The sequence below is a fragment of the Polaromonas sp. P1_G1 genome (genome assembly GCF_056405595.1).
The window spans coordinates 1-55982 of the sequence record NZ_JBFUBU010000049.1; the positions used below are offsets into that span (position 1 = coordinate 1).

Below are 55982 nucleotides of genomic sequence, written 5' to 3' on the forward strand. Positions count from 1 at the left end.
GAAGAACCCAGGCTGCAGGCCAGCAGGCCCAGGACGGTGACAGCTTTCAGAAATCTCATGGTTATTCCCGGTGTTTCGGCATTTTTCGGCCGGCCCATTTCACAAACTCAATCATTCACAAACCCGCGGCTTGCCGCGTCAGCCAGTTTTTCAGGAAACCGCTGCGTTCAAAGCCCTTCATACCCCAATTGCGCAAAGCCTGCCAGCGCCCGTCGGTTTGCGCGAACAACCCGTGCAAGCCGTCGGTCACCGCGCCCATGGCCGCCACGTCGGCCCTGCGGGCTCTTTCGTAGCGGCGCAACAGTTTTTCGTCGCCCAGCCCGCGCCAATACTCGCGCTGCGCCAGCACGCCTGCCAGGCAGGCCGCATCGGCCAGGCCCAGGTTCAGGCCCTGGCCCGCCAGCGGGTGCACCGTGTGCGCCGCATCGCCTGCCAGGGCCCAGCCCGGGCCCACCCAATGGCCGGCGCTGGACAGGGCCAGCGGCCAGCTTGCCCGCTCGCTGGTCAGCCGCAGGCCGCCGGTTTCGGGGCCGCACACGGCTTGCAGGGCCTTGCAGAACTCTTCAGGCGGCAATTTTTCCAGCGCGCCGGCGCGTTCCACAGAGACTGACCATACCAGCGCCGCCAAGTTCCCCTGGGCGCCGGATAAAGGCAGGAGCGCCAGGATATCGCCGCCCGCAAACCACTGGCGCGCCACGCCGCCGTGGGGATTTTCCAATTCCAGGCGGGCGGCAATGGCTTTCTGCGGATAGGGCTTGACCGTCCAATTGACAGGTCGCTGCTGCCCTAGCTCGTCGCGGCTGGCGCTTGCCCGGCCTTCGCAGATCACCTGGAGCGCGGCCTTGGCTGGCTCGGTCACGGTTTCAATCTGCGGCTGGTAGCGCACCGCCTGGGCCAGCTGCTGCTCCAGCGCGGGGACGTCAACGATCCAGGCCAGGGCCTCCTGGCCCACGCTGTGGGCGGTGAAATCGAGTTTCCCGCCGTCGTCGCCCCAGACCTGCATTTCTAGCACGGGTGTGGCGAAGGCCGGCTCGGGCCAGGCGCGCAGGGCCTCCAGCACGCCGCGCGAGGCGCTGTTCAGCGCGTAAGCGCGTACATCGGCGGCTTGCGCGCCCGCGGCTTTTTCGGGGCGGGTGACCAGCGCCACGCGCAGGCGTTCGCGCGCCAGCAGCAGAGCCAGCGTGCGGCCCACCACGCCGTCGCCGCGAATACAGACATCAAAGGTCTTGGACATGCCTCATTCTAGAAGGCAGTGCAAAATCGGCGTTTCGGGCCGGCCCTTTTTCCATGTTTTCCCGCGCTTTCCCGCATTCACAAGGATTTGACGACGTGAGCCACGCATTGAACGACATCCCCGCAGCCGCCGAAACGGCCGGCACCGCTTTCGACCTCAACGCGGTGATCTCGCGCCTGTATGTGTATCCGGTCAAATCCTGCGCCGGCGTGCAGGTGCAGGATGTCCTGCTGACCGAGACGGGGCTGGAATTCGACCGCGCCTGGATGGTTGTGGACGACCAGGGGAGCTTTCTCACGCAGCGCGAATTGCCGCGCATGGCGCTGATCAAGCCGCAGCTCAGGCACCACGACATGATCCTGCGCGCCCCCGGCATGCTGGCCTTGCACATTGCCCTGGACCAGGTGGAGGAGCCGGTGCGCGTGAGGGTCTGGAAGGATGAAGTCCAGGCCTACGACATGGGCCCCATCGCCGCCCAGTGGTTCACCGATTTCCTGGGGCAGACGGCGCGCCTGGTGCGCTTCGATCCCGAGCACAAGCGCGTCTGCAACACCGAGTGGACCGGCGGCCTGGAAGCGCTCAACCAGTTCAGCGACGGTTATTCGCTGCTGGTGCTCAGCGAAGCCTCGCTGGCGCAATTCAATGAAAAACTGGCGGCCGCGGGTGTGGCGCCGGTGGGCATGGAGCGTTTTCGCCCCAACCTCGTGCTGGGCGACGCGCCGGGAGCCGAAGGCCTGGCGCCGCATGACGAGGACCGCGTCGACCTGCTGCAGATCACGACGGAGCAGGGCCCCGCGCAGCTCAAGCCGGTCAAACCCTGCCCGCGCTGCCCGATTCCCAATATCGACCCGGCCACCGCGACCAGCAGCCCTGAGGTGAACGACATGCTGCAGACCTACCGGCAGGACCCGCGCGTCAACGGCGCGCTGACCTTCGGCATGAACGCCATCGTGCTGGCCGGCGTGGACCACCAGCTCAAGGTGGGCCAGGCCGTCAGCGCCAACTACCGGTTTGAATGACTTTTGACTGCCCGCAGCGGCGGCGGGGCGTGCGCCTGCACCGGCGCATGGAGTGCCTGTGGCGCCTGCGGGCCGCTGGAGAGGCTGTCCAGCGTTGATTCCGTGTCCAGGGGCATGGGGTGGGTCAACTCCGGCTCGAGAAAGCGGATGGGCCGGCGTGTGCGCGCCGCCATGCTGTGCAGCAGGTCGGCCAGGGCCGTGGAAATTTCTTCGTGGCTGCCAAGGCGCTCGCTCAGCACCACGCCCGCGACATGGAATTGCAGAACTACCTCCGGTTTGAGGCCCTTGAGCGGCATGAGCCCGGCCGCGATCAGGCGCGCCGACAGGTCGGTGACGGGTGCGCGTGACGAAACACCTTCAAGAATCAGGCCAAAACGCGCTTCATCGATACGCCCCACGGTGTTGACATCGCGCAGCAGCCGGCGCAGCTTGATGACGCTTCGCAGCAGGCTTTGCTCGGCCACTGCCGTGCCCCAGGTTTTCTTGATGTAGCGGTAGTTGACCAGTTCGATGTACACCACGGCGGCGGGCTCCTTGTGGCGCTGCGCCCGGCCCACAACCTGCTTGAAGCGGTCGTGGAAAAGGTGCGCGGCGAGAAGGCCGGTGAGGGCGTCCTGGCTGGACATGGCCTGCTCGCGCGCTTCCACCGCGTGGCGCTCGTGTGAACGCGTGTTCAGCGCGACCAGCAGCAGCGGCACCTCGATGGTCAGCGCCGCCATCAGGCCGTAGTGATACAGCCACGATATGGAAAAAAGGCCGAGGATGCTGGTGACGATGAGGAGCGTGACCAGCCCCAGCGGAGAGAAAGCCGCCAGTACCCAGAAGCCCACGACGTCCTGGCGCCGCCACGTCATGTAGGCCCGGCTGGTTCCCAGCGCGACAACGACAACCAGGTAAGCGCCGAGAAGGGCCACGCCCAGGCCGCGCTCCATAAAAAGGTAAGCCATCGCCAGCGGCACCCCGGCCATGCCGGTCCGGTAGGCGAGCCGCTCAAACCACTTGTGGCGTGAACCGGTACCGCAGAGGTGATGCACAACCAGCAGCGCCGAGCCGCCGCCCAGAATGGCCAGGAAGCCCTGGGCCATGTTGTTCCAGGTGCTGAAACCGCCCCAGAGAAAATGCCCTGCCACGCCCGTCCATGCCGCCACGACGAGGGCCATGATGACCGCGTATACGGAATACCAGCCGTAGGCCCGGTCGCGGTAGACCCAGCTCTGGACGACGCAGGCAATGATCAGCAGCACCAGCGCGCCGAACACCACGCCGATGGCCAGGTATTCCAGTTGCAGGCGTTGCGCCTGGTAGTTGCGGGTGCTGATCCGCACCGGAATGCTGACTTCTGTCTGGTGCTGGATGCGCACGTAGACGTCGTGCACGCCGTTGTCCGGCAGCTTGAGTTCGAACTGCCCGTAGCGGCCGGGCTCGGGCCAGCTGGAAACCGCCACGGTGTCCCCGGCAGTCTGGGAAGTCCAGGCGCCTGCGGCCGTGCGCTGATACACCGTCGCCAGGTCCAACAGGGGCAGGGGAAACGCCAGCAGCCAGTCCTGGCGCGAGCCCGATGATTTGGCGACGCGGTAGTGCAGCCACAGCGCCGCGCGCGGGCCCAGCGAATAAATGGTGTCGGCCGCGGCGGGTGCGAAGGCCGGGCCGCCCTTGGCGGCCGCCACCTGCTCAATGCCGGCCTGGCCCTCGGTGTCTATCCAGCTGTGGGCGTCGGCGCGCGCGTCCGTGACGGGATTCGCATCGTCCAGCGCCAGCACCGGCTGGGCCTGCGCCGGCCCGGCCTGCAATAGCAAAGACCCGCCCAGCAAAAGGGTGGCGAATGCCTGCCGCAAAGTCTCCCAACCCCGGCCGGGCGCGCATCGAATACACTTCTCAGCCTGTTTTTGAAGGTTTCTCATGAGTTTGAAGTGCGGCATTGTAGGCTTGCCTAACGTCGGAAAATCCACCCTTTTTAATGCGCTGACCAAAGCGGGGATCGCGGCTGAAAACTACCCCTTTTGCACGATTGAGCCGAATGTCGGCATCGTGGAAGTGCCCGATCCGAGGTTGGCCCAATTGGCGGAGATCGTCAAGCCCGAACGCATTGTTCCGGCCATCGTCGAGTTTGTGGACATCGCCGGCCTGGTGGCGGGCGCCAGCACGGGCGAAGGCCTGGGCAACAAATTCCTCGCTCACATCCGTGAAACCGACGCCACGATCAACGTGGTGCGTTGTTTTGAAGACGACAACGTGATCCACGTCGCCGGCAAGGTGGATCCGATCTCCGACATCGAGGTCATCCAGACCGAACTTTGCCTGGCCGACCTGGCCGCCGTCGAAAAAGCCCTGCACCGCGTGACCAAGACGGCGCGCTCGGGCGACAAGGAATCGGCCAAGCTGGTCGTCATTCTCGAGAAATGCCAGGCCGCCCTCAACGAGGGCAAGCCGGTGCGCACCCTGGAGTTCAGCAAGGAAGAGCTGCCGCTGCTGACGCAGTTTTTCCTGATCACCGCCAAGCCCGCSATGTTCGTGGCCAACGTGKCSGAAGACGGCTTCGACAACAACCCGCTGCTGGACCGCCTGAAAGCCTACGCCGACGCCCAGAAGGCGCCGGTGGTCGCGATCTGCGCCAAGATGGAGGCCGAAATGGCCGACATGGAAGAGGAAGACAAGAAGATGTTCCTCGCCGAGATCGGCCAGGACGAGCCGGGCCTCAACCGCCTGATCCTGGCGGCCTACAAGCTGCTGGGCTTGCAGACCTATTTCACCGCGGGCGTCAAGGAAGTGCGCGCCTGGACCATCCACGTCGGCGACACCGGCCCGCAGGCGGCAGGCGTGATCCACACCGATTTCGAAAAAGGCTACATCCGCGCCCAGACCATCGCCTTTGCCGACTACATCAGCTACAAGGGCGAGCAGGGCGCCAAGGATGCCGGCAAGATGCGCAGCGAAGGCAAGGAATACGTCGTCAAGGATGGCGATGTGATGAAYTTCCTGTTCAGCAGCTGAGTTACGGCGCACCCTGGTTCGGCCCGGGCCTCCCGGGCCAGGCCCGCGCATCCTGGGCTGCGGCTGTTTGAGATCTCGTCCCCGTTAACACACACGTTTTGAAAGAGAACACCATGTCCATCCAGCGCATCGAAACCGGCCCACGCATGTCCCAGGCCGTCATCCACAACAAAACCGTTTACCTCGCAGGCCAGGTGGCCGGCGATGACGCCGGCGCCGGCGTGTACGAAGAGACCCGCAGCATCCTGGCCAACATCGACCGTTTGCTGGCCGCCGCCGGAAGCGACAAGTCGCGCTTGCTGAGCGCCACCATCTGGCTGACCGACATGGACAGCTTCGCCGACATGAACCGCGCCTGGGAAGCCTGGGTGGTGCCCGGCGCCACGCCGGCGCGCGCCACGGTCATGAGCCCGCGCCTGGCGGCTGCCAAGTACCACGTGGAAATCGGCGTGGTGGCGGCGCAAGGCTGATCGCTCCTTAACGCCGGCCCGCCGCGATGACAGAACCCGTTCGCCTCGCCAAGCGCCTGGCCGAAATGCTGGCCTGCTCACGCCGCGAGGCCGAGCAATACATCGAAGGCGGCTGGGTCAGCGTCGACGGCGTGGTGATTGAAGAGCCGCAGTTCCGCGTGCTCAACCAGGCCATCACCGTCGACAAGGATGCCAGCCTGCTGGCGCTGGTGCCGGTGACCTTGCTGCTGCACAAGCCCGCAGGTTATGAGGCCGGACCGGACGGCGGGGCGGCCTCCCTGGCCCCTTTGCTGTCGGCTGCCACGCGCTCACCCGGCGACAGTTCAGGCATCCGTCCGCTCAAAAAACATTTTTCGTCCGTGGAGCTGGTGACGCCGCTGGCCACGCCGGCCAGCGGGCTGGTGGTGCTGACACAGGACTGGCGCGTGACGCGCAAGCTGCGCGAAGATGCGCGTGTGATGGAGCATGAGGTCGTCGTCGACGTCAGCGGCGACATCAAGCCCGGCGGCCTGGATCGGCTCAACCGCGTGGACCACGGTTTCACTCACAACGGCATGCTGCTGCCGCCGGCCAAGGTCAGCTGGCAAAGCGAAACGCGTTTGCGTTTTGCCCTCAAGGGCGAGGTGCCGGGGCAGATCGCCTACATGTGCGAGAGCGTGGGCCTGAAGGTCGAGGGCATGAAGCGGTTGCGCATAGGCCGCGTCGCGATGAGCCAGTTGCAGCCCGGCCAGTGGCGTTACCTGCTGCCGCACGAACGCTTCTGATCCTTCTGGTTTTCTAGCCGGTCACGACGCCGGGAAATGCCCAGATCAGGCTGCCCGTCATCAAAAAGTAGCGCGCGAATTTGCCGACCGCCATGTAGGCCAGGCAGGGCCAGAACGGGAACTTGAGCCAGCCAGCCACCGCGCACAGCGGGTCGCCCACCACCGGCAGCCAGGCCAGCAAGCAGGCCTTGGGCCCCAGCTTTTCCAGCCAGCGCACAGCGCGGCCGTGGTGTGAAGAATGCTGGTATTTATCCACCACCTTGTGGGCGCCATAGCCCATCCACCAGTCGAGCGCGCCACCCAGCGTGTTGCCCGCGGTGGCGACCAGCACGGCCGGCCAGAACATCGCAGGGTTGAGTTTGACCAAGCCGAAGACCACGGGCTCAGACCCCAGCGGTAGCAAGGTGGCCGAAATGAAAGACACCAGGAACACCGTGCTCAGGCCGTATTCGGGCAAGGCCAAAAGTTCTATCAGGCGGTGAATCCAGGCTTCCATATATGCATTCGAGTATAGGCAGGACGGGCGGCCGGACTTGTCAGCAAGATGCTTACAAGTCCGTGTGCGGATTTCAATTGCTGAAATTTTGGGCAGGTACAATCGTGCCTCCTTTTTCAGCAAGCCCCAGCCACCCTTCCCATGAACATCGGCCCCTACGCTCTGGCAAACAACCTGTTTGTCGCGCCCATGGCCGGCGTGACCGACCGGCCGTTTCGCCAGCTCAGCAAAAAGCTGGGTGCGGGATACGCCGTCAGCGAGATGGTGACCTCGCGCAAGGACCTGTGGGACAGCCTGAAGACTTCGCGCCGCGCCAACCATGAAGGCGAGGCCGCGCCCATCGCCGTGCAGATCGCCGGCACCGACGCGCAGATGATGGCCGAGGCTGCGGCCTACAACATAGACCGCGGCGCGCAGATCATCGACATCAACATGGGCTGCCCCGCCAAGAAGGTCTGCAACAAATGGGCCGGCTCGGCGCTGATGCAGGACGAAACCCTGGCGCTGCAGATCGTGGAGGCCGTGGTCGCCGCGTGCGCGCCGCGCAATGTCCCCGTCACGCTCAAGATGCGCACCGGCTGGTGCCAAGCCGAAAAGAACGCGCTGGCGATCGCGCGCGCCGCCGAAAGCGCCGGCGTGCAGATGGTCACCGTGCACGGCCGCACGCGCGAGCAGGGCTACAAAGGCGCCGCCGAATACGACACCATCGCCGCCGTCAAGGCTGCCCTGCGCATTCCGGTGGTGGCCAACGGCGACATCAGCAGCCCCGAGAAAGCCCGCGACGTGTTGGCTTACACCGGCGCCGACGCCGTGATGATTGGCCGCGCGGCCCAGGGCCGGCCCTGGATTTTCCGCGAAGTGGCGCATTTTCTGGCCACAGGCACGCATCTTGCGCCGCCTCTGGTGGCCGAAGTCGAGCGCCTGCTGGTCGACCATTTGCGCGACCATTACGACTTGTACGGTGAGTTCACCGGTGTGCGCACGGCGCGCAAGCACATCGGCTGGTATGTGAAGACCTTGCCCGGCGGCGAGGCCTTTCGCGCGCGCATGAACTTGCTGGAAGACTGCGAAGCGCAACTGCGCGCGGTCAGTGGTTTTTTTGAGGGGCTGGGCGAGCACATGGACCGGATTCCGGCCAGTGCCGCTGAAGCCGGCGAAGAGAACGAAGAGGGCGTGCCGGGGCAGGCACGGGCGAACAAAGATAAAAATCAGGAAAATCAGGAAGAAGCTGCTGCATGAGCAAAAAACACATCGAAGAGTGCGTACGCACCAGCCTGGAAGGCTATTTCAAGGACCTGCGCGGCACCGAGCCCGACGGCATGTATGACATGATGGTCAAGGTGGTCGAAAAGCCGCTGCTGGAGGTCGTCATGCAACATGCCGAGCAGAACCAGTCGCGCGCCGCCGAATGGCTGGGCCTGAACCGCAACACCCTGCGCAAGAAGCTGGTCGAGCACAAGCTCATCAAATAACAATTTCCCGTCCGGCCTTCCGGCATCCATCGGACTTTTGAACCGGCTCCCTTGTGGGCTTTTGAGAACACCACCATGAACGCACTGATTTCCGTTTCCGACAAAACCGGCATCCTCGAATTCGCGCAGGCGCTGCACGCCCTGGGCATCAAGCTGCTGTCCACCGGCGGCACGGCCAAGCTGCTGGCCGACGCCGGCCTGCCGGTGACCGAAGTCGCCGACCACACCGGCTTTCCTGAAATGCTGGATGGCCGCGTCAAGACGCTGCACCCCAAGATCCACGGCGGCCTGCTGGCCCGGCGCGATGTGCCTGAACACATGGCGGCAATCAAAACCCACGGCATAGACACCATAGACCTGCTGGTGGTCAATCTCTACCCGTTTGAATCCACCGTCGCCAAGCCCGGCTGCACGCTGGAAGACGCGATCGAGAACATCGACATCGGCGGCCCGGCCATGGTGCGCTCCGCCGCCAAGAACTGGAAGGACGTCGGCGTGCTGACCGACGCCTCGCAGTACGCGGGCGTGCTCGACGAACTGAAGACCGGCGGCAAGCTCAGCGACAAGACCAAATTCGCCCTGTCGGTGGCCGCGTTCAACCGCATCAGCCAGTACGACGGCGCCATCAGCGATTACCTCTCCGGCATCCAGGCCGACGGCAGCCACGGCATGTTCCCCGGCCAGGCCAACGGCCGCTTCGTCAAGGTGCAGGACCTGCGCTACGGCGAAAACTCGCACCAGCAGGCCGCGCTGTACCGCGACCTGTACCCCGCCCCCGGCTCACTGGTGACGGCCAAGCAGCTGCAGGGCAAGGAACTCTCGTACAACAATATTGCCGACGCCGACGCCGCCTGGGAATGCGTCAAGAGCTTCGACCTGATCAAGGACGGCGCAGCCTGCGTGATCGTCAAGCACGCCAACCCCTGTGGCGTGGCTGTCGGCAAGGACGGCCTGGAGGCCTACGGCAAGGCCTTCAAGACCGACCCGATCTCGGCCTTCGGAGGCATCATCGCCCTGAACTGCCCGCTTGACGAACGTGCCGCGCAGCAGATTTCAAAACAGTTTGTCGAGGTGCTGATGGCGCCGGCCTTCACGCCCGAGGCGCTGGAAGTCTTCAAGAGCAAGGTCAATGTGCGCATCCTGCAGATCGACCTGCCGCCCGGCGGCGACACCGCCTGGAAGCAGGGCCGCAACCTGATGGACGTCAAGCGCGTAGGTTCGGGCCTGCTGATGCAGACCGCCGACAACCACGAGCTGGCCATCGGCGACCTCAAGGTCGTCAGCAAGCTGCAGCCCACGCAGGAGCAGCTGCATGACATGCTGTTTGCCTGGAAGGTCGCGAAATACGTCAAATCCAACGCTATCGTGTTCTGCGCCGACGGCATGACGCTGGGCGTGGGCGCCGGCCAGATGAGTCGCATCGATTCGGCCCGCATCGCCTCCATCAAGGCCGCCAATGGCGGCTTGACCCTGCAGGGCTCAGCGGTTGCGAGCGACGCCTTTTTCCCCTTCCGCGACGGCCTCGATGTGGTGGTGGACGCCGGCGCGACCTGCGTGATTCAGCCTGGCGGGAGTATGCGGGATGATGAGGTGATTGCTGCTGCTGATGAGCGGGAAGTGGTGATGGTGCTGACTGGAGTTCGGCACTTCAGGCACTAGGGCGGGACTTGCTCCGGCGGCGTGCCCTCTTCTGAGTTTTGTTGGCCGGGGGTTGCCCGGCGGCAAGTAACTTTCTTTTGCTTCGCCAAAAGAAAGTCACCAAAGAAAAGGCGACCCGCAGTCTGGGTCCCCTACGCTTCGCTTCGGGGCAACCTGCGGTGCTCGAGCCAAGCGGGGTCCGGCTAAACTCGCCTTCGGCTCAGACAACGCCGGCCCTGATCCGCTTGTCTCTGCGCTCCTCGGCCCAGCCAGGACGGGGCAATCGGGAGCGGGAGCGGAGACAAAACACAAAGAACAAACCAAGACAAACAAGGACTCGCCACGGCGAGTCCTTGTTTCTTCTGTATTGGTATTCCTTCCCCCACCCCTTGTGGATGCGCCGAGGAGCGCAGGTTCAGGCGGATCAGGGATCGCGTTGTCTGAGCGAAGCGAGTTTAGCGAGACCCCGCCTGAACCGAGCACCGCAGGTTGCCCGTAGCGAAGCGAAGGGACGCAGCAACCAGGGTCGCCTTTTTTTKCTTACTTTTTTTGGCGAAGCAAAAAAAGTGAGTCGCATGCCGGGCGACTCCCGGCCAGCAACCCTCAGCAGAGAGCCCAACCGCTAGAACAAACTAGGACGCAGCAAAGAACCGAGCTGCCGCCTCAACAGTAGCCTCAATATCCCCAGCAGTGTGAGCCGAGCTGACAAACCCGGCCTCATACAAAGCAGGCGCGTAATAAACCCCACTCTCCAACATCTCATGGAAGAAGCGATTGAACGACGGCCCGTCGGTGGTCATCACCGTCGCGTAGTTCTGCGGCAATTGCCCCAGCAGGAAAAAGCCGAACATGCCGCCTTCACTGTCGCCGCAAAACGGCACACCGGCCTTGGCGGCCGCCTTCGTGAGGCCGGCGACCAGGCTGCGCGTGCGTTCGCCCAGGGCTTCGTAAAAACCCGGTTTGGAGATCTCACGCAAGGTGGCCAAGCCGCAGGCGGTGGCGACCGGGTTGCCGGAGAGCGTGCCGGCCTGGTAGACCGGGCCCAGGGGCGCGAGTTGTTCCATCACGGCGCGGGTGCCGCCAAAGGCCGCCAGCGGCATGCCGCCGCCAATGACCTTGCCCATGACCGTCATGTCGGGCTTGAAGCCGGGAATGCCGCGAGCATAAACGCTTTGCGCGCCGCCCAGGGCCACGCGAAAACCGGTCATGACCTCGTCGAACACCAGCAGTGCGCCATGCTGAGTGCACAGTTCGCGGCAGCGCTTCATGAAGGGCAGGCTGGCGCGCACGAAATTCATGTTGCCGGCGATGGGTTCGATCATCAGGCAGGCGATGTCCTTGCCGTGCAGGGCAAAGGCTTCTTCGAGTTGGGCGATGTGGTTGTATTCGAGCACCAGGGTGTGCTGCACCACTTCGGGCGGCACGCCGGCGCTGGTCGGGTTGCCGAAGGTGGCCAGGCCGGAGCCGGCCTTGACCAGCAGGGCATCGGCATGGCCGTGGTAGCAGCCCTCGAACTTGATGATCTTGCTGCGCCCGGTGGCGCCGCGCGCCAGGCGGATGGCGCTCATGGCCGCTTCAGTGCCGGAACTCACCAGCCGCACCATTTCGAGCGAGGGCACCAGCCGCACGATTTCCTCGGCCAGCTCGACCTCGCGTTCTGTGGGCGCGCCGTAGGAAAAGCCCTCCAGCGCGGCTTTTTGCACGGCCTCGAGCACCGCCGGGTGGCCGTGGCCCAGGATCATGGGGCCCCAGGATCCGATGTAGTCGATGTAGCGCTTGCCGTCGGCATCCCAGAAATAAGCGCCTTGCGCGCGCTGCACGAAGCGCGGTGTGCCGCCTACGGCCTTGAAGGCCCGGACCGGGGAATTGACCCCGCCGGGGATCAGTTTTTTGGCGCGTTCAAAGAGGGCGTCGTTGCGGGAGGCGGTCTGGGAAGCGGTGGGCGGCTTAGTGTTTGGTTGTTCCATTGGGGGGCAGGTCAAGAGAGGGTTTGGACGTCAGTTCGACGTCGTCATTGGCATCGCCCGCTTCTTCCCCGGATTCATCTTCGGGGTCGACGTCGGCCTGCGCCCAGAACAGGCGGTCCGGCACGATGTTGCCCATGCCGGGATGAAAGCCGGCGTCCAGGCTGTGGTCCAGGAAGGTCAGGGCTTCGGCGGTGGCTGCCTGCAGGTCGTGGCCGTTGGCCAGCAGGGCGCAAAGGGCGGCGGACAGGGTGTCACCGGCGCCGGCAAAAACCGCCTCGAATCGCTCGAACCGCTCGCTGTAGAGCACCGCCTGCGGCGTGGCCAGCACGTTGTCGATGAACTGCTCGGGCATGGGGATGCCGGTGACCAGGGTATAGGGCACGCCCAGGTCGGCGGCGGCTTTGGCGATGTCGCGGGCGGTGGGGTTGCGTTCGCCGGGCCAGTCGGGAAGCAGCCAGCGCCACAGGCTGCTGTGGTTGCCGACCAACACCGTGGTTTGTGGCAGCATGAGCTCGCGAAAGGCGTCCAGGTAGCTGTCGATCTCGCTTTCTTCCCACCAGGAAAGGTTGGGCATGTAGGCGATCAGCGGCACATCGGCATAATCCGAGGCGATTTCGGCGATGGTGGAAATGTTTTCGGGACTGCCGACGAAGCCGACCTTGATGGCTGAGACCGGCATGTCTTCGAGCGCGGAGCGGGCCTGGTCTGTTACAGCTTCTTCATCGAAGGCGAAGTGGTCGAAGATCTCGGCGGTGTCGCGCACATAGGCGCCTGTTACAACCGCCAGTGCGTGGGCGCCGGCCGAGGTGATGGAGGCGATATCCGCTGTCAACCCGCCGGCTCCGCTGGGGTCGTTGGCATTGAATGTCATGACGCAGGCCGGTGATGCGTCGGTGTCCTCGATTTGGAGCTGTCGGTTGTCCAGTTGAGGTGTTTTGGGGTTTGCCATAGGCTGCGATTTTGCCTTGTACGCGAATAAGCAACGCCGCCTCGATACAATTGTTGCATTCTATTCGAAGGCAACTTAAGCTGTGACTCAATCAACGACGTGGATGTGTTTAATTTGTGGCTGGATTTATGACGAAGCTGCCGGCGCGCCCGAACATGGCATTGCACCCGGGACGCCATGGGCCCAAGTGCCCATGAACTGGACCTGCCCCGAATGCGGGGCGCGCAAGGAAGACTTTGAAATGGTTCAGATCTAAGTGCCCGGCTACCAGCCTGGACAATCGCAGACCGGCGCCAACCGCCGGCGCCTGCAACATGAGGAGCATAGGCAGTGAGCATTCCCAGTTCCGGACTGAAGGTTTTGGTCATCGATGACAGCAATACCATCCGGCGTAGCGCCGAGATATTTCTGAAGCAGGGCGGGCATGAAGTGTTGCTGGCCGAGGATGGGTTCGACGCCCTTTCCAAGGTCAACGACTACGAGCCCCATCTGATTTTTTGCGACATCTTGATGCCGCGCCTCGACGGCTATCAAACCTGTGCGATTATCAAGCGCAATGTGAAGTTCTCTAACGTTCCCATTGTGATGCTGTCCTCCAAGGACGGCGTGTTCGACAAGGCGCGCGGTCGCATGGTGGGGTCGCAAGACTACCTGACCAAGCCTTTTACCAAAGATCAGCTGCTGCAGACCGTTCAGGAACTGGGCAGCGCCAAACAAGGAGTAGTGTGATGGCAATCAAGAAAATACTGGTAGTTGACGACTCCAAAACCGAATTGATGTTTCTGACCGATCTGCTGGTCAAGAATGGTTTCACGGTCAAAACTGCTGAAAATGCTGAAGATGCGTTCCGGCGCCTCGCAGAAGACAAACCCGAGCTGATCCTCATGGATGTGGTGATGCCGGGCCAGAACGGCTTCCAGCTCACGCGTGCCATCACGCGCGACCCGCTGTATTCCGATATCCCCATCATGATGTGCACCAGCAAGAACCAGGAAACTGACCGGGTCTGGGGCATGCGCCAGGGCGCCCGCGACTACATCACCAAACCGGTGGATGCGGATGAGCTGATGGCCAAGATCAAGGCCCTCGGCTGATTTACGGCGTAAAACCAAAGCATGGCGAATAGACAAGCCCTTAGAGAACTACAAACCCGGCTGGCCGACAGGTTGCAGATTGCGCGTACGCAAGGCGTTGCCGCGTCCTGGCTCGCCGTGGAAGCGGGCGGGAAAAAGTACCTGTTTCCGCTGAGCCAGTCCGGTGAAATTTTCCCCTGGGTCAGCACGCAGCMTGTTCCGTACACGCAAAACTGGTTCGCCGGGGTTGCCAATCTGCGGGGCGGCCTGTTTGGCGTGGTGGACCTCGCCAGCTACGTGAGCGGCCAGGCGCCGCCTCCCAAAAATGAACTCGCGCGGACCGACTCCCGTCTCGTGGCGCTCAACAGCGCCCTGGAGGTCAACTGCGCGCTGCTGATCGACAAGCTCTCCGGGCTGCGCAACCAGGACGCGTTCAGCGATTTCTCCGAAAAAGCGCCCGACGCGCCGGATTTCTTTGGCAACCAGTATGTTGACCTCAACGGTGCAACCTGGCAGGAAATCAACCTTCAGTTGCTTGCCCAGCAAGCGCATTTTTTGACGATAGGCGCATAGCGCACACTGTTTCCCCCCGGAAGGCTCACCATGTCTGTAATTGAAAATATCCAGAAGCTGTTTAAAACCAAGTCCGTCCAGCCCGAGGACAGCATGGACATGGCTTCCGTCGGCACGCCGGACCCGCTGGCAACCGGCGCCATGGATGAAGCCTCCCTCCAGACCGCGGCAGTGCGGCATGCGGACGGCAATGACGATGCCTTCGGGTCCAGCCGCATCGCGTCGGCAGAAGAATCGGCATCCGTCGCCAACCCCGAGCTCCTGTACCTGCCCATGCTGGGCCGCAAGACCATGGGTCAGCACCAGCGGTTTCTGGTGTTTTTCCTGGCTGTTTTCGTGATTGTTCTGGGTACGGTGACCTTCCTTGCGCTGAACCAGGCGGACAAAATCGCTCAACAGGTGGCGGCGACCGGCCAGTCCCTGATGCAGTCGCAGCGACTGGCGAAATCGGTGTCGCAGGCGCTGGTGGGCAGCGCCCAGGCTTTCCCCGACGTGCGCGAAAGCTCCGACGTGCTGGCCAAGACCGTGCGCGGCCTGAAGGCCGGCGAAGACAGCCTGCGCCTGGCGCCGGTGAGCGAGGAACTGCAGCCCGACGTGGAAAAGGTGACCCCTTTCATGGAGCGCGCCGAAAAGAACGCCAAAACCGTGATGGGCCAGCAGAACATCCTGACCCAGGTGGGTAACGCCCTGCGCACCATCAATCGCCAGTCTTCAGACTTGCTGGAAATCGCCGAAACCGTGTCCTCGCTCAAGCTCCAGCAAAATGCGGCTCCGGCGGAAATTTCCGCGTCCGGCCAGCTGGTGATGTTGACCCAGCGTATCGGTAAATCCGCCAACGAATTCCTGACCATGGAAGGCGTGAGCCCCGAGGCCGTGTTCCTGCTGGGCAAGGACTTGAACTCGTTCAAGGAAATCGCCCAGGGCCTGCAGGAAGGCAGCCCCGAACTGCGCCTGGCCGGCTCCAAGGACCCGCAGACCCGTGAACGCCTGGAGGCGCTGATGGCGCTCTATGAGCAGACGCGTGTTCAGGCCGGCGCCATTCTGGGCAACTTGCAGGGCCTGGTGTCCGCCCGCGAAGCGCAATCCTCCATCATTGCCGACAGCGAGCCGCTTCGCCGCGGCCTGGAAGATCTGCAGGGCAAGCTGTCCTCGCAAACCGGTCTGAGCGTGGTTTCGCTGGGTATTCTGGCGGGCGCCGCCGCGCTTGCGCTGCTCTGCGCGGGCGGCCTGGCCCGTCTGCAGGTGCTGGACAGCCAGCAGCGCCAGGCGGTTGCGGAAACCCAGCGCCAGGAAGCAAAGGGCCAGGAACAGGACGCCAAGCGCGTCAACGACGCCAACCAGGCCGCCATTTTGCGTTTGATGAATGAGTTGCAGACAGTGGCTGAAGGCGATCTGACGCAGGAAGCGACCGTGACCGAGGACATTACCGGCGCTATCGCCGACTCGGTGAACTACACGGTGGAAGAGTTGCGCCAGCTGGTGGGTAACGTACAGAACACGGCTACCCGGGTTGCGCAAACGACGGCCCAGGTGGAAAGCACCTCCACCGAGCTGCTGGCGGCGTCCACCGAACAGCTGCGCGAGATTCGTGAAACCGGCCAGTCGGTGCTCGACATGGCGTCCCGAATCAATGAGGTGTCCACGCAGGCGCAGGAATCATCCCAGGTGGCGCGCCAATCGCTGACCGCCGCGGAATCCGGCCTGCAGGCCGTGCAGAACGCCATCGGCGGTATGAACTCCATCCGCGACCAGATCCAGGAAACCTCGAAACGGATCAAGCGGCTGGGCGAATCGTCCCAGGAGATTGGTGAAATTACCGAGCTGATCTCAGACATTACCGAACAGACCAACGTGCTGGCGCTGAACGCGGCCATCCAGGCGGCGTCAGCCGGTGAAGCCGGACGAGGCTTCTCGGTAGTTGCGGAAGAAGTGCAGCGACTGGCTGAACGTTCCGCGGATGCGACGCGCCAGATTTCGGCCCTGGTGAAAGCCATTCAGACCGACACGCAGGATGCCGTGGCCGCTATGGAACGCTCCACGCAGGGTGTGGTGGAAGGGGCCAAACTGTCCGATAACGCGGGTACCGCGCTGACCGAGATTGACCAGGTGTCACGACGCCTCGCCGACCTGATTGAGCAGATTTCCAACTCCGCCTCACGCGAAGCCGCTTCGGCCAACGTGGTGGCCGGCAACATCCAGCACATTTTCGCGGTGACGGAGCAAACCGGAGAAGGTACCCGTTCCACGGCGCAGCAGGTGCGCGATCTTTCCCGCATGGCTGAAGAGCTTCGCCAGTCGGTGTCCCGATTCAAGATCGCCTGATGCCAGTTTGCCCGTCGTGCGCTGACCGCCGCCTTAGCCTCTGACACCGATTCCTGAACCGGCCCGCCATTTATGCAATCCAACGTCCCGAACTCAACCGCTGCCGAGCTCGATCTTGCGGTCAACGATCTAGGCCCCCTCGCATGGGTGCTTGACGAGCTTCGCAAGTCGCTGGACGGCGCTGCCAAGGCGCTCAAGCGTTTCGTGCGGGACGCGGAAGCCGCCCGCGGTTCCGATCTCACGGCCATCGATGCCAGCCAGCTGCGGATTGCCCGCCAGCAACTGCACCAGGCCGTGGGTGCGCTCGAGATGGTCGGCCTTGCGGGGCCCGCACTGGTGCTGCGCGCGATGGAGGCCGCGGTGCAGAAGTTTGTGCAGCAGCCCGAGCAATGCAACCAGGACGCCGCCGGCAAGATTGAACGGGCCAGCTTCGCCCTGACGGAATACCTCGAAGGCGTGCTGGCCGACAAACGCGTTTCGGCCGTGTCCCTGTTTCCCCAGTACCGCGATGTGCAGGAACTGGTCCGCGCCGACCGTATCCATCCCGCCGACCTGTGGCCTTTCGAATGGCGCTGGCTGGAGCCCGAACTCCCGGCCACGGCCGAACCGCGCAACTACGATGACAGCGCGCGCGCCGTGCTGGACCAATCGGTGCTGCAGGTCATGAAGGGCAAAGCGCCGCAGGCCGCTAAAAACCTCAAAGAACTCAGTCTTGGATTTGCCGCACGGCAGGCTGATCGCCAGCCCCGTATCTTCTGGAAAATAGCCGCGGCCTACTTTGAAGCGGTCGCCAATGAACTGCTCGGCTCGGACCTGTATGTCAAGCGCGCCGCTTCCCGCATCCTGATGCAGTACGCGTCGCTGGCCAAAGGCGACACGGGTGTGTCGGACCGCCTGGCGCAGGACCTGCTGTTTTTCTGCTCGCAGGCGGTTTCCGCGCGCGCCAGCGACACGCCGGTGCTGTCGGCCGTGCGTTCGGCCTACGGCCTGAACCGCTTCAAGCCCGTCGATTACGAACTCGTCCAGTTCGGGCGTTTTGACCCGGCCCTGCTGGCGCAGGCCCGCAAGCGCATCACCTCGGCCAAGGAAACCTGGTCGTCACTGTCCGCCGGGGACGCCAATAAATTCAAGACGGTCAGCGACCAGTTCAGCCTGGTGACCGATTCCCTGCTCAAGCTCCATCCGCCCAGCGAGCCGCTGGCGCAGGCCCTGAGCCGGGCCGTGGAAACCACGGTGCGCTCGGGCCATGCCCCCGGCATTGAACTGGCGATGGAAGTGGCCACTTCGGTGCTGTACCTGGAAGCCGCGTTTGACGACCTGGACCCCAACGATCCGCAACTGGCGGTGCGCACGGCCAACCTCGCCGAGCGTCTGGAAGGCGTCAGGGCCGGCGGGCAACCCCAGCCGCTGGAAGGCTGGATGGAAGAGCTGTACCGGCGCGTCAGCGACAAGCAGACCATGGGCAGCGTGGTGGGCGAATTGCGCATCTCGCTGGGCGAGCTTGAAAAATCACTCGATGTGTTCTTCCGCAATCCGCAGGACAAGGTGACGCTGCAAGCCGTTCCCGGGCAGCTCTCGCAGATGCGCGGCGTGCTGTCCGTGCTGGGGTTGGACCAGGCCTCCCACGCGGTGCTGCGCATGCGCGACAGCGTCGAGCAGATGCTGGTCACCGAAGTCGACGAGCAGCAGGCGCGCGCCGCGGGCACGTTCGAACACCTGGGCAACAACCTGGGTGCCCTGAGCTTCCTGATCGACATGCTGAACTACCAGCCTGCGCTGGCGAAGAAGCTCTTTGTCTACGACGACGAAAAAGGCGAGCTCCGGCCGCTGATGGGGCGCGCGCAGAACGCGGCGAGCGCCGCTTCGGCCGTTACCGTCAACAGCGACATGCTGTCCCAGGAAGTCATTTCCGTGGTGCAGGATGCCGGCCAGGGCGAAACCGACGCCAACCTCACCATCAAGCTCGATGCCCTGGCGACCCATGCGGCGCTGGCTGAACAGCCGGCTTTGGCCCAAACCGCGCGCGACGCTGCCGTTGCCGTGTCCGCAAGCGATGCCGACGCCGCCGCAACCGCAATGACGACGCTGGCGTTCACCGTGGCGCCGGCACCGGCCGCGCCTGCAAGCCCGGCCGCGTCCGACGACTTTGAAGAAGACGACCTGCGCGACATCTTCCTGGAGGAAGCGCGCGAAGTGATCGGCAACGGCCAGGAAGCCCTGGCCGCGCTGGCCTCGGATCCAGGCGACATTTCGCAGCTCACCGTCCTGCGGCGCGCTTTTCACACCCTCAAAGGCAGCTCGCGCATGGTCGGGCTCAACGAGTTTGGTGAAGCCGCCTGGTCGCTGGAGCAGATGCTCAACACCTGGCTGGCCGACCAGAAGCCCACCACCGACGAATTCAGGGCCCTGTCTTCGGAAGCCATGAGCGGTTTCGCCGACTGGATCGCGGACATCGCCGCAAACCAGGACGGCGCCTGGGCGGCGTCCACCTTCCGCGCCAGCGCCGACGCGATGCGCACCGAAGGTCGCTACAGCCCGCTGGTCCCGGCCGCCAAAGCCGCCACCGCTCCTGCCCCCGTGGCCGTTGCCGACGCTGCGCCCGCCGCGGAGCCGGCTGCAGCCGCGGCATTCTCGCTGCCCGAATTTGAGCTGGACGCCGGCACCGGCGCAGTACCCGCCGAAGCACAGGCGCCCGCGACCGACCTGGACTTTGACCTGGTGTTTGACGACCTGGACGCCGCCGCGCCAGCCAAGCCCGCCGAGCCGGTGACTGCGCCCGCGGCCGAGATCGCCGGCATCGACTTCGACAGCCTGTCGGCGATTTCCGCGGACGCCGGTGTTCCTGTGGCCGCCGATGCCAGCCCGGCGCTGGAACTGGACGCGGCCGAAGCCATCGAGCTGTCTGACGCGGACTTCGACAAGCATTTCCATGCCGAACCGGTGGCAACCGGCCTGGCCGTCGACACCGACCTGAATTTCGATTTTCCTGCACCTGCACAGCCGCTCGCAGCGGCACAGGTCCCCGCTTTCGACGAACCCGCTCCCGTCCAGGAGCTGGATGCACTGGATCGCGTGGAAGCGACCGACAGCGCCATGTCCGCAGACGGCAGCGGCGATGAGCAGGTCAAGGTCATAGGTACTTTGCGCATCGGCATCCCGCTCTACAACGTCTACCTGAACGAGGCCGACGAATGGTCGCGCAGGCTGGTGACGGAAGTGAGCGAGTGGTCGCTGGAGCGTAACCAGCCGGTTAGCGACTCCACCGTGGCCCTGGCGCATTCCCTGGCCGGCAGCTCCGCCACGGTCGGTTTCGACGCGCTGTCCGAAATGGCCCGCGCACTGGAGCAGGCACTGCAGCAATCCCGCGCGCATCACCGCAACGGCGCCGCCAAGTACGGCCAGATCTTTGTGGACGCGGCGGAAGATATACGCCGCCTGCTGCACCAGTTCGCCGCGGGCTTCCTCAAGGAGCCGGATGCCGGCGTGCTTGACCGCTTGAGGCAACTTGATTTCTCCGACTCGGTCCTGCCGCCCGGCACCGATTTTTCCGACTACGATTTCGCGCCCGAAGAGCCGGTCCTTGACTCCGCTCCCTTGCCTGAGCCCGAACCGGAGCTGGACCCGGTGCTCATGCAGGCCGTCGAGGAAGCCCCTGTCGTCGAAGTGCCCGCACCCGCCCCTGCACCTGTGCAGGCCGCGCCCGTGCCGCCGCCCGCCGCGTTCGTCGCGCCGCCGGTGGCTGTCGCCCCGCCGGTGCGGCTGGTCACGCCGGCTGCGCCCGCCGCGCAGAATTTCGGCGACGAAGAGGACGAGGAAATCGATGCGGTCGACGCGATCGATCCCGACCTGTTCCCGATTTTTGAAGAAGAAGGCGCCGAACTGATGCCCCAGCTGGGTGGGGCGCTCCGGCAGTGGTCCGCGCGGCCCGACAACCAGGGCGCGCGCATGGAGGTGCTGCGTGCGCTTCATACGCTCAAGGGCAGCGCCCGGCTCGCCGGCGCCCTGCGCCTCGGCGAAATGGCGCACCGGATCGAATCCGAAATTGAGTTCCTCGGCTCCGACGCCGCGGCCTCGGCCGAGTTCGAACCCCTGATCAACCGTTTTGACGCGATGGAAGCGGCTTTTGAAGCGCTGCGCAACGCCGATGCGGCGGCTGCCGCCGCGCCCGTGGTGCTGGCGCCCCTTGCCGCTGCCGAGCCCGAACCGGCCGCCGCGACTGTCGAAGCTGCCGCCACGCCCGGTGCTACTGAAACGGCGGCGGAAAGCGCCGCGCCGGTTGCTGCCGCGGCTGCGCCTTCCGGCTCGCGCAAACTCTCCGTACCGGCGCCGCAGACCATGGCCATGCAGCCCTTGCGGCAAGCAGCCAATGCCTCGATACGCGTGCGCTCCCAGCTGCTGGACCGCATGGTCAACCAGGCCGGTGAGGTCATGATCACGCGCTCGCGCCTGGAAGCCGAGCTCAGCCAGCTGCGCGGTTCGCTGAACGACATGAGCGGTAACTTGAACCGCTTGCGCCAGCAGTTGCGCGACATCGAACTGCAGGCCGAAACCCAGATGCAATCGCGCCTCGCGCAGGCCAAAGAAGCCCAGGCCGGTTTCGACCCGCTCGAGTTCGACCGTTTCACCCGCGTGCAGGAACTGACGCGCATGATGGCCGAATCCGTGAATGACGTGGCGACCGTGCAGCGCACCTTGCAGCGCACGGTGGAAGCCACTGAGGACGACTTGATCGCCCAGGCCCGCCAGACCCGCGAGCTGCAGCGCGACCTGCTGCGCACGCGCATGGTGGAGTTTGAAGGCATTTCCGAGCGTCTGTACCGCGTGGTGCGCCAGGCATCCAAGGAAACCGGCAAACAGGTGAAGCTGGACCTGCTGGGCGGCACCATCGAGATGGACCGCGGCATGCTGGACCGCATGACCCCCGCCTTCGAACACCTGCTGCGCAACTGCGTGGCCCACGGCATTGAAAGCACCGAGACCCGGACCAACGCGGGCAAGGACCCGGTCGGCCTGATCACCGTCCATCTGCGCCAGGAAGGCAACGACGTTTCAGTCGACTTCAGCGATGACGGCGCCGGCCTGGACCTGCGCCGCATCCGCGAAAAAGCAATCAGCCTCGGCATGATCTCGCCGGACCAGACTCTGGAAGACAGCGACGCCGCCAACTTGATCTTCATGCCCGGCTTCTCCACCGCCGCCCAGGTGACCGAGCTGGCCGGCCGCGGCATCGGCATGGACGTGGTCCGCTCCGAGGTCAACTCGCTGGGCGGCCGGATTGAAACTTCCACCGTGACAGGCAAAGGCACCCACTTCAAGCTGGTGCTACCGCTGACCACGGCCGTGACGCAGGTGGTGATGATCCGCGCCGGCAACCTCTCGGTGGGCGTGCCCGCCAACGTGGTTGAAACCGTGCGCCGCGCGTCCGCCAAGGAACTGCAGCAGGCCTACAACACCGGCACGATGGAGATCGCCGGCGAATCCATGCCTTTCTTCTGGTCGGGCGCCCTGCTGCAAGCTTCGCACCACAGCGGCGAAGTCCAGGGCAAGACCACGCCTGTCGTGATTTTCCGAAGCGCCGCGCAGCGCATCGCCCTGCACGTCGATGAAGTTCTGGGCAACCAGGAAGTTGTGGTGAAGAATCTCGGGCCGCAGCTGTCGCGCCTGCCGGGCCTCGCCGGCATGTCCGTGCTGGCATCCGGCGCCGTTGTGCTGATCTACAACCCGGTCGCGCTGGCTTCGGTGTACGGGCAGCAAGCCCGCGCCTGGAGCACCGACCGCGCCGAGCCGCATGTGCTCGAAGGAGCCGGCGCCACGGCGGCGGGCGGCGCCGCGAAAGCCCCGGCCTTGATACCTTCCGCGCCGCAGATTCCGCTGATTCTGGTGGTCGATGATTCCATCACGGTGCGCCGTGTCACGCAGCGCCTGCTGCAACGCGAAGGCTACCGTGTCTCCATGGCGGCCGACGGCCTGCAGGCCCTTGAGCGCCTGCAGGAAGAGCGGCCGGCGGTGGTGCTGTCGGACATCGAAATGCCGCGCATGGACGGCTTCGACCTGGCGCGCAATATCCGCGCCGACGTGCGCCTGAACAACCTGCCCATCATCATGATCACTTCGCGCATCGCTGAAAAGCATCGCGAACACGCCAAGGAACTCGGCGTTGACCACTACCTGGGCAAGCCGTTCTCCGAAGAAGAGCTGATGAGCCTGGTGCGGCACTACTGCGCCGCCGAGGCCGCGATCTCCGCCTGAGTTTGCAGGGTTCCGCCTGCAACGCAGGGGGAATCTGCGCAGGCCGCTCTCGTCAGGAGAGCGGCCGTCTCAGGTTCTTGCCTCAGGCTTTTTTCACTACCGCATAGCGCTGCAGCGTCAGCGCACGGGCTTCGTCGTGCTGCACGATCGGCCGCGGGTAGTCCTGGCCGAGCACCACGCCCGCGGCAGCCAGTTCCAGCGGCCCGGCCAGCCAGGGGCTGTGGATGGCAGGGGCGGGCAGCTTTGCCAGCGCTGACACATACCGACGGATAAAGCTGCCGTCCGCGTCAAACTTTTCGCTCTGGCTGACCGGGTTGAAGATCCGGAAGTAGGGCTGCGCATCGCAGCCGGTGCTTGCCGCCCATTGCCAGCCGCCGTTGTTGGCTGACAGGTCGAAATCATTGAGATTTTCGGCAAAGTAACGTTCGCCCCTGCGCCAGTCGATTCCCAGGTCTTTCACCAGGAAGCTCGCCGTCACCATGCGCAGGCGGTTGTGCATATAGCCGGTCTGGTTGATCTGCGCCATCGCGGCATCGACCAGCGGGTAGCCTGTCCGGCCCTCGCACCAGGCCTGGAACAGCCTGTCGGCCTTGTCGCCGCTTTCCCAGGCGATCGCATCGTATTCAGGTTTGAACGCGCTGTGCACGGCGTGCGGGAAGCTACCCAGAATCTGCGCATAAAAATCCCGCCAGATCAATTCACTGAGCCAGGTCGCGGCGCCTTCGCTGCCCTTGTGTTCCGGGCTCAGCGCCGTTGCGGCCAAGCGCCGGATCGACACCGTGCCGAAGCGCAGGTGCACGCCCAGGTAGCTGGGCCCCTTGACGGCGGGGAAGTCGCGCGCCAACTTGTAGTTCGCCATGCGGCCTTTGAACTCCTCAAAAAGCCGGTCGGCGCCTTCGCCGCCGGTGGGTATCCTGAGCGCCGACAGATTGGTTTTCTCAAACCCGAGTTCGGCCAGCGAGGGAACGGCGCGCTTTTCATCGGGCACGGCAACCAGCGCTGCCGCGTAACGCTCTACCGGGTAAGGCTTGAGGTAAAAATCGTCCACCTTCTTGAGCCAGGCGTTCTTGTAAGGCGTGAACACTGTGTAGGGCTTACCCGCCAGCGTCAATACCTCCTGGCGCTCGAAGATCACGTGGTCCTTGAAGCTGTGGAAGGCCATACCCCGGCTTTCCAGCGCGGCCTGCACGGCGACGTCGCGCGCGAGGGACTGGGGTTCATCGTCATGGTTGGCGAACACCGCGTCAACCGACAGCTCCGCAGCCAGCCGCGGCACGGCCTCGCCGGCATGGCCGTGCACCATGATGAGGCCCGCATGCGGCTTGCCATTCGCTGAGCCCAGCCGCTGCAGCTGGCCGCCCAGGCTCAGCACGGATTCGTGTATGAATTCCACACGGCGGTCGGCCCGGGGCAGGGTGTCCAGGATGTCCCGGTCGAACACGAAGACACAAAACACCTGCTTACAAGCCTTTAGCGCGTGGTGCAGCGCGGCGTTGTCCTGGGCCCGCAGGTCGCGCCTGAACCACATCAGGCCGGCCCGGTATTTCTTTTGCATGGTGGGATGGTAGCGAAAGGCCCGCATGCCGTGACCCAGACCTCCCAGTGCGCGTAAAATCCCGGCATGGCCACGGATTCCGCATCGATCAACCTCACGCATCACTTCCTCATCGCCATGCCGGGGATGGACGACGAAGCTTTCGCCAAAAGCGTGGTCTATATGTGCGAACACAGCGACCGCGGCGCGCTGGGGCTGGTCATCAACAAGCCCAGCGACATCAACCTCAAGAACCTGTTCGACAAAGTCGAGCTGCCACTGCGCCGCGACGACCTGACGCAAGCCCCGGTGTTCCAGGGCGGCCCGGTGCAGACCGAGCGCGGTTTTGTGCTGCACGAATCCATGATGCCCGGCAACGAATCGGTCTATGCCTCGACCATGACGATTCCCGGCGGCCTCGAAATGACCACCTCCAAAGACGTACTGGAAGCCCTCTCTACGGGCGCCGGCCCGCGCCGGGTGTTCGTCTCGCTCGGCTACTCCGCCTGGGGCGAAGGCCAGCTCGAATCGGAAATCTCCGACAACAGCTGGCTCACCGTTGCCGCCGACGTCGGCGTGATCTTCGACACGCCGGTCGAGCAGCGCTACGACAAGGCGCTGATGCTGCTGGGCCTCCAAAGCTGGATGCTCTCTCCCGAGGCCGGCCACGCATGAGCCTCGCGGCCATGCCTTCTTTCCCGGCCACCGGCCTCCAAACCTTTCTGGCTTTCGACTTCGGTCTCAAACGCACCGGCGTGGCCACCGGCAATGTGCTGACACGCACTGCGTCGCCGCAAGCCACCATTGCCGCCGAGGGCAGCGACGCCCGCCTCAAGGCCGTCGAAGCGCGGATCAAGGAGTGGCAACCCGATGCGTTGGTGGTCGGCATTCCCTTCCACCCCGACGGCGCCAGCCACGACAATACCCTGCGCGCGCAGAAGTTCGCCCGCCAGCTGCGCGGCCGCTTCGGCCTGCAGGTCTTCGAAGTCGATGAGCGCTACAGCACCACCGAGGCCCTGGCCGGCGGCGCGGCCGACGCCGACGCCGCCTCGGCCTGCATCATCCTCGAACAGTTTTTAAGGAGTCTTCCATGAGCAGCCTGACATTGGACGCCGAGGCGCTGTACAGCGACCTGTTGCGCGGCATGCGCCAGCAGCTGGCGTCCTATCCCCAGCCTCCTTTTCTGGTCGGCGTGGCTTCGGGCGGCGCCTGGCTGGCGCAGCGCCTGCAAAAAGACCTTGGCCTGGCTGGTGAGGCCGGCATCCTGTCGTCCTCCATGCACCGCGACGATTTTTCGCAGCGCGGCCTGGCCTCCAGCGGGCAGACCCTGCTGCCCTTCGACGTGAATGGCGCCCACCTCATCGTGGTCGACGACGTGCTCTACACCGGCCGCACCATACGCGCGGTGCTCAACGAACTGTTTGACTATGGACGACCCGCCAGCGTCAAGCTGGTAGTGCTGGTGGACCGCGGCGGGCGCGAGTTGCCCGTGCAGCCCGACCTCGCCGTGGCGCGGGTGGCCCTGCCGGCCTCGCAGTCGCTGGAACTGGCGCGCGCCGAAGACGGCCGGTTCAGCTTCCAGGTGCAGGAACACCAGGCCTGAGCCCAAGACCCAAGAGCAGACCCAAGAACACAACGAGACCCATAAGAGAACAAGAGGAGTCCACACCGTGCTGTACCGACGAAACCCGCAACTCAACAAGAACGGCGAGCTGATCCACCTGCTGTCCATCGAAGGCCTGCCCAAGGCGACGCTGACGCAAATCCTCGACACCGCCGCCAACTTCGTCAGCGTCAACAACCGCGAAGTCAAAAAAGTCCCGCTGCTGCGCGGCAAGAGCGTTTTCAACCTGTTTTTTGAAAACTCCACGCGCACCCGCACCACCTTCGAGATCGCCGCGACGCGCCTATCGGCCGACGTCATCAACCTGGACATCGCGCGCTCCTCGGCCTCCAAGGGCGAGTCCCTGCTGGACACCATCGCCAACCTGAGCGCCATGGCGGCCGACCTGTTTGTGGTGCGCCACAGCGAATCGGGCGCGCCCTACCTGATCGCCCAGCACGTCGCCCCGCACGTGCACGTGATCAACGCCGGCGACGGTCGCCACGCGCATCCCACGCAGGGCCTGCTGGATATGTACACCATACGGCACTACAAAAAAGACTTCAGCAAGCTCACTGTCGCCATCGTCGGCGATGTGCTGCACTCGCGCGTGGCGCGCTCCGACATCCACGCGCTGACCACGCTGGGCTGCCCCGAGGTGCGTGTGGTCGGCCCCAAGACCCTGGTGCCGGCCGATATGGCGCAGATGGGGGTGCGTGTCTGCAACACGCTCGAAGAAGGCATCAAGGACGCCGACGTGATCATCATGCTGCGCCTGCAGAACGAACGCATGTCGGGCGCGCTGCTGCCCAGCAGCCAGGAGTTCTTCAAGAGCTTCGGCCTGACCACCGAGAAGCTGCAGCTGGCCAAACCCGACGCCATCGTCATGCACCCAGGCCCCATCAACCGCGGCGTCGAGATCGACTCGGCGGTGGTCGACGGCACGCAGAGCGTGATCCTGCCGCAAGTCACCTTCGGCATTGCGGTCCGCATGGCGGTCATGAGCATAGTTGCCGGAAACGAAGCCTGAACACGCGCGGAGAAAAAGAATGAAGATACTGATCAAGAATGGCCGCGTCATCGACCCCGGCTCCGGTTTCGACGAAACCTGCGACGTTGCCATCGCGGCCGGCCGCATCGTCTCGCTCAAAAACACACCCGCCGATTTCGCGCCCAACAAGACCATAGACGCCACGGGTTGCATCGTCGCACCCGGCCTCATCGACCTGTCGGCCCGGCTGCGCGAGCCCGGGCATGAACACGAAGGCATGCTTGAAAGCGAGCTGGCCGCGGCCGTGGCCGGCGGCGTGACCAGCCTGGTCTGCCCGCCCGACACCGACCCGGTGCTCGACGAGCCCGGCCTGGTGGAGATGCTCAAGTTCCGCGCCGAAAAACTGCACCAGTCGCGCGTGTTCCCGCTGGGCGCGCTGACCCGCGCACTCAAGGGCGAAACGCTGACCGAGATGGCCGAGTTGACCGAGGCCGGCTGCGTCGGTTTCAGCCAGGCTGAAGTGCCGCTGGCCAACACCCAGGTCATGATGCGCGCGCTGCAATACGCCTCGACCTTCGGCTACACCGTGTGGCTGCGGCCGCAGGAGCTGTACCTGGGCCAGGGCGTGGCCGCCAGCGGCGCGCTGGCCACGCGCCTGGGCCTGAGCGGTGTGTCCGTCGCCGCCGAAACCATCGCGCTGCACACGATTTTTGAGCTGGTGCGCGCCACCGGTGCGCGTGTGCACCTGTGCCGCATCAGCAGCGCAGCGGGCGTGGCATTGGTCGCCAGGGCCAAGGCCGAGGGCCTGGCCGTGAGCTGCGACGTCAGCATCAACAGCCTGCACCTGACCGACGTGGACATCGGCTACTTCGACAGCCGCATGCGGCTGGACCCGCCACTGCGCCAGCAGCGCGACCGCGACGCCATTCGCCAGGGCCTGGCCGACGGCACCATCGACGCGCTGGTGTCCGACCACACCCCAGTCGACGAAGATGCCAAGACTTTGCCCTTCGCCGAGGCCGAACCGGGCGCCACGGGGCTGGAGCTGCTGCTGGGCCTGGCCTGCAAATGGGGCAACGACAGCGGCGCCGGCCTGGTTCGCGCGCTGGCGGTGCTGACCAGCGAGCCCGCGCGTGTGCTGGGTGACGCGCTGGGCACGCTGCAAAGCAGTTCAGGCCGGCTGGTCAAGGGCGGCGTGGCCGATATTTGCGTGTTCGACCCCAAGGGCGAATGGACGGTCGAGCCGGCCGCGCTGCGCAGCCAGGGCAAGCACACGCCGTTCTCAGGCCACCAGATGCCGGTGCGCGTGCGCTGGACCGTGGTGGGCGGGCAGCTCGCCTATGAAGCTTCGCACTGAGGCGCGCGCAAACCCATGAGATGGCTTCGTTTCTGCTGGACGCTGCTGCGCGCCACCGTGCACGCGGTGCAGGGCTTCTGGACGATCAAAACGCTGTTCCCCAAGCTGGACCAGGCCGACCAGGAGGCGCGCGTGCAGGTATGGGCCGGGGCCATGCTGCGCATCGTCGGCATCGAGCTGGTCGTCAAGGGCACACCGCCCGCCGGCGGCCCCATGCTGCTGGTGGCCAACCACATCTCATGGCTGGACATCCTGGTGATGCACGCCTCGCGCCACTGCCGCTTCGTCTCCAAGGCGGACGTGCGGGACTGGCCTTTCGTGCGAACGCTGTCCGACGGCGCCGGCTCGCTGTACATCGAGCGTGAATCGCGGCGCGACGCGCACCGGGTGGTCACGCAGATGGCCGAACGCCTGCAGGCCGGCGACATCCTGGCGGTGTTTCCCGAAGGCACGACGGGCGACGGCATCACCCTCAAGCATTTCCATGCCAACCTGATCCAGGCGGCCATTGAAGCCGCTGTGCCGGTGCAGCCGGTGGCGCTCAAGTTCGTTGACGCGGCCAGCGGCGCCACCAGCTTCGCGCCCAGCTATGTCGATGACGAGACCCTGGCCGGTTCGATCTGGCGCACGCTCACGGCGCCGCCGCTCAAGGCGGTGGTGGTTTTCGGTGAGCCGCAGCAGCCCCAGGGGCAGACACGGCGCGTGTGGGCGCAGACGCTGCGCGAAGACATCGAAGCGCTGCGGCAGCAGGCTTAGAGGCTCTCAGGCACTTTCTTCGCGCGGGAAGGTCACGACGTGGTCGACCTCGGCGCGTATGCCTATCCACTCGCCCAGCGCGTGGTTGTGGTGTGAAGGCACATGCGCCATCACCGTCTCGCCTGTCTGCAGCTTGAGCGTGTACAAAAACTCCGACCCGCGAAAGGCCTTGCGCTGGATCTGCGCTTTGACCGGTGCGTTGTCGTCGTGCACGATGTCGTCGGCCCGCAGCAGCACGTCGCACAAGCCGCCGGCGTAGGCGCCCGGCAGGGGGCACTCCAGCATGTCCGTGAGGTCGCCGAGCGCGGTGTGCACCACCACCTCGTCGCCGAGCTGCTCAATGTGGGCTTGCGCGAACACGCCGTGGCCGATGAAGTCGGCCACAAAGCGCGTAGCAGGGCGGTGGTACAGCGCATAGGCTTCGTCCCACTGGTGCAGCCGGCCCTGGTGCATCACGCCGATTCGGTCGCCGATGGCGAAGGCCTCGAGCTGGTCGTGCGTGACGAACAGCGCGGTCGCCCCGGCGGCCTTGAGGATGCCGCGCACCTCGTGCGCCAGGCGTTCGCGCAAGTCCACGTCGAGGTTGGAAAAAGGCTCGTCCAGCAGCAGCAAACGCGGCTGCGGCGCCAGCGCCCGCGCCAGCGCCACGCGCTGCTGCTGGCCGCCCGAGAGCTCATGCGGGAAACGCTTGTGCACATTGCCCAGGCCGACGAGTTCCAGCACCTCACCGACGCGCTGCTGCCGCTGGGCGGCGGGCAGGTGGGTGAGGCCGAAAGCGACGTTGTGGGCGGCGTCGAGATGCGGAAACAGCGCGTAATCCTGGAACACCATGCCGATGCGGCGGGATTCGGCCGGAATATGGACGGCGGCGCTGCTGACAAGCTGCCGGGCCAGTGTGATGCTGCCGGCATTGGCGCGCTCCAGGCCGGCGACGGCCCGCAGCAGGGTGGTCTTGCCACAGCCCGAAGGCCCGATCAGGACCCCGATCTCCCCCGCCTGGAGGCTGAAGGACACGCCGTCGACCGCGGGTTTGGAACGGCCGGCATAGTGCACGCCCAGCTGGGAGATATCCAGAAACATGGGCTCGATTGTAGGGCCCTGGATGCTTACAATTCTCATTTGCAGTGACCGCTGCAACACCACGGCGCGCGCAGCGAGGGGAGGGCCTCTTTCTGCAGAGGCCTTTTTCCGGGTCTACATGCTGCGCCGCCTGATTTCCACTGTTCCTTCCGTCGTGCTCTTTTTGTTGGTGGGCCTGCTCACCTTGCCGGTCGTCGCCGTGGCGCTGTCCTGGCTGCAGTTCGACGTCCAGGCGCAGTCCATCCTGCTGCAGATGCTGCAGACGGTGCTGCCCGACTACACCGCCACCTCCCTGCTGCTGTGCGTCAGCGTGGCTTTCGGCGTGGCGGTGGTGGGCATGGCGACCGCCAGCGCGGTGACCTTGTTCGAGTTTCCGGGTCGCCGGGTGTTTGAGTGGGCGCTGTTGCTGCCGCTGGCCATGCCGGCCTATGTGCTGGCCTATGCGTATACCGATTTCCTGCAGTACGCCGGCCCGCTGCAGAGCTGGCTGCGTTCGTCTTTCGGCCTGCAGGGGCGGCTGCTGCCCGAAGTGCGCAGCCTGGGCGGCGCGGTGCTGGTGTTCACCGTCGCGCTTTACCCTTATGTTTATTTGCTGGCGCGCACGGCCTTGTCAGAGCGCGCCGTTCACCTGATGGAAGCGGCCCGGCTGCTGGGCGCGCCGCTGTCGCGCCGCATACGCGGTGTGGCGCTGCCGCTGGCGCGCCCGGCTGTGGCCGCCGGTGTGGCATTGGCGCTGATGGAAACGCTGGCCGACTTCGGTGTCTCCAGCTACTTCGGCATCCAGACCTTCACCGCCGGCATCTACAAGGCCTGGCTGTCCATGGACAACCGCATCGCCGCCGCCCAACTGGCCACTGTGCTGCTGTTTTTTGTCGCGCTGCTGCTGTGGATAGAACACGGCGCGCAAAAGCGCATGCGTTTCGCCACCGGGCGCGGTGCGCGCTCCGGCGCGCAGGATGCGGCGCCGGTGCAACTGCGCGGCCTGCGCGCCCTGTCGGCCTGGGCGGTGTGCGCTGTGCCGATCGCGCTGGGCTTTGTGCTGCCGGTGCTGTTCATGCTGCGCCCGCTGGTGCTGGGCTGGGACAATTTGCTCTGGGACAAATTCTTCGGCTGGGCCTTGAACAGCGTCTGGCTGGCAGGCCTCAGCGCGCTGCTGGCCACCGGCCTGGCACTGGGCCTGGCCTTCGCGGTGCGCCGCAAGCCCCGGCTGCTGACCCGCGCTGCGGTGCAGTTGGCCAGCCTGGGTTATGCGGTGCCGGGCGCTGTCATCGTGGTCGGCCTGCTGTTGCCCGTGGGCTGGCTGCAGGCGGCCGCGCCGCAAACCGGCGCGGGTTACTGGGTCACGGCGACCGTGCTGGGCATTGTCTGGGCCTACCTGGTGCGCTTCAGCGCCGTGGCCCTGCAAAGCCTGCAAAGCGGTTATTCGCGCATTCCCGCCAGCTTTGACGACAGTGCGCGCATGCTGGGCACGCCCGGCCTGGGCATACTTGCGCGCGTGCACTGGCCGCTGCTCAAGCGCTCGGTCGCGGCGGCCGGCCTGCTGGTGTTTGTCGACGTCATGAAAGAGCTGCCCGCCACGCTGGTGCTGCGGCCCTTCAACAGCGACACCCTGGCGGTCGTGACCTACCAGCTGGCGCGCGACGAGCGCCTCGGCGAGGCCGCCCTGCCGGCGCTGGCCCTGGTGCTGGTCGGCCTGCTGCCGGTGGCGCTGCTGAGCCGCACCCTGCGCTCCAAGTAAGGAGCAGTCCTCAGAGTTTTGCCTTGATGTAGCGGAACTCCTGCGTCAGGCCGCCGAAGCCGTAAGCCTCGGCGCGCACGTCGTGCACGTAGATGTAGCTTTCATCGTGCACATTGCCCAGCAGCTTGCTGAAAGCGGCAAAGGCCTCGGCCACGTACTGCGCTTTCTCGTCCTTGGTGTTGGTGCCGTCCACCACCTTGATGTCGAAATAAAAACTGTTCTTGCCCTGGCTGGCCAGCGTGCTGCCGCCCACGATCCAGTGCTCGGGCGGCACGAAGTCGATCGCGATGGCGGTCAGTTCGCGTTTCTTGCGCAGGATGCGCGTGGTCAGCTCCAGCAGGGTTTCGGCGATGGCGTTCGTCAGCTGGGGGCTGGCGGGCTGGCTGACTTTGACGTTGAGGATGGGCATGTGATTTCTCCGGTGGGTTGAAAATTAATAGTTAGCTATGCAACTATGTGGGTAAAAAAAAGGAACATGGAAAAAACGCCTAGTGCGCTTCATTTCAGCGCGGAAGACACGCTCCTGACACGGGCTACGGTTTCATCGAAGTTCTCCTTTCCGATCTGTTGCTGGATGCGGCGTGTCACGTCGCCGCTGGCTTTGTTGATGCAGGCATGCAGTGCCTCGGCCTGAGCGGTGGGAAACACGGCCCAGTGGCGGCCGTCGGATTCCAGGCTCCTGCGTTCAACCAGTCCCAATGCCTGCAAGCCGTCGAGCAGGCGCGTGGCGGTGGGGCGCGAGATCGTCAGCTCGTCGGCGATCTCGTGCTGCGGCATGCCGGGCTGCTTGAGCACCAGCCGCAGCATGAAACCCTGCGAGGGCGTGACGCCGAAGGGCTTGAAAGCCAGCGTCCACTCCTTGTCGACCAGGCGGGCCAGCGCGGTGGTATTGAAATAAAGGCAGTGGTCAAACATGGAAGCACTGTAGCAGAAATTAATTAGCTATGCAACTAACTCCAAAAACCCAATCTAAAACCCTATCTTCCACCGGGCTGTAAGCATGAGCCTACGCCCATCGAATACGCGGGCCTACGGCGGGCGGATGGCGTCCGCCGTAAGGTGAATTCATGTCCATTGCCGTGAGCGTCTTGCTTGTGGCCTCTGGGCGGATTACCCATTTTTTGAGGAGAACACCTTTTGAGGAGAACACCATGAACCACGACCGCATGGAAGGCAATTGGCGCCAGCTCAAGGGCAAGGTCAAGGAGCAGTGGGGCAAGCTCACCGACGACGACCTCGACGTCATCGCCGGCAAGCGCGAACAGTTGCTCGGCAAGATCCAGGAGCGCCACGGCCTTAGCAAGGAAGAAGCCGAAAAGCAGGTTGCCGTGTGGAAGGACCGCAACCCGACGGACTTCTTCGAACGCTATTGAGCCGCCTTCCTCCATCCGCAAGCGCCCGCAACGAATACAACGATTCACACCATCCCAAGGAGCCACCCATGAACACCACCAAAACCAGATTGCTGATGCTGACCGCCGTGATGTCCTGCGCTTTTGCCGGCAACGCCATGGCAATGACCAAGGAAGAGTACAAGGCCCAGGACGACCGCATCTCGGCTGACTACAAGGCCAGCCGCGACAAATGCGGCACCCTGAAGGACAACGCCAAGGACATCTGCGTCTCGGAAGCCAAGGGCGTTGAAAAGGTCGCCAAGGCCGAACTCGAAGCCCAGTACAAGCCCGGCCCCCGCAATACCGAGAAAGTAGCCTTCGCCAAAGCCGACGCCGCCTACGACACCGCCAAGGAAAAGTGCGACGACCAGAAGGGCAATGCCAAGGACGTCTGCATCAAGGACGCCAAGGCAGCCCACGTCAAAGCCAAGGAAGACGCCAAGGTGGTGAAGACCGCGGCCGACACCAGCAAGGACAAGAGCGAAAAAATGGCCGACACCCGCAAGGAGGCCGGTTCCGAGAAACGCGATGCCGAATACAAGGCCGCCAAGGAACGCTGCGATGCACTAACGGGCGCCGCCAAGGACGGCTGCCAGAACGATGCCAAGGCCAAGTACGGCATGAAATAGTGTGAGGCCGCGCCAGCGGCACTCACCAGCTCATTGACCCCTGGAAATCCCGGCCATGCACCTGCATGCCGGGATTTCTCATTTTTGGCACCCTTTCCCAAGGACAGCACTGGGGCAAGGCAGCCGCTCCGGCAGCTATTCCGTAGGCGCTCCTAAAATAAACACTCCGCGGCAGCCGTACCGACCGCCCGCTTAATAACAAAGGTCCGCATGCTTGTTCAGGATGGTTTGCCCGCGCGCGAGCGCACGCGTGCGTTGCTGGTCATCATTCTGGGCATCGTCATGGCGGTGCTCGACGGCACCATCGTCAACCTCGCGCTGCCCGACATCACGCGCGAACTCAATGCCACCGCCGCGCAGTCCATCTGGGTCATCAACGCCTACCAGGTCGCCACCTTGGCACTCTTGTTGCCGCTGGCCTCTCTGGGCGACATCGTCGGCTACCGCCGCGTCTACCTGGTCGGCCTTTCGGTCTTCACACTGGCTTCTGCCGCCTGCGCGATGGCCGATTCGCTGACCACGCTGGCGCTGGCCCGCGTGCTGCAGGGCCTGGGCGCGGCCGGCCTGATGAGCGTGAACACGGCGCTGGTGCGGCTCATCTACCCCAAGCACCTGCTGGGCCGCGGCATTGCCATCAACTCGCTGGTGGTGGCCACGGCCTCGGTGGCCGGGCCGTCGATTGCGGCCGCCATTCTCTCCGTGGCCTCCTGGCCCTGGCTGTTCGCGCTCAACGTGCCTTTCGGCCTGCTGTCGGTGTGGCTGGGCCGCAAGGCCTTGCCTGACAACCACGCCAAGGCCGCGGGCCGGCTGTCCCCGCTCGACGTGACGCTCAACGCGCTGATGTTCGGCCTGGTGTTCCTGGGCGTCGACGGCCTGGGCGTCCGCATTGAAACCGTGCCCGGCGGTCATCCTGCCGGCTCGTTGTGGCTGCCGCTGGCCGAGCTCGCGGCGGGCATCGCCGTCGGCGTGGTGTATGTGCGGCGCCAGCTGGCCCAGCCGCTGCCGCTGTTTCCGCTGGACTTGCTGCGCATCCCCGTCTTCGCGCTGTCCATGGGCACGTCCATAGGCGCTTTCTGTGCGCAGACCCTGGCCTATGTGAGCCTGCCCTTCCTGCTGCTGGGCAACTACGGCTTCACCCACCTGCAGGCCGGTTTGCTGTTGACGGCCTGGCCGCTGGCCATTGTGGTGACTTCGCCCGTGGTGGGACGGCTGATAGGGCGCTATTCCGGTGGTGTGCTGGGCGGTATCGGCATGGCGCTGCTTTGTCTGGGCCTGATTTTGCTGGCGGTGCTGCCGCCGCACCCGTCGCAGCTCGACATTGTCTGGCGCATGGCGCTGTGCGGCATAGGCTACGGCCTGTTCCAGTCACCCAACAACCACACCATCATCACCTCGGCGCCCCCCCCAACCCGCGCGGCGGGCATGGTTCTTTTGTGGCGCTGTGGCTGGCGGCCGGCTTTGCGGCCGTCGCAGGTGTATGCAGCGTTTTGCGGATGCGCCAGCCCTAGAGCCGCTCAAAACCCTCTTGGCGTTGTTGCGCCGCCTTGCCGTACTGGTGTACTGTCTGCGGCGTCGCGCCTAGCCAGGACCGCTCCGCTGGGTTTTATGAGCGGCTCTAAAACCCAAGAAAGCGTTTAAGACAAGCGAGCTACGGCTGCGGCTTGCTGAATGCTTTGCAAGGTCACGCGACCCAGGGGCTTGCCCTCCGCATCCACAATCGCGGCCTCATTCGCGCCGGCGTCCAGCATGGCCGACAGCGCATCGCGCAATGGCGTCACGGCCGGCAGGCGCGGCGCATTGGCGGCGGGCGTGCCGCTTTCCACATAGGGCCCGGCCGTCAGCAGGGCCAACCGCTTGAGCGATCGGTCGCCACCGACAAAGGCTTCGACGAAGGCATCGGCCGGGTGCGCGAGTATGCGTTCCGGCGTGTCGTACTGCACCACCTTGCCGTTGCGCAAAATCGCGATGCGCGTACCCATGCGAATCGCCTCATCGATGTCGTGCGTGACAAACACAATGGTCTTGCCCAGCTCGCGCAGGATGCGCAGGAATTCGTCTTGCAGGCGTGCCCGCGTGATCGGGTCTATGGCGCCGAAGGGTTCGTCCATCAGCATCACCGGCGGGTCCGCCGCCAGCGCGCGCGCCACGCCCACGCGCTGCTTCTGCCCGCCCGAGAGCTCGCGCGGAAAGCGGTGGCGGTAAATCGAAGGGTCCATGTGGACCAGCGCCAGCAGTTCATCCACACGTTTGGCGATGCGCGCCGAATCCCAGCCCAGCATTTTTGGCACCGTGGCCACGTTCTCGGCCAGGGTCATGTGCGGAAACAGGCCCACCTGCTGGATCACATAGCCGATTGAGCGGCGCAATTCGACCGCATCCATCTTGGTGACGTCGCGCCCACCCACTTCGATGCGTCCCGAATCAGGCTCGACCATGCGGTTGATCATGCGCATGGTGGTGGTCTTGCCGCAACCCGAGGGGCCGATCAGCACGCAGATCTCGCCCGTGTTGACGGTCAGCGACAAGCCGTCGACGGCCGACTGGGCACTGCCACCGAAGGACTTGGTGAGGCGGTCGAGTGTGATCATGCGCGAAGCCCTTGGGGAGTCATGCGGCGCTGCAGCGCGCCAAAAAGAAAGTCGGTGCCCAGCGCCAGCAGCGCCACCGGGATGGCGCCCACCAGCAGCTGGGGAACGGCCATCATCGCGATACCCGCGGTGATGAAGTCGCCGAGCCCGCCGCCGCCTATGAAGGCGGCCAGCACGGCGCCGGAAATAATTTGTACCGCCGCCGTGCGCAGGCCCGCGAAGATCACCGGCATGGCCATGGGAAGCTCCACATGCCACAGCAAGGCAGCGCGTGTCATGCCCATGCCGATGGCGGCATCCACCGCGTCGGCATCCACACCGCGCATGCCGACGATGGTGTGCGTCACGATGGGCGGCAGCGCGATCAGCGTGAGAGCAAAGAGGGCGGGGGCGAAGCCGGTGCCCAAAATCGGCATCACCAGCGCCAGCACGGCCAGCGAGGGCAGGGTGCGGCCCACATTGGCGGCGTTGACCACGGCCAGCGACAGGCCGTTCTTGCGCGCCACGGCAATGCCGGCCGGAATGCAGATCAGCGCGGCGATGAGCAGGGCCGATGCCGACAGCGCGACGTGCACGCCCAGCGCGCGGTAAAACTGCGCGGGGTGGGCAAGGACATAGTTCCAGGCGTCGGCAAGCATCAGGGCCTCTTGGGGTTCAGGCTGCGCGCCGGTTTTTCAGGCGCCGCTCGAGCAGGGCGAGTGCCAGGTCGACGACGACGGACAGCGCGCAGACCGTCAGCGCGCCGGTCCATATCTTGGCCGGATGGTCGCTCGCGATGCCGTTGAAGATCAGCGTGCCCAGGCCACCCGCATTGACGTAAGCCGCCACCACCGTCACGCTGATCACGGTGACGGCCGAGACGCGCAGGCCCGCCACGATCAGCGGCAGCGCCAGCGGCAGTTCGATACGCCGCATGATCTGCGCCTTGTTCATGCCCATGCCGCGCGCCGCGTCGATGATGTCGGCCGGCACCTCGCGTATGCCGGTGGCCACGCTGCGGATCAAGATCATCAGCGAAAACGCCACCATGGTGATGATGGCGTTGGTGCGGCCCAGGCCCACCACGGGAATCAGGAAGGCCAGGAAGGCCAGCGTCGGGATGGTGTACAGAAAACCCGAGACAGTCATGACCGCGCCGTAGAGCTTTTCACGCCGCGCGGCCACGACGCCGATGACCAGCGACAGTGCGAAAGCAATCACCAGCGCCGTCAGCGAAATCGCGACGTGTTCCCACAGTGAATACAGCACGTCGGGCCAGTTGCGCAGAAACCAGCTCATATCACGCCCTGGCCGGCGCTTTCAGGGCCGAACACGCCCGCGGCAACGGCGGCCTGGATGCGGTCTATGTCGGGGCCCAGCGGGCGGTCTTCGTCCAGCACAGGAACCAGCTTGCGCACTTGCTCAAAGGTGCGCCGCGTGCCTTCACCCATCTGGCTAGTGTCGAGTTCACGCAGGTCCACTGCCTGCGCGGCCACCAGCAGTTCGATGGCGATCAGGTAGCGTACGCGCTCCACGAGTTCGCCCAATTTTTCCGCCACGCCCAGCGCCATGCAGGCATGGTCTTCCAGCGCTTCGGACACCGGCAGGTAGTCGAGCGACCCGGGGTTGGCGCGCAGCCGCACCTCGGCCCAGAGTGCGGTCAGGGTTTTCTGCACCGTGGCAAAACCCGAATGGGCCGGGCCGTGGCGCGTGAGCTGCAGCGGCAAGCCGGTGAGCGCCGGCGACATGAAACGCTGGCTGCGCGACACCGACATGCTGGCCGCCTGGGCCAGCGCAATCGCCGAGGCGTCCAGCGCCAATGCCAGGGCCGGGACGTGGAAGTTGCCGTTGGAGAGCATCAGCCCCTCTTCGGCCAGCACCAGCGGGCTGTCGGCCGCGCTGTTGAGTTCAATCTCGACCTGCGCGCAGGCCGCGTCCACCATGTCGCGCGCGGCACCGTGCACCTGCGGCACCACACGCATGGACACCGGGTCCTGCACACGGCGCGCGGCACCGGCCTCCAGCAGCGCGCTGCCCTTGAGGAGTTCGCGCAGCTGGCGCGCCACTTCGACCTGGCCGGCCGCAGGGCGGGCTGCCACCGCACCAGGGTGCAGAGGCGACAGGTTGGCCCTGAAGCCTTCATAGCCGAGCGCCACGGCTGCCAGCCAGGCGTTCAGCGCCACATGGGCGTCATGCAGCACCAGCGCGGCACGGGCCGTGGTGGCGGCGTTGGAACTGATCAAGGCGAGACCGTCCTTGGCGCCCAAGGTCACGGGCTGCAAGCCGGCGCGTTCGAGCGCGGCGGCACCGTCCAGTATTTCATCGCGCACCTCGGCCTGGCCTTCCCCGAACAGCGGCAAGGCCAGGTGCGAAAGCTGGGGCAGGTCGGCCACACCGATGGAGCCGAAGCGCGGCACCACCGGATGCACCTGGGAGTTCAGCATCGCGATGCAGGCGTCCAGCACCGCGGGCGAGACACCCGAGCCGCCGCGCGACAGGCCGGCGATGCGGGCGAACTGCATGGCGCGCACCGAGGCCTTGTCATAGGCCGGGCCCACGGCCACGGCCCGGGCGCGCACGGCGCGGCGCTGGTAGTCTTCAAGGTCGCCTACGGCCAGCACCGCGCCGGTGTTGGCGCCCAGTGCCGAATTGAGGCCGTAGATGGCCTGGCCCGAAGTGGCCAGCCGCATGACCAGTTCACGCGCCGCGACTACGTGTTCACGCGCCTGCGGTGCCAGTGAAACCGGCTCACCGCCGCGTGCCACGCGTACCAGGTCATGGATGCCCAGCCATTGTTCCCCGACCGCGAGTGTCATGGCGTGCAAGCTTTCACGGTGATCGTGCGGGGGAGCGCCGGGAGATGCGTATTACTTGACCAGTCCCTTTGACTTCAGGAAGTCGCGGGCCACGTCCTTGGGTTCGAGCTTTTCGCCGTCGACCTGGAAGTTCATCTGGGCCATGGAGGTTTCGTCGAGCAGGGCGCTCACGCGGTTCAGCACTTCACCGATCTTGGGGTTGGCATCCAGCGCTTCCTTGCGGATCACGGGCACCACGAAATAAGGCGGCCACAGGCTCTTGTCGTCGCGCAGGCGCTTGAGCTTGAGCGCGCTGATCATGCCGTCGGTGGAGTAGCCGTTGACGACCTGGATTTGGTCGTTCTTCAGCGCCTGGTAGCGCAGGCCGATGGCCATCTGCAGGTCTTCGCCGAAGACCATGTCGTACTTGGCCTTGAGGCCGGGCAGGCCGTCTTTGCGGTCGCGGAACTCGGGGCCGGCGCCGACCTTCAGGTCCTTGGCGGCCCTGGCCAGGTCGGACAGGGTTTCGAGCTTGAGCTTCTGGGCGGTGTCGGCACGCACCACCATCACATAGCCGTTGTTCAGGTTGGACTGGTTCAGTACCACAAAGCCCATCTTGGCATAGGCGTCCTTGACCTTGTCGTACACCGCCTTGGCGTCCGTCATGGGCTCCTGTTTGAGCACGGCCAGCAGCATGGTGCCGGTGTACTCAGGATAGAAGTCGATCTGCTTTTCTTCCATTGCCTTCTGGGCGATCAGCGTGCCGCCCAGGTTGAGCTTCTTCTCGGTCTTGATGCCGGCGGCCTCAAGCGCCTGCGCGTAGATTTCGGCCAGCACGAACTGCTCGGTGAAGTTTTTGGAGCCGACGCGCACGGCTTGCTGGGCGTGCGAGGCGAGCGGCGCGAAGGCGGCCAGCGCGAAAGCGGACAGGGCCAAAAGTTTGCTGATCTTCATGGGTGATCTCCGAATGAACTGAAACAAGGAATCCTCTGGCCTGTTGCATGCACATCCCGTGCCTGGAAACCGCATCATCCTGGTGCTTCCAGTGCCTCAACTTGTATATACAACCTAATAATAGTAGCATATGGAAATAGCGTGTGCAAGACGGAAAATCACCCTGTGATAGCTGTTTTCCGCATCAACCAGACCACAGCCGGAAGCCTCGCCGCCGGTGCTTTTTTTCGCCCTTTTTCCGTCTTACCCCGGTCTTGTCGCCGGCCCCCTCTCCAGTGTCCTTTCTTCCTTCCGTTTCCCTCCTGAAAGCCAGCGTGCCCGGCGCCATGGTGTGTGTGGTCATCGCCCTGGCCGCGACCTTTCTGTCCGAACACTATGGCGGGCCCCAGCTGCTGTATGCCTTGCTGATAGGCCTGGCCTTTCACTTCCTCAACAGCAACCCCAAGGTCAAGACCGGCGTCGATTTTTGCGGCCGCACCCTGCTGCGTGTCGGTGTCGCCCTGCTGGGCGCGCGCATCACGCTGACACAGGTCGCCAAGCTCGGCGTCGAGACCGCGCTGGTCATCGTTGTGGCGGTGGCGCTGACCATCGGGTTCGGCCTGCTGCTCGCGAAATGGCTGAAGCGCCCCCGCGAGGAAGGCGTGCTCTCGGGCGGTGCGGTTGCCATCTGCGGCGCGTCCGCCGCGCTGGCGATTTCCTCGGTGCTGCCGCAGACGAAAGAGAACGAACGCTTCACCCTGCTGGCTGTGGTCGGCGTCACGGTGCTCTCCACTCTGAGCATGATTCTCTATCCCTTTGCCCTCAAGCTCATAGGGCTTGAGCCCGCGCAGGGCGGGATCTTCCTGGGCGGCACCATCCATGACGTGGCGCAAGTGGTGGCGGCCGGCATGATGCTGGGCCCCGAGGTCGGCGACACCGCCACCGTGGTCAAGCTGTTCCGCGTGATGCTGCTGATGCCCATCGTGCTGCTGATCGCCATCAGCTACCGCAAACACCCCGACGCCAAGGCCGTGGATGAGGAGGTGCCCCTGGTGCCCGGCTTTCTGCTGGCCTTCATCGTGCTCGTGCTGCTGGCCACCATAGGCGCTTTCACGCCGGCCATGACGCAGGCGGCCAGCGACACCTCGCGCTGGCTGCTGGTCACGGCCATCGCGGCGGCCGGCATCAAGACCAGCTTTGAAGACCTCATGAAACTGGGCTGGCAGCCCGTGGCCATGCTGGTCGGTGAGACGATTTTGATCGCCGCGCTGGTGCTGGGCGCGGTGATCGTGCTGCGGCTCGGGCTTTAAGGAAGTTAAGCGGCGGGAGCCTGTAGCCCCGCCGCACGGTGCACTTCCACGCGTATTTCTTCGGTCAGCCGCGCCTTGAGTTCGGTGAACACCGGCGTCGTCTTGACCGAGTAATGGCGCGGGTGCGCCAGCGGCACGGCGATGTCGCACTTGATACGGCCCGGCCGCGCGCTCATCACCACCACGCGGTTGCCCATGAAAATGGCTTCGTCGATGTCGTGCGTCACGAAGAGCACGGTTTTCTGCTCAGCCTCCCAGATGCCTTGCAACAGCTCCTGCATCAGCTCGCGCGTCTGGTGATCCAGCGCGCCGAAGGGCTCGTCCATCAGCAGGATGCGCGGGTTGTTGGCCAGGGCCCGTGCCAGCGCGGTACGCTGCTGCATGCCGCCCGAAAGCTGTTTGGGGAAATGGTTTTCAAAACCCTGCAGGCCGACCTTCTTGATGAACTGGTGTGCGATATCGAGTTGGGCATCCGGCGCCATGCCTTTTTCACGCAGGCCGAAGCAGACGTTTTGCAGGATGCTGAGCCAGGGGAACAGCGTGTAGCTCTGGAACACCATGCCGCGGTCGGCGCCCGGGCCGGCAATGGGCTTGCCGTCCAGCACGATGCTGCCGCTGGTCGGCGTGTCCAGCCCGGCCACCATGCGCAGCAGCGTGGACTTGCCGCAGCCCGAGGGGCCGAGGATGGTGATGAAGTCGTTTTCGGCAACGCTCAGGTCTGTGGCTTGTAGCGCCACCGTGCCCGGTCCCTTGTTGGCTGCAAAGGTTTTCGACAGCTGCGTGACGGTCAGGATGGGATTGGAAGCAGTCATCAATAAGGTGCTCTTAATCTTGCTCCTTCCCCCTCTGGGGGAAGGTAGGGATGGGGGCCTGCGGCAATCGATTGACAGGCTGGCGTGGAACGGACAAGCCGGGGCGGCCCCCATCCCAGCCTTCCCCCAGAGGGGGAAGGAGCGACTGCGCCAAAGTGCGAGATCACAGCCGCGCCCAGGGAAAGAGTTTGCGGTTCAGCGCCTTGAAGGCCAGGTCTGTGACCAGCCCAAACACGCCGATCACGATGATGCCGAAGATGATCTGGTCGGTCGCCAGCAGCGCCTGGCTGTCGGTGATCATGTGGCCTATGCCGCTGGATGCGCCTATCAGTTCCGCGACGATCACATAGGTCCAGGCCCAGCCCAGCACCATGCGCAGGGTCTCGGCGATCTCGGGCGCGGCGCTGGGCAGCAGCACGCGCACCACGATGCCGCGGTCTGCCGCGCCCAGGGTGTAGGCTGCCTCCACCAGGTCACGCCGCGTGTTGCCCACGCTCACGGCGATCATCAGCACCAGCTGGAAGAAAGAGCCGATAAAAATCACGGACAGCTTTTGTGCTTCGCCGATACCCGCCCAGAGGATCAGCAGCGGAATGAAAGCCGAAGCGGGCAGGTAGCGGGCGAAACTCACAAAGGGCTCGAAGAAGGCCTCAACCGGTTTGTAAGCACCCATCATCACGCCCAGGGGAACGGCCAGAAAGGCGGCAATCGCAAAGCCGCCCAGCACGCGCCAGACCGTCATGCCGATGTCCTTGGCAAAACCCTGGTTGGCCAGCAGGTCGTAGCCCGACCTCACCATGGTGATCGGGTCGGCCAGGAAGGTCTTGGAGACGTAGCCGCCCAGCGTGAAGAAAGCCCACACGGCAAAGAACAGAACGAAAAAACTGATGCCCAGCGCGATGCGCGCGCCGGGCGTTACGGGTTGGAGTGGCCGCATGCGCTCGCGTGCTTACTTGAGAAACTTTGTATCAGCCAGCTTGCCCATGTCGGGTAGCGACTTGATGATGCCCGCTTCCATCAGCAGTTCGGCGGCTTCCTTGCTGAAGGCAGCATGCTCACCGGCAAAGAATTTCTGGTTGGCCGCGCGGTCCTGCCAGCGCAGGTATTTGGACGAGGCCTCAAAGGCTTCGCCGCTCTGCTTCACGTCGGCACCCATGATTTCGAAGCTCTTCTTCGGCTCTTTCTGGATCATCTCGACGGCATCGAAATAGCTGTCGGCCAGGGCCTTGGCGGCCTTGGGGTTTTCGCTCAGGAACTTGGGCGTGCAGCCGAAGGTGTCCATCACCATGGGGTAGTCCAGCGTGGTGGCGAGGATCTTGCCGGCTTCGGGTTTGGCGCGCACCGCACCCAGGTAGGGCTCGTAAGTCATCGCGGCATCGACGCCGTCGGTGCCGGCGATCATGGCGTTGGCCGCGGCCTGCGGTTCGAGGTTGACGACCTTCACGTCCTTGGTGCTCATGCCGTTTTTCTTCAGCATCCAGGCCAGGGCGAAGTAGGGCGAGGTGCCGGGCGCGCTGGCGGCCACGGTCTTGCCCTTGAGGTCGCTGATTTTGGTGATGGCCGGTTTCACCACCATGCCGTCGGCGCCGTAGCTTTTATCGAGCTGGAAGATTTGCGTGGTGGCCACGCCGTTGGCGTTCCACACCACCCAGGTTTCCACCGTGGTGGCGGCGCACTGCACGTCGCCCGAAGCGATTGCGAGGTGGCGGTCTTTTTGCGGAATCTTTTTGATCGAGACGTCGAGCCCGTTTTTCTTGAAGATGCCGGCTTCCTTGGCCAAGGTCAGCGGGGCAAAACCCGTCCAACCCGAAATGCCGATGGCGACCTTGGTCTCCTGAGCGTGGGCGGCACCCATGGCCAGGGCGGCTGCGGCGGCCAGCAGGGAGAGGGCAAGTTGTTGCTTCATGAAGAGGCTCCTGTTAGATAGCAGTTTGAGATATCGCTAATGTATGCAGGCTTCATGCCAGCCGCAAGGCGGTTAACTCGGTGATTTGGGCCTCTCCGGCCAGGCCTATGCGCCCGCCGGCCACCAATTGGTGCACTCTTTCCATATCGGGTGCGAGGCTGCGGTCATGCATCATGGCCGGCGAGGCCTGGCGCACCAGTTGCAGCACGCCTTCAAGCACCGCGGAGCTCTTGAGCGGGCGCAAAAATTCGATGCCCTGCGCGGCGGCCAGCAGCTCGATGGCCACGATGTACTCGGTGTTGCGCAGCATGGGCTGCAGCCGGCGCGCTGCGAAAGTCGCCATGCTCACATGGTCCTCCTGGTTGGCCGAGGTGGGCAGGCTGTCCACGCTGGCCGGATGCGCCAGCGATTTGTTTTCGGAGGCCAGCGCGGCGGCCGTCACGTGCACGATCATGAAACCGGAATTCAGGCCCGGCTCGGGCGTCAGGAAAGCCGGCAGGCGAGAAGCGACGGTGTCGACCAGCATGGCGATGCGGCGTTCGGTGATGGCGCCGATTTCGGCGATGGCCACAGCCAGCGCATCGCAGGCCAGCGCGACCGGCTCCGCATGAAAATTGCCGCCGGACAGAAGCGTCTCGTCGTCGGCGAACACCAGCGGGTTGTCGGTCACCGCATTGGCTTCGCGCATCAGCACTTCCGTGGCGTAGCGCATCTGGTCCAGGCAGGCGCCCATGACTTGCGGCTGGCAGCGCAGGCAATACGGGTCCTGCACGCGGTCGTCGCCTTCCAGGTGGGAGCGGCGGATTTCGCTGCCCACCATGATGGCGCGGTATGCGGCGGCGCAGGCGATCTGCCCGGGCTGGCCGCGCACCGCGTGGATGCGCGGGTCGAAGGGGCCGTCGCTGCCGCGCGCGGCGTCCAGCGTGACGGCGCCTGAAATCACGGCGGCTTCGAACAGCCGGTCGGTGGCGAGCAGTGCATCCAGCGCCAGTGCGGTCGACACCTGCGTGCCGTTGATCAGCGCCAGGCCTTCCTTGGCCGAGAGCTTGACCGGCGTGATGGCGGCCTGCTTGAGCGCATCCGCAGCGGCGATGCGCTTGCCCTTGTAGAAAACTTCGCCTTCGCCAATCAGCGGCAGGCACAAATGGGCCAGCGGCGCGAGGTCGCCCGAAGCGCCCACCGAACCCTGGCAAGGAATCACCGGCGTGAGGCCCTTGTTGTAGAGCGCCATCAATGTATCGATGACCACTTCACGCACGCCCGAGTAGCCGCGCGCCAGGCTCGCGGCCTTGAGCAGCAGCACCAGGCGCACGACGCGTTCAGGCATGGGTTCGCCCACACCGACGGCATGCGAGCGCAGCAGGTTGAGCTGCAGGGTTTCCAGGTCGGCCTGCGCGATGCGCTGGTTGGCCAGCTTGCCGAAGCCGGTGTTGACGCCATAGACGGCATCCCCGCCCTGTGCGGCTTTTTGCACCAGCGCGGCACTGGCGCGAATGCCGGCCGCGGCGGCGGGGTCTATCGCCAGCGTTTGCGGGTTGGTGTGGATGTCGCGCAGCTGCGCCAGGGTGAGCCGGCCGGGTTGGAGGGTGAGGGTCATGGTGGTGTTATTCGGGTTTGATGTTTTTTTGACGGATCACGTCGGTCCAGCGCTGGGTGTCAGCCTGGATGGCGACCGCCAGGTCGGAAGGTTTTCCGGTCGCAGCATCCATACCGAGTGCGGCCAATTTTTCCTTGAGGGCCGGTGCTGCGAAGAGCTTGACAGTTTCCGCATTGAGTTTGTCGATCACGGCGCGCGGCGTTCCGGCCGGCACCATCAGCGCATACCAGGACACGGCCTCGAAGCGCGGCAGGCCCTGCTCGGCAATCGTCGGTGTTTCGGGCATCACGGCCGAACGCTTGAGGCTGGCCACGCCGAGTGCGCGCAGCTTGCCGCTCTTGATATGCGGCAGCACCGAAGACATCTGCGCGAACATCATGCTGACCTGGCCGCCCAGCAAATCATTGAGTGCCGGGCCTATGCCTTTGTAGGGCACATGCAGCAGTTGCACGCCGCTGTTGAGCGCCAGCAACTCGCCGGCCAGGTGCGCCTGGCTGCCGGCGCCCGGCGAGGCAAAGCTGATGCCGCCCGGCTTTTGCGCGGCCAGCGCCAGCAATTCCTTGACGGAGCGTGCCGGCACGGCGGCGTTCACCACCAGCACGTTTTCCACCGTGGCCAGCATGGTGACGGGCGCGAGGTCGGCGGCCTTGTAGGGCAGGTTGGGGTAGAGGGCCGGATTGACCGCAATATTGCCCAGCGGGACGATGGCCAGGGTGTAGCCGTCGGGTGCGGCTTTCGCGGCCTGGTCAATGCCGATGTTGCCGGCCGCGCCGACCTTGTTGTCGACCACGGCCGGCTGGCCCATGGATTCCGAGAGGCCCTGCGCCAGCACACGGCCCAGCACGTCGACAGGCCCGCCGGGCGGGAAGGGCGCGATGACGTGCAGTGCTTTGGAAGGGTAAGCCTGGGCCGCCGCGCCGAAGGAGGCGGCAAGCAGCAATGCCAGAACAGTGGAACGCGTGATCAGCAGTTTCAGGGGCTTCATCAAATGTCATCCAGTGCAGGCGCAGGCCCGCCGTCCATGGCCGCCAGAGGCCGGTAGTCGTTCGCGTCGGGGAAAGCAAAACCCGCGAGCAGCAGGCGCTGCATCAGCGGTGCAATCTCAGCCGCCGTGGCCGTCGCCAGCAGCGCCTCGCGCAGGCGTGACAAGGTCTCGGGCGGCAAGGCGGCGGTGGCCACCAGCGGAGGAATCGGCAGCGCCGCTGTGCTGGTGAGCGTGCGCACCTGCGCGGCAAAGGCCGGGTCGTAAGCCTTGAGCAGGTCGTGGTAATAGCTATCCAGCGGGCCGGCGTCTATGCGGCCCTCGGCCAGGGCGGTGATCACGCCGCGGGCGTTGATCAGTTCGCCAACCGCTTTGCGGTACAGGCGCGAGCCTCGTGCCCGGCGGTAAGGTGCCAGGTGATGGCGCAGCGCCACGCCGCCCGACATGGAGTCGGCCAACGTGTAGCCGATCACGCCGCCAAACGTGTCTTCCAGGCTGCGGTAGGGCGCGTCGGCCCGTACCACAATGTCGGTGAAATACACCGGCTTGCTGCCATAGCGCGCCGGCGACGGGATAGGCGCGGCCACCAGCGTGGGTTGCTCGCCGCGCTGCGCAAACGGCAGGCCGCACATCATCGCCAGGCCCAGGTCGTCGCGCGCCCACAGCAGCGACAGCGGGGCGGGCGCGTCGTAGTCCATCAAGTCCCAGGGCAGGCCCGCGCGGTCCAGCACCCAGGCCAGCAAGGTCTTCCAGTCGGCCTTGGCCGCGGGCGTGGCCGAGTACATGCGGGCATTGGCGACCAGCGCCTCTCCAGCTTGTGGTGAATTCACGGCGTGCACCCTGCTGGCTCGTTTCAGCGGAACCGCAGCTTTTGCCCCAGGCCCATGCGCTTGGCCTTTTCGAGCATGAAGGCGCCCAGCGCGATGTCCGACAGCGACAGGCCGCGGTGCCAGAACAGATTGGTCTCGTCATCGCTTTCACGCCCGGGCTTGAGGCCCGCGACGATCTGGCCGAGCTCGGCGTGCAGCGTGGCTTCCGACAGCTTGCCGGCGTCCACATGGGCGCGCAGCGCGCCCAGCGGGCCGGCCTTGGCCTGGCCCCAGTCGTCCATCACCATCTTGTCCATGATGTCGGTCAGCGAGAGCTCGACCGCGCTCATGGTGCCGTAGGGGATCACGCAGGCGCCTTTTTTGATCCACTCGGTCTTCAGCATGGGCGTGGGTTTTTCCAGGCGCGAAGCTTCGACCACGATGTCGGCGCCGCGCACGCAGGATTCCCAGTCCTCGGTCACGGTGATCTTCTTGCCCAGGTCTTTCTCAAGCTTGGCGGCAAAGGCGTTGCGGCTTTCGGGCCGGCGCGAGTGCACGCGGATCTCGTCGAAGTTGTAGATCGAGTCGAGCAGGCGAACGTTCCAGTAGGAGGTGCCGCGCGCGCCTATGTGGCCCAGGATTTTCGAGTTCTTGCGCGCCAGGTGCTTGGCGCCCAGCGCGGTGATGGCGCCGGTGCGCATGTCGGTGATGTCCGAGGCGTCGATGATGGCGATGGGCGAGCCGTTCTTCGGGTCGAACAGGTTGAGGATCGCCAGCTCAGAAGGCAGCCCTTGCTCGTAGTTCTTGTAAAAATCGCCCACCACTTTCACGCCGGCCAGGCCCAGCGGGCGTATGTAGCCGCGCAGCACGTTGAAGTGGCCGGGGTAGTCTTTCTCCGGCACCAGGTGCATGCGCGGCTCTATGGTCGTCTGTTTGTTGCCCTGCGCGTGCAGGGCCTGCTCGACGGCGGCGATGATCTCGGCGTCGGTCAGGGCCAGGGCCTGGACGTCGGGGTGGTTCAGGTAGGTGAGGTGGATCTCGGCGGTGCTATCGGACATGTGTTTCAGCTTCCTATCATGGGCAGGTTCAGCCCGTTGTCTTTGGCGCTTTGTTTGGCGATGTCATAGCCCGCGTCGGCATGGCGCATCACGCCGGTGGCCGGATCGTTGAACAGCACGCGGGCGAGTTTTTCCGACGCGTCGGCCGTGCCGTCGCAGACGATGACCACGCCCGAATGCTGCGAGTAGCCCATGCCCACGCCGCCGCCATGGTGCAGGCTGACCCAGGTCGCGCCGCTGGCGGTATTGAGCAGGGCATTGAGCAGCGGCCAGTCGCTCACGGCATCGCTGCCGTCCTTCATGGCCTCGGTCTCGCGATTCGGCGAAGCGACGGAGCCGCTGTCCAGGTGGTCGCGGCCGATGACGATGGGGCCCTTGAGCTCGCCGTTCTTGACCATCTCGTTAAAGGCCAGGCCCGCGCGGTGGCGCTCGCCCAGGCCAATCCAGCAGATGCGCGCCGGCAGGCCCTGGAAGGCGATGCGTTCTTCGGCCATGTCCAGCCAGCGATGCAGGTGCTTGTTTTCCGGGAACAGCTCTTTCATCTTCGCGTCGGTCTTCTTGATGTCTTCCGGGTCGCCCGAGAGCGCCACCCAGCGGAAGGGGCCGACGCCGCGGCAGAACAGCGGGCGGATGTAGGCGGGCACAAAACCGGGGTAGTCGAAAGCGTTGTCCACGCCGAAGTCTTTCGCAACCTGGCGCAGGTTGTTGCCGTAGTCCACCGTGGGAATGCCCATTTCGTGGAAGGCCAGCATGGCCTTGACGTGGACCGCGCAGGATTCGCCCGCGGCTTTTGTCAGCGCGGCATGCTGGGCCGGGTCTTTCTGTGCGGCTTTCCATTGCGCAACTGTCCAGCCAATCGGCAGGTAGCCGTTGATGATGTCGTGGGCCGAGGTCTGGTCGGTCACGATGTCGGGGCGCAGGCCGCCGGCCTTGGCGCGTCTGGCCAGCTCGGGAACAATCTCGGCCGCATTGCCGCACAGCGCGATGGAGACGGCCTCCTTGCGCGAGGTGTGGTGCTTGATCATCTCCAGTGCTTCGTCAAGGTCCTTGGCCTGCTTGTCGACGTAACGGGTGCGCAGGCGGAAGTCGATGCTGGACTGCTGGCACTCGATGTTGAGCGAGCAGGCGCCGGCAAAGGTGGCGGCCAGCGGCTGCGCGCCGCCCATGCCGCCCAGGCCGGCGGTCAGCACCCAGCGGCCCGCGAGGTCGCCGTTGAAATGCTGGCGGCCCGCTTCCACAAAGGTCTCGTAGGTGCCCTGCACGATGCCCTGGGTGCCGATGTAAATCCAGCTGCCGGCCGTCATCTGGCCGTACATCATCAGGCCGGCGCGATCCAGCTCGTTGAAATGCTCCCAGGTCGCCCACTTGGGCACCAGGTTGGAGTTGGCGATCAGCACGCGCGGCGCGCCCGGGTGGGTGCGGAACACGCCCACCGGCTTGCCCGACTGCACCAGCAGGGTTTCGTCGGCCTTGAGCTTGCGCAGCGAGTCGAGGATGGCGTCGAAGGCCGGCCAGCTGCGCGCCGCCTTGCCGATGCCGCCGTAAACCACGAGCTCATCGGGGTTTTCGGCGACTTCCGGGTCCAGGTTGTTCTGGATCATGCGGTAGGCCGCCTCGATCTGCCAGTTGGCGCAGCTCAGCGTGCTGCCGCGGGGGGCACGCACCGGGCGGGCCTTGCTGTCAAGGAAAGGGGTTTGGGAAAGGTCGGACATGGGGCTGCTCCGGAAATAAGAACAAAAAACTTTTCGGACATTCCAGGAAAGAATGCGCGGTGACTGGTATAAATCGTAGTTGTCTATACAACTTGTGTCAACTGGCGTAATCTACGGTTTGTGCGCGCAAGGGCTGCAAAGGGATCGCCCCCGGCCTTTTGCGGTGACAATGTTTTTTTCTTACACACCCGCTGAACCATGGCCACCACACCACTGCCCGCCTACGGCCAAGTCAAGGCATTCATCAAGAAACGCATCAGCGCCGGCACCTGGAAGCCGGGCGACCCGGTGCCCAGCGAATCCGTGCTGATGGAGCAGTTCGGGGTGAGCCGCATGACGGTGAACCGAGCGCTGCGCGAGCTGATGGGCGAGGGCCTGGTCACTCGCATCCAGGGCTCCGGCACCTTCGTCGCGGAGCTGCACCGCATTTCGTCCACGCTTACCATTCGTGACATTCATGAGGAGGTGGTGGAGCGCGGCCATGTGCACACTTCGCGCGTGCTGTTGGCTGAATCCGAAAAAGCCAGCGCCGACCTGGCACGCACCCTGGGCCTGCGGTCGGGCGGCCGGGTGTTCCACACCATCCTGATTCACCTGGAGAACGGCGTGCCCATTCAGTATGAAGACCGCTACGTCAACCCGGCGGCGGCGCCGCACTACCTGGAAACCGATTTCAGCGAGACCACGCCCACGCACCACCTGCTGGCCGAGGCGCCCTTGACCGAAGCCAGCTATTCGATCGAAGCCTGCCTGCCTTCCGCGCTCGAGGCCAAGCACCTGGAGATCAAGCTGGGCGAGCCTTGCCTGGCCATGATGCGGCGCACCGTGAGCGGCAGCAACATCGCCAGCGTGGCGCGCCTGGTGTATCCGGGCTCGCGCTACAGCTTTGCCGGGAAGTTCCAGGCATGAGCCCGCCGGGCCGCCCCAAGGGCTCATACCGTAGCGCTGCAGCGCGGAGGTCTCTCGCATGAATTCTGCAAACCGCTCCGTCTGGAACATCGTCCGCCTGGCCGACATTCCCGCCACGCCCTGGCGCAACGGCGGCGGCGTCACGCGCGAACTGGCCATGTGGCCAGCTGCGGGCGACTGGGCCTGGCGCATGTCGGTGGCCGACGTTGACAAAAGCGGCCCTTTCTCGAAATTCGAAGGCATAGAGCGCTGGTTCGCCGTGCTCGAAGGCGCAGGCGTGCAGCTGGAGGTGGCCGGTGTGCCGCATCGTGTGACGGCCGCCGACGCGCCCTTGTTCTTTGACGGCGCGGCCGCTACGGATTGCGAACTGATAGCCGGCAAGACGCGGGACTTCAACCTCATGGTGCGCAGGGGCCCAAAGCCTTCGCGCATGGTGCGCGTGGAGGGCCGTTTTTCAGAAGCCCTGCATGCCGGGACGACCATCGCCGTGTACGCGCACACTTCGGCCGCAACGGTGCTGTTTGACGAGGAGGCGCTGCAACTGGCCCCCGCCAGCCTGGCCTGGCGCACGGTCACGGGCAGTGCCGCGGTGCGTGTCGCCGCGCAGCAAGCCCTCTGGATGGAGATTCCCGCATGAGCCTGCAACTCTGGACCCACTGCAACATCGCCACGCTGCAGGCCGATGCCGCCCAGCCGTATGGACTGATGGAAGATGCCGCACTGGTGGTGGAAGGCGAGTCCATCGCCTGGGTCGGTCCGCGCGCGGAACTGCCGGCCGCACTGCTGGCGCGCTGCACGGCGCAGCATGACGCGGGCGGCGCACTCATCACGCCCGGCTTGATCGATTGCCACACCCACCTCGTTTACGGCGGCGACCGCGCCCATGAGTTCGAGCTGCGCCTCAATGGCGCGAGTTATGAAGACATCGCCCGCGCCGGCGGCGGCATTGCTTCCACCGTCAAGGCCACGCGCGCCGCGAGCGCGCAGGAGCTGCAGACGCAAAGCGCGCCCAGGCTCAAAGAATTGATCGCTGAAGGCGTGACCACGCTCGAGATCAAGTCCGGCTACGGCTTGGCGCTCGAGCACGAACGCAAGGCGCTGTCCGTCGCGCGCGCGCTGGGGCAGGCCCATGCGGTGGACATACGTACGACCTTTCTGGGCGCGCACGCCGTGCCCGCCGAATTCGCCGGCCGCACCGATGCCTACGTCGATGCCGTGCTCGAGATGTTGCCGGTATTGCACGCCGAGGGCCTGGTCGATGCGGTTGATGCCTTTTGCGAACGCATCGCCTTCAGCACCGCGCAGACTGAACGTGTCTTCGCCGCCGCCAAAGCCCTGGGCATTCCGGTCAAACTGCATGCCGAGCAGCTCAGCGACAGCGGCGGCGCGCAGCTCGCGGCGCGGTATGGCGCGCTCAGCTGCGACCACCTCGAATGGCTGTCGGCCGAAGGCGCGCAGGCCATGGCGGCGGCCGGTACCGTCGCGGTGCTGCTGCCAGGCGCTTTCTACTTTTTGCGCGAAACCAGATTGCCGCCCGTGGCCCTGCTGCGCGAGCAGCACGTGCCCATGGCGATCTCCACCGATTGCAACCCGGGAAGTTCGCCCTGCACCTCGCTGCTGCTGATGCTCAACATGGCCTGCACGCTGTTTCGCCTGACGCCCGAAGAAGCGCTGGCCGGCGTCACGCGCCACGCCGCCGCCGCCCTGGGCCTGCGCGACCGCGGTGTACTGGCAGAGGGCAAACGAGCCGACTTCGTGCTGTGGGGCGTGCAGCGGCCCGCCGAGCTGAGCTATGCCCTGGGCGCCAACCCGCGCCTGAAGACCGTCTTCAAAGGCCGCTTGGTATGAATGTTGCTCCACGCTGGTGCGCTGCGCCGGCGTGTGGACAGCCATGCGCCTGGGCGTGAGTTGTCGCGCATGAGTTGCCGCTGATGGCGCAAAGCCCGCGTGCCGCCGAACGCCAAAAAAGAAACAGCCATTCCCAGCCAATGAGAAATAGTGCTTTGCGCGTACAGGCAAGCACCGGATACTGACGCGATGTTGCCCGATGCCCCCGCCCTTTCCACCGCTTCCGCCGTTGATCGCGCGCTGGTGGTGCTGGCCACGCTGGCGCAGCATGGGCGCCCCCTGACGGCCGTGGAACTGCTGGCCAAGACGGGCCTGAGCCAGAGCACGCTGTACCGCCAGTTGCTTTCGCTCAAGCGCTGGGGATTTGTGCTTGAAATGGACGGCCGTTACGCGCCCGGGCCCTTGAGCCTGCAGCTGGCCCTGGGTTACGACTTGGCGTCCCATCTGGCGCAGCAGGCGCGCCAGGAAATGCAGATGCTGGCGCAACAATCACAGGAAAGTGTCGGCCTGATCGTCGCGGTCAACGGCCAGGCCATTTGCATCGACATGGTCGAAAGCAGCCAATCCCTGCGCTGCTCTTTTGAAAAAGGCCGCAGTGTGCCTCTCGAAAAAGGCGCCTCGGCGAAATGCCTGCTGGCCCATATGCCGGCCGCGGCATTGAGCGCCGCGCTGGCCCCTGATCGCCAAGGCCCCGAGTTGCCGGCCGAACTGGCCGAAATCCGCAAGGCCGGCTTCGCGGTCAGTGACAGCGAGGTGGATGCCGGTGTCTGGGGCGTCAGCGTGCCCTTGTTCGCCATGGGAAAACAAGCCGTCGGCGCCCTGACATTGATGGCGCCCAGCGTGCGTGTTCAGGGCAAACACCCGCCCCTGATCCAGATGGCGGTGGTCACCGCCGCCCGTATTTCCCGAAGTTTGAGCCGTTGAATTTATTTAACCCCCTGGAGAGACCCCATGAACTTTCGTCGCCAATTCCTTGCCTCCTGCCTTGCCGTCCTCGGCCTGGCCGCTTTCAGCGCACATGCGCAGGACGTGCTCCGTGTCGGGACCGACGCCACCTTCCCGCCCATGGAATATGTTGAAGCCGGTAAACGCACCGGCTTTGACATCGAGCTGGTGGAAGCCGTCGCCAAGACCTTGAACAAGCGCGTCGAGTGGATAGACATCGACTTCAAGGGCCTGGTCCCCGGGCTGGTGTCCAAGCGCTTTGACATGGCGGTGTCGGCCATCTACATCACCGACGAGCGCAAGAAGGTCGTGGACTTCACCGACTCTTACTATGCGGGCGGCCTGGTGGCCATGGTGAAGGAAGGCAATACCGCCATCAAGACACTGGCCGACCTGAACGGCAAAAAAGTGACCGTGCAGGTGGGCACCAAGTCGGTGAGCTACCTGGCCGCCAACTATCCGCAGGTGCAGCTGGTGGAAGTCGAGAAGAACCAGGAAATGTTCAACCTGGTCGACATCGGCCGCGCCGACGCGGCCGTGACCGGCAAGCCGGCCGCCTTCCAGTACGTGCGCACCCGCGGCGGCCAGCGCGTGCTCGAGCAGCAGCTCACCACCGAAGAGTACGGCATGGCGCTGCGCAAGGACACGCCCGAGCTGACCAAAGCCGTCAACGGCGCCCTGGCCAAGCTCAAGGCCGACGGCACTTACGCGCAGATCGTGAAGAAGTGGTTCAGCAACACCACGGCTCCAGCCACTGCTAAATAAGAAAACAAGAAAACCCGGGAGCGCATCGGATGGAACTCGATTTCTCCCCCGCTTTCGCGGGGTGGCGCAACCTGTTGTCGGGTGCGCTGGTGACCGTGGAAATCACGGCGGTGGCCCTGGTGCTCGGCTGCATCATGGGCTTGCTGGTGGGGATCGGGCGCCTCAATCCGGCCAGGCGCGTGGTCTATGCGCTGTGCACCAGCTATGTGGCGGCCATACGCGGCACGCCGCTGCTGGTGCAGCTGTTCATATTGTTTTTCGGCCTGCCGCAGTTCGGCATCATGCTGCCGGCGTTTTTGTGCGGCGTGATCGGCCTGGGCATTTATTCCGGCGCCTATGTGTCTGAGATCGTGCGCGGCGCCATCCAATCCATCGACAAGGGCCAGATGGAGGCCGCGCGCTCTATCGGCATGTCCTATGGGACTGCCATGCGCAACATCATCCTGCCGCAGGCGCTGGTTCGCATGATCCCGCCGCTGGGCAACGAATTCATCGCGCTGATCAAGAACTCCGCGCTGGTGTCGCTGCTGACCATTCATGAGCTGATGCACGAGGGGCAAAAAATCATCAGTGTTTCCTACCGTTCACTGGAGGTCTATCTCGTGATTGCCGTCATGTATTTTGTGCTGACCGGGCTGACGACGCTGGCGCTGCGCCGCATCGAGCAGCGGCTGCGCGCCGGAGGCATGGTGCAATGAACACGCCAGAACCTGTCGATAGCAAACCCATCGTCAC

52 protein-coding genes and 1 pseudogene (1 of these 53 running past the window's edge) are annotated in these 55982 nt (G+C 64.8%); 31 read left to right on the forward strand and 22 right to left on the reverse strand.

The genetic code is table 11. The features are described 5' to 3' along the window. Positions 1–115 precede the first annotated feature (115 nt). Positions 116–1234 (reverse strand): FAD-dependent monooxygenase, encoded by a 1119-nt coding sequence (locus AC1D1Y_RS21355; RefSeq protein ID WP_477684114.1) that lies wholly within the window; start codon positions 1232–1234, stop codon positions 116–118. A gap of 95 nt (positions 1235–1329) precedes the next feature. Here AC1D1Y_RS21355 and AC1D1Y_RS21360 point away from each other — a divergent pair, with 95 nt between their 5' ends. After that, on the forward strand, positions 1330–2253 hold the full coding sequence (locus AC1D1Y_RS21360) for an MOSC domain-containing protein (protein WP_477684115.1): 924 nt from the start codon (positions 1330–1332) through the stop codon (positions 2251–2253). Here the strand turns inward: AC1D1Y_RS21360 and AC1D1Y_RS21365 are convergent. Beyond that, complete coding sequence (locus AC1D1Y_RS21365; RefSeq protein WP_477684116.1) at positions 2238–4088, reverse strand: sensor domain-containing diguanylate cyclase; 1851 nt, start codon at positions 4086–4088, stop codon at positions 2238–2240. The two genes, AC1D1Y_RS21360 and AC1D1Y_RS21365, sit on opposite strands and share 16 nt — an antisense overlap. A gap of 64 nt (positions 4089–4152) precedes the next feature. Between AC1D1Y_RS21365 and ychF the strand changes: the two genes are divergently transcribed. The 3 genes from ychF to AC1D1Y_RS21380 all read left to right on the forward strand — a co-directional run bounded on the left by ychF (position 4153) and on the right by AC1D1Y_RS21380 (position 6478). Further along, a complete protein-coding gene (gene ychF, locus AC1D1Y_RS21370; protein WP_477684117.1) occupies positions 4153–5244 on the forward strand; it encodes a redox-regulated ATPase YchF in 1092 nt (363 codons plus the stop codon). Between the two features lie 113 nt (positions 5245–5357). Further along, entirely contained in the window at positions 5358–5714 is a 357-nt protein-coding gene (locus AC1D1Y_RS21375) for a RidA family protein (protein ID WP_436156472.1), read from the forward strand. Between the two features lie 26 nt (positions 5715–5740). Continuing rightward, the gene (locus AC1D1Y_RS21380; protein WP_477684118.1) at positions 5741–6478 is read left to right on the forward strand and encodes an rRNA pseudouridine synthase; all 738 of its coding nucleotides are present in this window, start codon (positions 5741–5743) and stop codon (positions 6476–6478) included. Positions 6479–6491: 13 nt separating this feature from the next. Here AC1D1Y_RS21380 and AC1D1Y_RS21385 read toward each other — a convergent pair whose 3' ends face one another. Then, positions 6492–6974 carry a YqaA family protein gene (locus AC1D1Y_RS21385; protein ID WP_477653031.1) on the reverse strand — a complete coding sequence of 161 codons (483 nt, stop codon included), beginning with the start codon at positions 6972–6974 and terminating at the stop codon, positions 6492–6494. 141 nt (positions 6975–7115) lie between these two features. Here AC1D1Y_RS21385 and dusB point away from each other — a divergent pair, with 141 nt between their 5' ends. From dusB to purH, 3 genes are all read left to right on the forward strand, one after another. Next, a complete protein-coding gene (gene dusB / locus AC1D1Y_RS21390) occupies positions 7116–8213 on the forward strand; it encodes a tRNA dihydrouridine synthase DusB (protein ID WP_477684119.1) in 1098 nt (365 codons plus the stop codon). Then, positions 8210–8446 carry a Fis family transcriptional regulator gene (locus AC1D1Y_RS21395; RefSeq protein ID WP_007864972.1) on the forward strand — a complete coding sequence of 79 codons (237 nt, stop codon included), beginning with the start codon at positions 8210–8212 and terminating at the stop codon, positions 8444–8446. Before dusB ends, AC1D1Y_RS21395 begins: the two co-directional genes overlap by 4 nt. 75 nt (positions 8447–8521) lie before the next feature. After that, the gene (gene purH, locus AC1D1Y_RS21400) at positions 8522–10105 is read left to right on the forward strand and encodes a bifunctional phosphoribosylaminoimidazolecarboxamide formyltransferase/IMP cyclohydrolase (protein WP_477684120.1); all 1584 of its coding nucleotides are present in this window, start codon (positions 8522–8524) and stop codon (positions 10103–10105) included. 611 nt (positions 10106–10716) lie between these two features. On the opposite strand, the gene hemL is transcribed toward purH, so the two are convergent. Then, on the reverse strand, positions 10717–12051 hold the full coding sequence (gene hemL / locus AC1D1Y_RS21405; protein ID WP_477684121.1) for a glutamate-1-semialdehyde 2,1-aminomutase: 1335 nt from the start codon (positions 12049–12051) through the stop codon (positions 10717–10719). Continuing rightward, a complete protein-coding gene (gene thiD, locus AC1D1Y_RS21410; protein WP_477684122.1) occupies positions 12032–13000 on the reverse strand; it encodes a bifunctional hydroxymethylpyrimidine kinase/phosphomethylpyrimidine kinase in 969 nt (322 codons plus the stop codon). The genes hemL and thiD overlap by 20 nt, the downstream gene beginning before the upstream one ends. Before the next feature lie 82 nt (positions 13001–13082). Here thiD and AC1D1Y_RS21415 point away from each other — a divergent pair, with 82 nt between their 5' ends. The 6 genes from AC1D1Y_RS21415 (at position 13083) to AC1D1Y_RS21440 (ending at position 23217) form a co-directional block, all read left to right on the forward strand. Continuing rightward, positions 13083–13256 carry a rubredoxin gene (locus tag AC1D1Y_RS21415; RefSeq protein ID WP_074576308.1) on the forward strand — a complete coding sequence of 58 codons (174 nt, stop codon included), beginning with the start codon at positions 13083–13085 and terminating at the stop codon, positions 13254–13256. 74 nt (positions 13257–13330) lie between these two features. Beyond that, positions 13331–13729: a response regulator gene (locus AC1D1Y_RS21420; RefSeq protein WP_007864980.1), complete on the forward strand. Its 399-nt coding sequence runs from the start codon at positions 13331–13333 to the stop codon at positions 13727–13729. Further along, positions 13729–14094: a response regulator transcription factor gene (locus AC1D1Y_RS21425; protein ID WP_007864987.1), complete on the forward strand. Its 366-nt coding sequence runs from the start codon at positions 13729–13731 to the stop codon at positions 14092–14094. The genes AC1D1Y_RS21420 and AC1D1Y_RS21425 overlap by 1 nt, the downstream gene beginning before the upstream one ends. Before the next feature lie 21 nt (positions 14095–14115). Further along, positions 14116–14646 (forward strand): chemotaxis protein CheW, encoded by a 531-nt coding sequence (locus AC1D1Y_RS21430; protein ID WP_477684123.1) that lies wholly within the window; start codon positions 14116–14118, stop codon positions 14644–14646. A gap of 30 nt (positions 14647–14676) precedes the next feature. Continuing rightward, entirely contained in the window at positions 14677–16968 is a 2292-nt protein-coding gene (locus AC1D1Y_RS21435) for a methyl-accepting chemotaxis protein (RefSeq protein ID WP_477684124.1), read from the forward strand. Positions 16969–17040: 72 nt separating this feature from the next. After that, the gene (locus AC1D1Y_RS21440; protein ID WP_477684125.1) at positions 17041–23217 is read left to right on the forward strand and encodes a hybrid sensor histidine kinase/response regulator; all 6177 of its coding nucleotides are present in this window, start codon (positions 17041–17043) and stop codon (positions 23215–23217) included. 82 nt (positions 23218–23299) lie between these two features. Here AC1D1Y_RS21440 and AC1D1Y_RS21445 read toward each other — a convergent pair whose 3' ends face one another. After that, on the reverse strand, positions 23300–24772 hold the full coding sequence (locus AC1D1Y_RS21445) for a cryptochrome/photolyase family protein (RefSeq protein ID WP_477684126.1): 1473 nt from the start codon (positions 24770–24772) through the stop codon (positions 23300–23302). A 66-nt stretch (positions 24773–24838) separates the two neighbouring features. On the opposite strand from AC1D1Y_RS21445, the gene AC1D1Y_RS21450 reads away from it, so the two are divergent. The 6 genes from AC1D1Y_RS21450 to AC1D1Y_RS21475 all read left to right on the forward strand — a co-directional run bounded on the left by AC1D1Y_RS21450 (position 24839) and on the right by AC1D1Y_RS21475 (position 29458). Then, complete coding sequence (locus tag AC1D1Y_RS21450) at positions 24839–25426, forward strand: YqgE/AlgH family protein (RefSeq protein WP_007864998.1); 588 nt, start codon at positions 24839–24841, stop codon at positions 25424–25426. Beyond that, positions 25423–25845 carry a Holliday junction resolvase RuvX gene (ruvX, locus tag AC1D1Y_RS21455; RefSeq protein ID WP_477684127.1) on the forward strand — a complete coding sequence of 141 codons (423 nt, stop codon included), beginning with the start codon at positions 25423–25425 and terminating at the stop codon, positions 25843–25845. Before AC1D1Y_RS21450 ends, ruvX begins: the two co-directional genes overlap by 4 nt. Beyond that, positions 25842–26354 carry a bifunctional pyr operon transcriptional regulator/uracil phosphoribosyltransferase PyrR gene (gene pyrR / locus AC1D1Y_RS21460; RefSeq protein ID WP_477684128.1) on the forward strand — a complete coding sequence of 171 codons (513 nt, stop codon included), beginning with the start codon at positions 25842–25844 and terminating at the stop codon, positions 26352–26354. The genes ruvX and pyrR overlap by 4 nt, the downstream gene beginning before the upstream one ends. A 67-nt stretch (positions 26355–26421) precedes the next feature. Next, on the forward strand, positions 26422–27384 hold the full coding sequence (locus AC1D1Y_RS21465) for an aspartate carbamoyltransferase catalytic subunit (RefSeq protein WP_477684129.1): 963 nt from the start codon (positions 26422–26424) through the stop codon (positions 27382–27384). Between the two features lie 19 nt (positions 27385–27403). Next, positions 27404–28702, forward strand: coding sequence for a dihydroorotase (locus AC1D1Y_RS21470; RefSeq protein ID WP_477684130.1), 1299 nt, complete (start codon positions 27404–27406; stop codon positions 28700–28702). 15 nt (positions 28703–28717) lie between these two features. After that, positions 28718–29458 (forward strand): lysophospholipid acyltransferase family protein, encoded by a 741-nt coding sequence (locus AC1D1Y_RS21475; RefSeq protein WP_477684131.1) that lies wholly within the window; start codon positions 28718–28720, stop codon positions 29456–29458. A 6-nt stretch (positions 29459–29464) separates the two neighbouring features. On the opposite strand, the gene AC1D1Y_RS21480 is transcribed toward AC1D1Y_RS21475, so the two are convergent. Beyond that, positions 29465–30538, reverse strand: coding sequence for an ABC transporter ATP-binding protein (locus AC1D1Y_RS21480; protein ID WP_477684132.1), 1074 nt, complete (start codon positions 30536–30538; stop codon positions 29465–29467). A 118-nt stretch (positions 30539–30656) separates the two neighbouring features. Here AC1D1Y_RS21480 and AC1D1Y_RS21485 point away from each other — a divergent pair, with 118 nt between their 5' ends. After that, positions 30657–32276, forward strand: coding sequence for an ABC transporter permease (locus tag AC1D1Y_RS21485; protein ID WP_477684133.1), 1620 nt, complete (start codon positions 30657–30659; stop codon positions 32274–32276). A 10-nt stretch (positions 32277–32286) separates the two neighbouring features. On the opposite strand, the gene AC1D1Y_RS21490 is transcribed toward AC1D1Y_RS21485, so the two are convergent. Together AC1D1Y_RS21490 and AC1D1Y_RS21495 are read right to left on the reverse strand one after the other, a co-directional pair. After that, entirely contained in the window at positions 32287–32685 is a 399-nt protein-coding gene (locus AC1D1Y_RS21490) for a tautomerase family protein (protein ID WP_477684134.1), read from the reverse strand. An 89-nt stretch (positions 32686–32774) separates the two neighbouring features. Beyond that, positions 32775–33191, reverse strand: a complete 417-nt coding sequence (locus AC1D1Y_RS21495; protein WP_477684135.1) for a MarR family winged helix-turn-helix transcriptional regulator — start codon at positions 33189–33191, stop codon at positions 32775–32777. 236 nt (positions 33192–33427) lie between these two features. Between AC1D1Y_RS21495 and AC1D1Y_RS21500 the strand changes: the two genes are divergently transcribed. From AC1D1Y_RS21500 to AC1D1Y_RS21510, 3 genes and pseudogenes are all read left to right on the forward strand, one after another. Continuing rightward, entirely contained in the window at positions 33428–33649 is a 222-nt protein-coding gene (locus AC1D1Y_RS21500; protein ID WP_477684136.1) for a CsbD family protein, read from the forward strand. Between the two features lie 68 nt (positions 33650–33717). After that, entirely contained in the window at positions 33718–34299 is a 582-nt protein-coding gene (locus AC1D1Y_RS21505; RefSeq protein ID WP_477684137.1) for a hypothetical protein, read from the forward strand. 210 nt (positions 34300–34509) lie between these two features. Then, a pseudogene (locus tag AC1D1Y_RS21510) lies at positions 34510–35807 on the forward strand (MFS transporter). 126 nt (positions 35808–35933) lie between these two features. Here AC1D1Y_RS21510 and AC1D1Y_RS21515 read toward each other — a convergent pair. The 5 genes from AC1D1Y_RS21515 to AC1D1Y_RS21535 are packed head-to-tail and all read right to left on the reverse strand — an operon-like array spanning position 35934 to position 40615. Continuing rightward, entirely contained in the window at positions 35934–36887 is a 954-nt protein-coding gene (locus AC1D1Y_RS21515) for an ABC transporter ATP-binding protein (RefSeq protein WP_477684138.1), read from the reverse strand. Then, positions 36884–37525 carry an ABC transporter permease gene (locus tag AC1D1Y_RS21520; protein WP_477684139.1) on the reverse strand — a complete coding sequence of 214 codons (642 nt, stop codon included), beginning with the start codon at positions 37523–37525 and terminating at the stop codon, positions 36884–36886. Before AC1D1Y_RS21520 ends, AC1D1Y_RS21515 begins: the two co-directional genes overlap by 4 nt. Before the next feature lie 16 nt (positions 37526–37541). Continuing rightward, positions 37542–38165, reverse strand: coding sequence for an ABC transporter permease (locus AC1D1Y_RS21525; protein ID WP_477684140.1), 624 nt, complete (start codon positions 38163–38165; stop codon positions 37542–37544). Then, positions 38162–39682, reverse strand: coding sequence for an HAL/PAL/TAL family ammonia-lyase (locus AC1D1Y_RS21530; RefSeq protein ID WP_477684141.1), 1521 nt, complete (start codon positions 39680–39682; stop codon positions 38162–38164). Before AC1D1Y_RS21530 ends, AC1D1Y_RS21525 begins: the two co-directional genes overlap by 4 nt. A 51-nt stretch (positions 39683–39733) precedes the next feature. Continuing rightward, entirely contained in the window at positions 39734–40615 is an 882-nt protein-coding gene (locus AC1D1Y_RS21535; RefSeq protein ID WP_477653054.1) for a glycine betaine ABC transporter substrate-binding protein, read from the reverse strand. Positions 40616–40941: 326 nt separating this feature from the next. Here AC1D1Y_RS21535 and AC1D1Y_RS21540 point away from each other — a divergent pair, with 326 nt between their 5' ends. Continuing rightward, positions 40942–41904, forward strand: a complete 963-nt coding sequence (locus AC1D1Y_RS21540) for a YeiH family protein (RefSeq protein ID WP_477684159.1) — start codon at positions 40942–40944, stop codon at positions 41902–41904. Positions 41905–41909: 5 nt separating this feature from the next. Here the strand turns inward: AC1D1Y_RS21540 and AC1D1Y_RS21545 are convergent, their stop codons facing one another. The 8 genes from AC1D1Y_RS21545 to hutU all read right to left on the reverse strand — a co-directional run bounded on the left by AC1D1Y_RS21545 (position 41910) and on the right by hutU (position 50780). Beyond that, positions 41910–42716: an ABC transporter ATP-binding protein gene (locus AC1D1Y_RS21545; protein ID WP_477684142.1), complete on the reverse strand. Its 807-nt coding sequence runs from the start codon at positions 42714–42716 to the stop codon at positions 41910–41912. Positions 42717–42879: 163 nt separating this feature from the next. After that, on the reverse strand, positions 42880–43653 hold the full coding sequence (locus AC1D1Y_RS21550; RefSeq protein ID WP_477684143.1) for an ABC transporter permease: 774 nt from the start codon (positions 43651–43653) through the stop codon (positions 42880–42882). A gap of 12 nt (positions 43654–43665) precedes the next feature. Then, a complete protein-coding gene (locus tag AC1D1Y_RS21555; RefSeq protein ID WP_477684144.1) occupies positions 43666–44622 on the reverse strand; it encodes an ABC transporter substrate-binding protein in 957 nt (318 codons plus the stop codon). A gap of 52 nt (positions 44623–44674) precedes the next feature. Beyond that, the gene (gene hutH, locus AC1D1Y_RS21560) at positions 44675–46219 is read right to left on the reverse strand and encodes a histidine ammonia-lyase (RefSeq protein WP_477684145.1); all 1545 of its coding nucleotides are present in this window, start codon (positions 46217–46219) and stop codon (positions 44675–44677) included. 7 nt (positions 46220–46226) lie between these two features. Further along, positions 46227–47204: a Bug family tripartite tricarboxylate transporter substrate binding protein gene (locus AC1D1Y_RS21565; RefSeq protein WP_477684146.1), complete on the reverse strand. Its 978-nt coding sequence runs from the start codon at positions 47202–47204 to the stop codon at positions 46227–46229. After that, complete coding sequence (locus AC1D1Y_RS21570) at positions 47204–48031, reverse strand: phosphate/phosphite/phosphonate ABC transporter substrate-binding protein (RefSeq protein ID WP_477684147.1); 828 nt, start codon at positions 48029–48031, stop codon at positions 47204–47206. The genes AC1D1Y_RS21565 and AC1D1Y_RS21570 overlap by 1 nt, the downstream gene beginning before the upstream one ends. A 23-nt stretch (positions 48032–48054) precedes the next feature. Further along, positions 48055–49068 (reverse strand): ornithine cyclodeaminase family protein, encoded by a 1014-nt coding sequence (locus AC1D1Y_RS21575; RefSeq protein ID WP_477684148.1) that lies wholly within the window; start codon positions 49066–49068, stop codon positions 48055–48057. Between the two features lie 5 nt (positions 49069–49073). Next, on the reverse strand, positions 49074–50780 hold the full coding sequence (gene hutU, locus AC1D1Y_RS21580) for a urocanate hydratase (protein ID WP_477684149.1): 1707 nt from the start codon (positions 50778–50780) through the stop codon (positions 49074–49076). A gap of 198 nt (positions 50781–50978) precedes the next feature. Here hutU and hutC point away from each other — a divergent pair, with 198 nt between their 5' ends. The 7 genes from hutC to AC1D1Y_RS21615 all read left to right on the forward strand — a co-directional run. After that, positions 50979–51689 carry a histidine utilization repressor gene (gene hutC, locus AC1D1Y_RS21585; protein WP_477674826.1) on the forward strand — a complete coding sequence of 237 codons (711 nt, stop codon included), beginning with the start codon at positions 50979–50981 and terminating at the stop codon, positions 51687–51689. Positions 51690–51747: 58 nt separating this feature from the next. Continuing rightward, on the forward strand, positions 51748–52326 hold the full coding sequence (locus AC1D1Y_RS21590) for a HutD/Ves family protein (protein WP_477684150.1): 579 nt from the start codon (positions 51748–51750) through the stop codon (positions 52324–52326). Next, complete coding sequence (hutI, locus tag AC1D1Y_RS21595) at positions 52323–53537, forward strand: imidazolonepropionase (protein WP_477684151.1); 1215 nt, start codon at positions 52323–52325, stop codon at positions 53535–53537. The genes AC1D1Y_RS21590 and hutI overlap by 4 nt, the downstream gene beginning before the upstream one ends. 189 nt (positions 53538–53726) lie before the next feature. Beyond that, entirely contained in the window at positions 53727–54461 is a 735-nt protein-coding gene (locus AC1D1Y_RS21600; RefSeq protein WP_477684152.1) for an IclR family transcriptional regulator, read from the forward strand. Between the two features lie 27 nt (positions 54462–54488). Next, positions 54489–55247 carry a transporter substrate-binding domain-containing protein gene (locus tag AC1D1Y_RS21605; protein ID WP_477684153.1) on the forward strand — a complete coding sequence of 253 codons (759 nt, stop codon included), beginning with the start codon at positions 54489–54491 and terminating at the stop codon, positions 55245–55247. A gap of 29 nt (positions 55248–55276) precedes the next feature. Then, the gene (locus AC1D1Y_RS21610) at positions 55277–55945 is read left to right on the forward strand and encodes an amino acid ABC transporter permease (RefSeq protein WP_411883756.1); all 669 of its coding nucleotides are present in this window, start codon (positions 55277–55279) and stop codon (positions 55943–55945) included. After that, positions 55942–55982, forward strand: partial view of an amino acid ABC transporter ATP-binding protein gene (locus AC1D1Y_RS21615; RefSeq protein ID WP_477684154.1) — the start only. Its footprint extends 739 nt past the window's final position; the window shows 41 of its 780 coding nt (coding positions 1–41); it begins with the start codon at positions 55942–55944; its stop codon lies off the right edge, out of view. Before AC1D1Y_RS21610 ends, AC1D1Y_RS21615 begins: the two co-directional genes overlap by 4 nt.

Excerpts from the sequence above, each read along its gene's own strand:
- AC1D1Y_RS21485 (WP_477684133.1), top strand. The coding sequence starts at position 30,657 with ATGCTGCGCCGCCTGATTTCCACTGTTCCTTCCGTCGTGCTCTTTTTG.
- hutC (WP_477674826.1), top strand. The coding sequence starts at position 50,979 with ATGGCCACCACACCACTGCCCGCCTACGGCCAAGTCAAGGCATTCATC.
- dusB (WP_477684119.1), top strand. The coding sequence starts at position 7,116 with ATGAACATCGGCCCCTACGCTCTGGCAAACAACCTGTTTGTCGCGCCC.
- AC1D1Y_RS21525 (WP_477684140.1), bottom strand. The coding sequence starts at position 38,165 with ATGAGCTGGTTTCTGCGCAACTGGCCCGACGTGCTGTATTCACTGTGG.
- AC1D1Y_RS21380 (WP_477684118.1), top strand. The coding sequence starts at position 5,741 with ATGACAGAACCCGTTCGCCTCGCCAAGCGCCTGGCCGAAATGCTGGCC.
- hutH (WP_477684145.1), bottom strand. The coding sequence starts at position 46,219 with ATGACCCTCACCCTCCAACCCGGCCGGCTCACCCTGGCGCAGCTGCGC.
- AC1D1Y_RS21605 (WP_477684153.1), top strand. The coding sequence starts at position 54,489 with ATGAACTTTCGTCGCCAATTCCTTGCCTCCTGCCTTGCCGTCCTCGGC.
- hutI (WP_477684151.1), top strand. The coding sequence starts at position 52,323 with ATGAGCCTGCAACTCTGGACCCACTGCAACATCGCCACGCTGCAGGCC.
- thiD (WP_477684122.1), bottom strand. The coding sequence starts at position 13,000 with ATGGCAAACCCCAAAACACCTCAACTGGACAACCGACAGCTCCAAATC.
- hutU (WP_477684149.1), bottom strand. The coding sequence starts at position 50,780 with ATGTCCGACCTTTCCCAAACCCCTTTCCTTGACAGCAAGGCCCGCCCG.
- AC1D1Y_RS21445 (WP_477684126.1), bottom strand. The coding sequence starts at position 24,772 with ATGCAAAAGAAATACCGGGCCGGCCTGATGTGGTTCAGGCGCGACCTG.
- pyrR (WP_477684128.1), top strand. The coding sequence starts at position 25,842 with ATGAGCAGCCTGACATTGGACGCCGAGGCGCTGTACAGCGACCTGTTG.
- AC1D1Y_RS21385 (WP_477653031.1), bottom strand. The coding sequence starts at position 6,974 with ATGGAAGCCTGGATTCACCGCCTGATAGAACTTTTGGCCTTGCCCGAA.
- AC1D1Y_RS21540 (WP_477684159.1), top strand. The coding sequence starts at position 40,942 with ATGGTGTGTGTGGTCATCGCCCTGGCCGCGACCTTTCTGTCCGAACAC.
- AC1D1Y_RS21425 (WP_007864987.1), top strand. The coding sequence starts at position 13,729 with ATGGCAATCAAGAAAATACTGGTAGTTGACGACTCCAAAACCGAATTG.
- AC1D1Y_RS21555 (WP_477684144.1), bottom strand. The coding sequence starts at position 44,622 with ATGAAGCAACAACTTGCCCTCTCCCTGCTGGCCGCCGCAGCCGCCCTG.
- AC1D1Y_RS21495 (WP_477684135.1), bottom strand. The coding sequence starts at position 33,191 with ATGTTTGACCACTGCCTTTATTTCAATACCACCGCGCTGGCCCGCCTG.
- AC1D1Y_RS21530 (WP_477684141.1), bottom strand. The coding sequence starts at position 39,682 with ATGACACTCGCGGTCGGGGAACAATGGCTGGGCATCCATGACCTGGTA.
- ruvX (WP_477684127.1), top strand. The coding sequence starts at position 25,423 with ATGAGCCTCGCGGCCATGCCTTCTTTCCCGGCCACCGGCCTCCAAACC.
- AC1D1Y_RS21470 (WP_477684130.1), top strand. The coding sequence starts at position 27,404 with ATGAAGATACTGATCAAGAATGGCCGCGTCATCGACCCCGGCTCCGGT.
- AC1D1Y_RS21610 (WP_411883756.1), top strand. The coding sequence starts at position 55,277 with ATGGAACTCGATTTCTCCCCCGCTTTCGCGGGGTGGCGCAACCTGTTG.
- hemL (WP_477684121.1), bottom strand. The coding sequence starts at position 12,051 with ATGGAACAACCAAACACTAAGCCGCCCACCGCTTCCCAGACCGCCTCC.
- AC1D1Y_RS21355 (WP_477684114.1), bottom strand. The coding sequence starts at position 1,234 with ATGTCCAAGACCTTTGATGTCTGTATTCGCGGCGACGGCGTGGTGGGC.
- AC1D1Y_RS21590 (WP_477684150.1), top strand. The coding sequence starts at position 51,748 with ATGAATTCTGCAAACCGCTCCGTCTGGAACATCGTCCGCCTGGCCGAC.
- AC1D1Y_RS21505 (WP_477684137.1), top strand. The coding sequence starts at position 33,718 with ATGAACACCACCAAAACCAGATTGCTGATGCTGACCGCCGTGATGTCC.
- AC1D1Y_RS21475 (WP_477684131.1), top strand. The coding sequence starts at position 28,718 with ATGAGATGGCTTCGTTTCTGCTGGACGCTGCTGCGCGCCACCGTGCAC.
- AC1D1Y_RS21500 (WP_477684136.1), top strand. The coding sequence starts at position 33,428 with ATGAACCACGACCGCATGGAAGGCAATTGGCGCCAGCTCAAGGGCAAG.
- AC1D1Y_RS21520 (WP_477684139.1), bottom strand. The coding sequence starts at position 37,525 with ATGCTTGCCGACGCCTGGAACTATGTCCTTGCCCACCCCGCGCAGTTT.
- AC1D1Y_RS21375 (WP_436156472.1), top strand. The coding sequence starts at position 5,358 with ATGTCCATCCAGCGCATCGAAACCGGCCCACGCATGTCCCAGGCCGTC.
- AC1D1Y_RS21600 (WP_477684152.1), top strand. The coding sequence starts at position 53,727 with ATGTTGCCCGATGCCCCCGCCCTTTCCACCGCTTCCGCCGTTGATCGC.
- AC1D1Y_RS21480 (WP_477684132.1), bottom strand. The coding sequence starts at position 30,538 with ATGTTTCTGGATATCTCCCAGCTGGGCGTGCACTATGCCGGCCGTTCC.
- AC1D1Y_RS21535 (WP_477653054.1), bottom strand. The coding sequence starts at position 40,615 with ATGAAGATCAGCAAACTTTTGGCCCTGTCCGCTTTCGCGCTGGCCGCC.
- AC1D1Y_RS21565 (WP_477684146.1), bottom strand. The coding sequence starts at position 47,204 with ATGAAGCCCCTGAAACTGCTGATCACGCGTTCCACTGTTCTGGCATTG.
- AC1D1Y_RS21575 (WP_477684148.1), bottom strand. The coding sequence starts at position 49,068 with ATGTCCGATAGCACCGCCGAGATCCACCTCACCTACCTGAACCACCCC.
- AC1D1Y_RS21435 (WP_477684124.1), top strand. The coding sequence starts at position 14,677 with ATGTCTGTAATTGAAAATATCCAGAAGCTGTTTAAAACCAAGTCCGTC.
- AC1D1Y_RS21450 (WP_007864998.1), top strand. The coding sequence starts at position 24,839 with ATGGCCACGGATTCCGCATCGATCAACCTCACGCATCACTTCCTCATC.
- AC1D1Y_RS21395 (WP_007864972.1), top strand. The coding sequence starts at position 8,210 with ATGAGCAAAAAACACATCGAAGAGTGCGTACGCACCAGCCTGGAAGGC.
- purH (WP_477684120.1), top strand. The coding sequence starts at position 8,522 with ATGAACGCACTGATTTCCGTTTCCGACAAAACCGGCATCCTCGAATTC.
- AC1D1Y_RS21545 (WP_477684142.1), bottom strand. The coding sequence starts at position 42,716 with ATGACTGCTTCCAATCCCATCCTGACCGTCACGCAGCTGTCGAAAACC.
- AC1D1Y_RS21490 (WP_477684134.1), bottom strand. The coding sequence starts at position 32,685 with ATGCCCATCCTCAACGTCAAAGTCAGCCAGCCCGCCAGCCCCCAGCTG.
- AC1D1Y_RS21515 (WP_477684138.1), bottom strand. The coding sequence starts at position 36,887 with ATGATCACACTCGACCGCCTCACCAAGTCCTTCGGTGGCAGTGCCCAG.
- AC1D1Y_RS21550 (WP_477684143.1), bottom strand. The coding sequence starts at position 43,653 with ATGCGGCCACTCCAACCCGTAACGCCCGGCGCGCGCATCGCGCTGGGC.
- AC1D1Y_RS21440 (WP_477684125.1), top strand. The coding sequence starts at position 17,041 with ATGCAATCCAACGTCCCGAACTCAACCGCTGCCGAGCTCGATCTTGCG.